General features: G+C 68.4%; 57 protein-coding genes and 3 pseudogenes (1 of these 60 running past the window's edge). 34 read left to right on the forward strand and 26 right to left on the reverse strand.

Annotated features, from left to right (window positions below):
- Positions 1 to 111, reverse strand: a pseudogene (locus EQZ23_RS00170) (IS3 family transposase); it reaches 967 nt to the left of the window's first position.
- Positions 112 to 170: 59 nt separating this feature from the next.
- Between EQZ23_RS00170 and EQZ23_RS00175 the strand changes: the two are divergent.
- Positions 171 to 470: pseudogene (locus tag EQZ23_RS00175) on the forward strand (glycoside hydrolase domain-containing protein); the annotation flags it as partial.
- Here the strand turns inward: EQZ23_RS00175 and EQZ23_RS00180 are convergent.
- Together EQZ23_RS00180 and EQZ23_RS00185 are read right to left on the reverse strand one after the other, a co-directional pair.
- On the reverse strand, positions 446 to 1,237 hold the full coding sequence (locus EQZ23_RS00180; protein ID WP_128452497.1) for a DUF2189 domain-containing protein: 792 nt from the start codon (positions 1,235 to 1,237) through the stop codon (positions 446 to 448). The pseudogene EQZ23_RS00175 and the gene EQZ23_RS00180 overlap by 25 nt on opposite strands.
- A 37-nt stretch (positions 1,238 to 1,274) precedes the next feature.
- Positions 1,275 to 1,769, reverse strand: coding sequence for a TspO/MBR family protein (locus EQZ23_RS00185; protein WP_128452498.1), 495 nt, complete (start codon positions 1,767 to 1,769; stop codon positions 1,275 to 1,277).
- A 47-nt stretch (positions 1,770 to 1,816) separates the two neighbouring features.
- On the opposite strand from EQZ23_RS00185, the gene EQZ23_RS00190 reads away from it, so the two are divergent.
- Genes EQZ23_RS00190 through EQZ23_RS00205 form a run of 4 tightly spaced genes read left to right on the forward strand, consistent with a single transcriptional unit; the run spans position 1,817 to position 5,605 of the window.
- A complete protein-coding gene (locus tag EQZ23_RS00190; RefSeq protein WP_128452499.1) occupies positions 1,817 to 2,782 on the forward strand; it encodes an ATP-binding protein in 966 nt (321 codons plus the stop codon).
- Complete coding sequence (locus EQZ23_RS00195; protein ID WP_240663071.1) at positions 2,779 to 4,506, forward strand: magnesium chelatase subunit D; 1,728 nt, start codon at positions 2,779 to 2,781, stop codon at positions 4,504 to 4,506. Before EQZ23_RS00190 ends, EQZ23_RS00195 begins: the two co-directional genes overlap by 4 nt.
- A complete protein-coding gene (gene bchO / locus EQZ23_RS00200; protein ID WP_128452500.1) occupies positions 4,503 to 5,402 on the forward strand; it encodes an alpha/beta fold hydrolase BchO in 900 nt (299 codons plus the stop codon). The genes EQZ23_RS00195 and bchO overlap by 4 nt, the downstream gene beginning before the upstream one ends.
- The gene (locus tag EQZ23_RS00205; RefSeq protein ID WP_128452501.1) at positions 5,399 to 5,605 is read left to right on the forward strand and encodes a hypothetical protein; all 207 of its coding nucleotides are present in this window, start codon (positions 5,399 to 5,401) and stop codon (positions 5,603 to 5,605) included. Before bchO ends, EQZ23_RS00205 begins: the two co-directional genes overlap by 4 nt.
- Here EQZ23_RS00205 and EQZ23_RS00210 read toward each other — a convergent pair.
- Positions 5,573 to 6,283 carry a hydratase gene (locus EQZ23_RS00210; RefSeq protein ID WP_128453491.1) on the reverse strand — a complete coding sequence of 237 codons (711 nt, stop codon included), beginning with the start codon at positions 6,281 to 6,283 and terminating at the stop codon, positions 5,573 to 5,575. The two genes, EQZ23_RS00205 and EQZ23_RS00210, sit on opposite strands and share 33 nt — an antisense overlap.
- Before the next feature lie 26 nt (positions 6,284 to 6,309).
- A complete protein-coding gene (gene crtD, locus EQZ23_RS00215) occupies positions 6,310 to 7,980 on the reverse strand; it encodes a 1-hydroxycarotenoid 3,4-desaturase CrtD (RefSeq protein WP_240663072.1) in 1,671 nt (556 codons plus the stop codon).
- Between the two features lie 51 nt (positions 7,981 to 8,031).
- Here crtD and EQZ23_RS00220 point away from each other — a divergent pair, with 51 nt between their 5' ends.
- The 11 genes from EQZ23_RS00220 (at position 8,032) to EQZ23_RS00270 (ending at position 19,212) form a co-directional block, all read left to right on the forward strand.
- On the forward strand, positions 8,032 to 9,174 hold the full coding sequence (locus tag EQZ23_RS00220; RefSeq protein WP_128452503.1) for a methyltransferase: 1,143 nt from the start codon (positions 8,032 to 8,034) through the stop codon (positions 9,172 to 9,174).
- Positions 9,175 to 9,243: 69 nt separating this feature from the next.
- Positions 9,244 to 10,170, forward strand: a complete 927-nt coding sequence (bchC, locus tag EQZ23_RS00225; protein ID WP_128453492.1) for a chlorophyll synthesis pathway protein BchC — start codon at positions 9,244 to 9,246, stop codon at positions 10,168 to 10,170.
- Positions 10,167 to 11,150 (forward strand): chlorophyllide a reductase iron protein subunit X, encoded by a 984-nt coding sequence (locus tag EQZ23_RS00230; RefSeq protein WP_128452504.1) that lies wholly within the window; start codon positions 10,167 to 10,169, stop codon positions 11,148 to 11,150. The genes bchC and EQZ23_RS00230 overlap by 4 nt, the downstream gene beginning before the upstream one ends.
- 136 nt (positions 11,151 to 11,286) lie before the next feature.
- Positions 11,287 to 12,795, forward strand: coding sequence for a chlorophyllide a reductase subunit Y (bchY, locus tag EQZ23_RS00235; RefSeq protein ID WP_206364165.1), 1,509 nt, complete (start codon positions 11,287 to 11,289; stop codon positions 12,793 to 12,795).
- Positions 12,792 to 14,237: a chlorophyllide a reductase subunit Z gene (bchZ, locus tag EQZ23_RS00240; RefSeq protein ID WP_128452506.1), complete on the forward strand. Its 1,446-nt coding sequence runs from the start codon at positions 12,792 to 12,794 to the stop codon at positions 14,235 to 14,237. The genes bchY and bchZ overlap by 4 nt, the downstream gene beginning before the upstream one ends.
- Before the next feature lie 136 nt (positions 14,238 to 14,373).
- Entirely contained in the window at positions 14,374 to 14,538 is a 165-nt protein-coding gene (pufB, locus tag EQZ23_RS00245) for a light-harvesting antenna LH1, beta subunit (RefSeq protein ID WP_128452507.1), read from the forward strand.
- A gap of 41 nt (positions 14,539 to 14,579) precedes the next feature.
- Positions 14,580 to 14,750 (forward strand): light-harvesting antenna LH1, alpha subunit, encoded by a 171-nt coding sequence (pufA, locus tag EQZ23_RS00250; protein ID WP_081874173.1) that lies wholly within the window; start codon positions 14,580 to 14,582, stop codon positions 14,748 to 14,750.
- A gap of 153 nt (positions 14,751 to 14,903) precedes the next feature.
- Complete coding sequence (gene pufL, locus EQZ23_RS00255) at positions 14,904 to 15,728, forward strand: photosynthetic reaction center subunit L (RefSeq protein ID WP_128452508.1); 825 nt, start codon at positions 14,904 to 14,906, stop codon at positions 15,726 to 15,728.
- 13 nt (positions 15,729 to 15,741) lie between these two features.
- Positions 15,742 to 16,716, forward strand: a complete 975-nt coding sequence (gene pufM / locus EQZ23_RS00260; RefSeq protein WP_128452509.1) for a photosynthetic reaction center subunit M — start codon at positions 15,742 to 15,744, stop codon at positions 16,714 to 16,716.
- Positions 16,713 to 17,807, forward strand: coding sequence for a photosynthetic reaction center cytochrome PufC (gene pufC, locus EQZ23_RS00265; RefSeq protein WP_128452510.1), 1,095 nt, complete (start codon positions 16,713 to 16,715; stop codon positions 17,805 to 17,807). The genes pufM and pufC overlap by 4 nt, the downstream gene beginning before the upstream one ends.
- A 58-nt stretch (positions 17,808 to 17,865) precedes the next feature.
- Positions 17,866 to 19,212 (forward strand): DUF3422 domain-containing protein, encoded by a 1,347-nt coding sequence (locus tag EQZ23_RS00270; protein WP_128452511.1) that lies wholly within the window; start codon positions 17,866 to 17,868, stop codon positions 19,210 to 19,212.
- 66 nt (positions 19,213 to 19,278) lie between these two features.
- Here EQZ23_RS00270 and hemA read toward each other — a convergent pair whose 3' ends face one another.
- Genes hemA through bchF form a run of 14 tightly spaced genes read right to left on the reverse strand, consistent with a single transcriptional unit; the run spans position 19,279 to position 34,666 of the window.
- The gene (gene hemA, locus EQZ23_RS00275) at positions 19,279 to 20,499 is read right to left on the reverse strand and encodes a 5-aminolevulinate synthase (RefSeq protein WP_128452512.1); all 1,221 of its coding nucleotides are present in this window, start codon (positions 20,497 to 20,499) and stop codon (positions 19,279 to 19,281) included.
- Positions 20,489 to 21,295 carry a putative photosynthetic complex assembly protein PuhE gene (gene puhE / locus EQZ23_RS00280; protein WP_346427798.1) on the reverse strand — a complete coding sequence of 269 codons (807 nt, stop codon included), beginning with the start codon at positions 21,293 to 21,295 and terminating at the stop codon, positions 20,489 to 20,491. Before puhE ends, hemA begins: the two co-directional genes overlap by 11 nt.
- The gene (gene acsF / locus EQZ23_RS00285; protein WP_128452514.1) at positions 21,289 to 22,413 is read right to left on the reverse strand and encodes a magnesium-protoporphyrin IX monomethyl ester (oxidative) cyclase; all 1,125 of its coding nucleotides are present in this window, start codon (positions 22,411 to 22,413) and stop codon (positions 21,289 to 21,291) included. Before acsF ends, puhE begins: the two co-directional genes overlap by 7 nt.
- On the reverse strand, positions 22,410 to 22,706 hold the full coding sequence (locus EQZ23_RS00290) for a hypothetical protein (protein ID WP_128452515.1): 297 nt from the start codon (positions 22,704 to 22,706) through the stop codon (positions 22,410 to 22,412). Before EQZ23_RS00290 ends, acsF begins: the two co-directional genes overlap by 4 nt.
- Positions 22,703 to 23,185, reverse strand: coding sequence for a photosynthetic complex assembly protein PuhC (gene puhC / locus EQZ23_RS00295; RefSeq protein WP_128452516.1), 483 nt, complete (start codon positions 23,183 to 23,185; stop codon positions 22,703 to 22,705). The genes EQZ23_RS00290 and puhC overlap by 4 nt, the downstream gene beginning before the upstream one ends.
- On the reverse strand, positions 23,182 to 23,868 hold the full coding sequence (gene puhB / locus EQZ23_RS00300) for a photosynthetic complex putative assembly protein PuhB (RefSeq protein ID WP_128452517.1): 687 nt from the start codon (positions 23,866 to 23,868) through the stop codon (positions 23,182 to 23,184). The genes puhC and puhB overlap by 4 nt, the downstream gene beginning before the upstream one ends.
- Complete coding sequence (gene puhA / locus EQZ23_RS00305; protein ID WP_128452518.1) at positions 23,865 to 24,632, reverse strand: photosynthetic reaction center subunit H; 768 nt, start codon at positions 24,630 to 24,632, stop codon at positions 23,865 to 23,867. The genes puhB and puhA overlap by 4 nt, the downstream gene beginning before the upstream one ends.
- Before the next feature lie 10 nt (positions 24,633 to 24,642).
- Entirely contained in the window at positions 24,643 to 26,103 is a 1,461-nt protein-coding gene (locus tag EQZ23_RS00310; RefSeq protein ID WP_128452519.1) for a BCD family MFS transporter, read from the reverse strand.
- The gene (gene bchM / locus EQZ23_RS00315; protein ID WP_128452520.1) at positions 26,100 to 26,810 is read right to left on the reverse strand and encodes a magnesium protoporphyrin IX methyltransferase; all 711 of its coding nucleotides are present in this window, start codon (positions 26,808 to 26,810) and stop codon (positions 26,100 to 26,102) included. Before bchM ends, EQZ23_RS00310 begins: the two co-directional genes overlap by 4 nt.
- On the reverse strand, positions 26,810 to 27,712 hold the full coding sequence (gene bchL / locus EQZ23_RS00320) for a ferredoxin:protochlorophyllide reductase (ATP-dependent) iron-sulfur ATP-binding protein (RefSeq protein ID WP_128452521.1): 903 nt from the start codon (positions 27,710 to 27,712) through the stop codon (positions 26,810 to 26,812). Before bchL ends, bchM begins: the two co-directional genes overlap by 1 nt.
- A 10-nt stretch (positions 27,713 to 27,722) precedes the next feature.
- Positions 27,723 to 31,271 carry a magnesium chelatase subunit H gene (locus EQZ23_RS00325; protein ID WP_128452522.1) on the reverse strand — a complete coding sequence of 1,183 codons (3,549 nt, stop codon included), beginning with the start codon at positions 31,269 to 31,271 and terminating at the stop codon, positions 27,723 to 27,725.
- A complete protein-coding gene (gene bchB / locus EQZ23_RS00330) occupies positions 31,261 to 32,829 on the reverse strand; it encodes a ferredoxin:protochlorophyllide reductase (ATP-dependent) subunit B (protein ID WP_128452523.1) in 1,569 nt (522 codons plus the stop codon). Before bchB ends, EQZ23_RS00325 begins: the two co-directional genes overlap by 11 nt.
- Entirely contained in the window at positions 32,829 to 34,130 is a 1,302-nt protein-coding gene (locus EQZ23_RS00335) for a ferredoxin:protochlorophyllide reductase (ATP-dependent) subunit N (RefSeq protein ID WP_128452524.1), read from the reverse strand. The genes bchB and EQZ23_RS00335 overlap by 1 nt, the downstream gene beginning before the upstream one ends.
- Complete coding sequence (gene bchF / locus EQZ23_RS00340) at positions 34,127 to 34,666, reverse strand: 2-vinyl bacteriochlorophyllide hydratase (protein WP_128452525.1); 540 nt, start codon at positions 34,664 to 34,666, stop codon at positions 34,127 to 34,129. The genes EQZ23_RS00335 and bchF overlap by 4 nt, the downstream gene beginning before the upstream one ends.
- Before the next feature lie 224 nt (positions 34,667 to 34,890).
- Here bchF and EQZ23_RS00345 point away from each other — a divergent pair, with 224 nt between their 5' ends.
- From EQZ23_RS00345 to EQZ23_RS00375, 7 genes are all read left to right on the forward strand, one after another.
- Positions 34,891 to 35,805, forward strand: a complete 915-nt coding sequence (locus tag EQZ23_RS00345) for a cobalamin B12-binding domain-containing protein (protein ID WP_128452526.1) — start codon at positions 34,891 to 34,893, stop codon at positions 35,803 to 35,805.
- Between the two features lie 96 nt (positions 35,806 to 35,901).
- On the forward strand, positions 35,902 to 37,266 hold the full coding sequence (gene ppsR / locus EQZ23_RS00350; RefSeq protein ID WP_240663075.1) for a transcriptional regulator PpsR: 1,365 nt from the start codon (positions 35,902 to 35,904) through the stop codon (positions 37,264 to 37,266).
- Between the two features lie 72 nt (positions 37,267 to 37,338).
- A complete protein-coding gene (chlG, locus tag EQZ23_RS00355; RefSeq protein ID WP_128452528.1) occupies positions 37,339 to 38,247 on the forward strand; it encodes a chlorophyll synthase ChlG in 909 nt (302 codons plus the stop codon).
- Entirely contained in the window at positions 38,244 to 39,635 is a 1,392-nt protein-coding gene (locus EQZ23_RS00360; protein WP_240663076.1) for a BCD family MFS transporter, read from the forward strand. Before chlG ends, EQZ23_RS00360 begins: the two co-directional genes overlap by 4 nt.
- Positions 39,632 to 40,816: a geranylgeranyl diphosphate reductase gene (locus EQZ23_RS00365; protein ID WP_128452529.1), complete on the forward strand. Its 1,185-nt coding sequence runs from the start codon at positions 39,632 to 39,634 to the stop codon at positions 40,814 to 40,816. Before EQZ23_RS00360 ends, EQZ23_RS00365 begins: the two co-directional genes overlap by 4 nt.
- A gap of 15 nt (positions 40,817 to 40,831) precedes the next feature.
- On the forward strand, positions 40,832 to 41,305 hold the full coding sequence (locus EQZ23_RS00370) for a TspO/MBR family protein (protein ID WP_346427799.1): 474 nt from the start codon (positions 40,832 to 40,834) through the stop codon (positions 41,303 to 41,305).
- 5 nt (positions 41,306 to 41,310) lie between these two features.
- Complete coding sequence (locus EQZ23_RS00375) at positions 41,311 to 41,550, forward strand: hypothetical protein (RefSeq protein WP_240663077.1); 240 nt, start codon at positions 41,311 to 41,313, stop codon at positions 41,548 to 41,550.
- A gap of 120 nt (positions 41,551 to 41,670) precedes the next feature.
- Here EQZ23_RS00375 and EQZ23_RS00380 read toward each other — a convergent pair whose 3' ends face one another.
- On the reverse strand, positions 41,671 to 42,225 hold the full coding sequence (locus tag EQZ23_RS00380; RefSeq protein WP_128452530.1) for a cytochrome c family protein: 555 nt from the start codon (positions 42,223 to 42,225) through the stop codon (positions 41,671 to 41,673).
- A 348-nt stretch (positions 42,226 to 42,573) separates the two neighbouring features.
- Between EQZ23_RS00380 and EQZ23_RS20125 the strand changes: the two are divergent.
- A pseudogene (locus tag EQZ23_RS20125) lies at positions 42,574 to 42,702 on the forward strand (transposase); the annotation flags it as partial.
- A 61-nt stretch (positions 42,703 to 42,763) separates the two neighbouring features.
- Positions 42,764 to 42,955, forward strand: a complete 192-nt coding sequence (locus EQZ23_RS19675) for a hypothetical protein (protein WP_164913330.1) — start codon at positions 42,764 to 42,766, stop codon at positions 42,953 to 42,955.
- Positions 42,956 to 42,997: 42 nt separating this feature from the next.
- Here EQZ23_RS19675 and EQZ23_RS00390 read toward each other — a convergent pair whose 3' ends face one another.
- Together EQZ23_RS00390 and EQZ23_RS00395 are read right to left on the reverse strand one after the other, a co-directional pair.
- The gene (locus EQZ23_RS00390) at positions 42,998 to 43,813 is read right to left on the reverse strand and encodes an IclR family transcriptional regulator (RefSeq protein WP_346427800.1); all 816 of its coding nucleotides are present in this window, start codon (positions 43,811 to 43,813) and stop codon (positions 42,998 to 43,000) included.
- An 88-nt stretch (positions 43,814 to 43,901) separates the two neighbouring features.
- Complete coding sequence (locus tag EQZ23_RS00395) at positions 43,902 to 44,915, reverse strand: zinc-binding alcohol dehydrogenase family protein (RefSeq protein WP_128452532.1); 1,014 nt, start codon at positions 44,913 to 44,915, stop codon at positions 43,902 to 43,904.
- Positions 44,916 to 45,088: 173 nt separating this feature from the next.
- Between EQZ23_RS00395 and EQZ23_RS00400 the strand changes: the two genes are divergently transcribed.
- The 9 genes from EQZ23_RS00400 (at position 45,089) to EQZ23_RS00440 (ending at position 53,122) form a co-directional block, all read left to right on the forward strand.
- The gene (locus EQZ23_RS00400) at positions 45,089 to 45,427 is read left to right on the forward strand and encodes an L-rhamnose mutarotase (protein WP_128452533.1); all 339 of its coding nucleotides are present in this window, start codon (positions 45,089 to 45,091) and stop codon (positions 45,425 to 45,427) included.
- 222 nt (positions 45,428 to 45,649) lie between these two features.
- Entirely contained in the window at positions 45,650 to 46,939 is a 1,290-nt protein-coding gene (gene fucP, locus EQZ23_RS00405) for an L-fucose:H+ symporter permease (protein WP_128452534.1), read from the forward strand.
- Between the two features lie 23 nt (positions 46,940 to 46,962).
- Positions 46,963 to 47,694: an SDR family oxidoreductase gene (locus tag EQZ23_RS00410; RefSeq protein WP_128452535.1), complete on the forward strand. Its 732-nt coding sequence runs from the start codon at positions 46,963 to 46,965 to the stop codon at positions 47,692 to 47,694.
- Between the two features lie 7 nt (positions 47,695 to 47,701).
- Positions 47,702 to 48,850: an FMN-dependent L-lactate dehydrogenase LldD gene (gene lldD / locus EQZ23_RS00415; protein ID WP_128453496.1), complete on the forward strand. Its 1,149-nt coding sequence runs from the start codon at positions 47,702 to 47,704 to the stop codon at positions 48,848 to 48,850.
- Positions 48,847 to 49,701 carry a fumarylacetoacetate hydrolase family protein gene (locus tag EQZ23_RS00420; protein ID WP_128452536.1) on the forward strand — a complete coding sequence of 285 codons (855 nt, stop codon included), beginning with the start codon at positions 48,847 to 48,849 and terminating at the stop codon, positions 49,699 to 49,701. Before lldD ends, EQZ23_RS00420 begins: the two co-directional genes overlap by 4 nt.
- A gap of 1 nt (position 49,702) precedes the next feature.
- Entirely contained in the window at positions 49,703 to 50,581 is an 879-nt protein-coding gene (locus EQZ23_RS00425) for an amidohydrolase family protein (RefSeq protein WP_128452537.1), read from the forward strand.
- Positions 50,578 to 51,612 (forward strand): aldo/keto reductase, encoded by a 1,035-nt coding sequence (locus EQZ23_RS00430; protein ID WP_128452538.1) that lies wholly within the window; start codon positions 50,578 to 50,580, stop codon positions 51,610 to 51,612. Before EQZ23_RS00425 ends, EQZ23_RS00430 begins: the two co-directional genes overlap by 4 nt.
- The gene (locus EQZ23_RS00435; protein ID WP_128452539.1) at positions 51,609 to 51,908 is read left to right on the forward strand and encodes a UxaA family hydrolase; all 300 of its coding nucleotides are present in this window, start codon (positions 51,609 to 51,611) and stop codon (positions 51,906 to 51,908) included. The genes EQZ23_RS00430 and EQZ23_RS00435 overlap by 4 nt, the downstream gene beginning before the upstream one ends.
- On the forward strand, positions 51,905 to 53,122 hold the full coding sequence (locus EQZ23_RS00440) for a UxaA family hydrolase (RefSeq protein WP_240663078.1): 1,218 nt from the start codon (positions 51,905 to 51,907) through the stop codon (positions 53,120 to 53,122). The genes EQZ23_RS00435 and EQZ23_RS00440 overlap by 4 nt, the downstream gene beginning before the upstream one ends.
- Positions 53,123 to 53,380: 258 nt before the next feature.
- On the opposite strand, the gene EQZ23_RS00445 is transcribed toward EQZ23_RS00440, so the two are convergent.
- From EQZ23_RS00445 to EQZ23_RS00460, 4 genes are all read right to left on the reverse strand, one after another.
- Positions 53,381 to 53,641: a DksA/TraR family C4-type zinc finger protein gene (locus tag EQZ23_RS00445; RefSeq protein WP_128452540.1), complete on the reverse strand. Its 261-nt coding sequence runs from the start codon at positions 53,639 to 53,641 to the stop codon at positions 53,381 to 53,383.
- 209 nt (positions 53,642 to 53,850) lie between these two features.
- Positions 53,851 to 54,105 carry a hypothetical protein gene (locus tag EQZ23_RS00450; protein WP_128452541.1) on the reverse strand — a complete coding sequence of 85 codons (255 nt, stop codon included), beginning with the start codon at positions 54,103 to 54,105 and terminating at the stop codon, positions 53,851 to 53,853.
- A 48-nt stretch (positions 54,106 to 54,153) separates the two neighbouring features.
- A complete protein-coding gene (locus EQZ23_RS00455; protein ID WP_128452542.1) occupies positions 54,154 to 54,390 on the reverse strand; it encodes a DUF3253 domain-containing protein in 237 nt (78 codons plus the stop codon).
- 153 nt (positions 54,391 to 54,543) lie between these two features.
- On the reverse strand, positions 54,544 to 54,942 hold the full coding sequence (locus EQZ23_RS00460; protein WP_128452543.1) for a cupin domain-containing protein: 399 nt from the start codon (positions 54,940 to 54,942) through the stop codon (positions 54,544 to 54,546).
- Positions 54,943 to 54,985 lie beyond the last annotated feature (43 nt).

Here is a 54,985-nt window from a genome sequence, read left to right on the forward strand (position 1 = left end):
CGATACCACGGTCGCCCATCTGGACGGGTAACCCCGCTCGTGATCGAAAACCATCCGTACCGCCCGCTCGCGGACTTCTGGCGCAAACTTGTTCGTCGTCTTGCTCGTCATGACTCCACCTTCTCAGGAGTTGGAGCCTCCGACAAACCCGGGGCGGTTCAGTCTCTGTCTTCGGATCGCCGCTGTTCGACGGCGCGGAGGTCGCGCTCGGCGGTGGGAAGATGCTGCGGATCACCACGTCGGGCGATGGTCCGCAGGCGCCCTCAGCCCAGTCGGTGCGGTGGAACGACAAGCCCTGGACGACGAACTGGATCGGGCATGCGGATCTTGCCCAGGGTGGCGAGCTTGCCTTCGTCACGGGGAACAAGCCGTCACGGTTCGGCATGGCCAAGGCGGATCGTCCGCCGTGCTACCGCCGGGGCTGCGCCCGACGCGCGGCGGCCTGTCAGCGGACAACCAGGCGCGTATAGAGGTGCCAGGTCGCATAGCCGAGCCAGGGCAGCACCACCGCGAGGCCGATCGCGAGTGGGATCAGCCCGAGGACGAGCAGCCCGGCGACGCGCGCGCCCCAGCCGAACACCGCGCGCGGGTTGCGTCGCGCCGCCTCAAGCGAAGTGCGCAGCGCGAGGCCGGCATCGACCGGCTGATCGACCACCATCGGAAATGCGACCAGCGCGAAGACGAGCGTGGCGATCGCGAACGGCGCGCCTGCCAGATTGCCGAGCAGGATCAGCGTCCACCCCTCCTGCGTGGTGAACAGGCGGCCCGCCACGTCGCCGATCCGCAGCGGTGCGGTCGCTCCGAAGGCGAGATCATAGACAACATAGGCCGTCGCGAGCCATCCGACCATCAACGCGGCGAGCCCGGCGGTGAGGATCGCGAGCGGCAGGCGGCTGCGCCCGTTGAGTGGATCGAGGAAATGCCACCAGCTTGAGTCGCGCCCCTCTTCGCGGCGGCGTGCGAGCTCGTAGAAGCCCGAGGCGGCGGCGGGGCCGAGAATCGAGAGACCCGCGACCAGCGGGAAGAACAGCGGGAGCAGCGGCGCGTTGTACGTCACCACCGCGGCGACGACGCAGACGATCGGGTAGAGCAGGCCGATCACGATCAGGTCGCCGCGCTTTGCGAGAAAGTCCTTCCACCCCTCGGCGAGTGCCCAGCGCAGGTCGGCGGTGCCGATCTCGCGGATCTCGGGAATGGCGGGTGCGGGCGCGATAAAGCTGTGCGGGTGTGTGGCCATGATCTGCTCTCCGGTTATGCGGTGCCGTATATCCTCGTCATGCGGGGTAGCGTTGGGCGGCATGTCCGAACGGCCGGTTCAGCCGCACGATCGCCCAGTTGAGCCAGGCCGCGAAGCTGACCCACAACAGATAGGGCGCGATCAGCACGCTTGCGGGCGGGGCGATGGGCCACAGCCCGACGACCAGCGCGACCAGCGACGCCCAGAGAAACACGACCTCGATCAGCGCCCAATCGGGTCGCTGCGCGCGGAAGAACAGCGGGCTCCACAGCAGATGGAAGACTGCGTTCACCGCGAACAACGTCACCACCTCAGCGCGAGTCGCGGCATCGGGTGCCGCCGTCCAGGCGATCGACGCGGACCAGGCGGCGAGCCCAAGAATGATCGTCCAGGCCGGACCGAACAGCCAGTTAGGCGGCTGTAACCGGGGTTTGCGCAGCGTGCGGTACCAGGGGCCGATCGGCGTCATCAAGCCGCCGACGACGCAAAGCGCAATGGCGGCACCGCCGCTCACGACAATCGGGTGTAGCATCGCATTGTCCATCTTGCCGAGTGTCCAATGCGTGTTACACCTTTGGCATGCCCGTGTCTTTCCCCTTTTCCGCGATCGTCGGCCAGGACGAGATGAAACGCGCGCTGTTGATCGCGGCGGTCGATGCGCGGATCGGCGGAGTGATGGTGTTCGGTGATCGGGGCACGGGCAAGTCGACCGCGGTGCGCGCACTCGCCGCGCTGCTCCCGCCGGTGCGCGCCGACCAGGCGGGGTATCAGGACGGGACGCCGCGCAGCGGGCAGGTCCCCGTGCCGTTCGTCGACCTGCCGCTCGGCGCGACCGAGGACCGGGTGGTAGGCGCGCTCGATCTCGAACGCGCGCTGGGCGCAGGGGTCAAGGCGTTCGAGCCTGGGTTGCTCGCGCGTGCCAATGGCGGCTTCCTGTATATCGACGAGGTCAACCTGCTCGAGGATCACATCGTCGACCTCCTGCTCGACGTCGCCGCGTCGGGCGAGAATGTCGTCGAGCGCGAAGGGCTGAGCGTCCGCCACCCTGCGCGGTTCGTGCTGGTGGGCAGCGGCAACCCCGAAGAGGGGGAATTGCGGCCGCAGTTGCTCGACCGGTTCGGGCTGTCGGTCGAGGTCCGTACCCCGCAGGATCTGGACCAGCGCGTCGAGATCCTCAGGCGCTGCGATGCGTTCGAGCGGTCGCCGGCGGCGTTCGTCGAACACTGGGCGGCGGAGGAGCGCGCGATGCTCGCAGCGATCGCGCACGGACGGGCGGGGTTGCCGACAGTCGCGCTGCCCGACGCGGTGCTCGCCTTCGCGTCGCGGCTGTGCATCGCGGTGGGGGCCGACGGGCTGCGCGGCGAACTAACGCTGATGCGTGCGGCGCGCGCGCTCGCGGCGCTCGAGGCGGTGTCGGAGGTGACACAGGGGCATGTCGCGACGATCGCGCCGATGGCACTGCGCCACCGGTTGCGGCGTAACGTGCTCGACGAGACCGGGTCGACCGTGCGGATCCTGCGCGCGCTGGAGGAGGTGGCGGGGTGACCGGGCCGGCAGCGCGGGCGCCGGATCCGCTGGCCGATGCGCTGATCGCGGCGCGGCTCTGTGCTGCCGATCCCGGGCTTGGCGGCATCGCGCTCCGGGGGGGCGGCGATTTGCGCGACGCGGTGATCGCGGCGGTGCGCTCTCATCTGCGGCCTGATGCGCCGATGCGGCGGGTGCCGGTCCATGTCGATGACGACCGGCTGTTCGGCGGGCTCGATCTGGTCGCGACGCTGGCCCAGGGCCGCGCGGTGCAGCGCGCGGGGCTGCTCGTCGAGGCGGATCGCGGGGTGCTGGTGCTGGCGATGGCGGACCGGCTGTCCGATGCGGTTGCGGGGCGGATCGTCGCGGCGATGGACGGCGGCGGCGACGGCGGCGGCGGACGATGCCTGGTCGTGGCGCTCGACGACGGGATAGGGCCCGACGAAGGTCCGCCCGCCGCCCTGCTCGAACGGCTCGCGTTCCGCATCGACCTGCACGACGCGAGGCCCATCGCGGCGATGCCGGACGAAGCTGATTGCATGGACGCGGGGACGCCGCCGACGCCCGACGCGGTCCTTGCGACGCTGGTCGCAACCGCGACCGCGCTCGGGATCGAGACCGCGCGGGCGCCGCTGTTCGCGTTGCGCGCGGCGCGGGCCGCGGCGTTGAGTGCGGGGCGCGACGCGATCGGCAACCAGGATCTGATGCTCGCCGCCCGGCTGGTGCTCGCGCCGCGCGCGACGCGTCTGCTGGCCGAGCCACCGGACGACGCGCCCCCGCCGCCGCCCGATGCGCAGCGGCCTGACGCGCCGCCGCCTGACGCATCGCCACCGGACGAGGGGGATCGCGAACAGCCGACAGATGAATCCCGGCCGCTCGACGACGTCGTGCTGGAGGCCGCGCTCGCAGCGCTGCCGAAGGATGTGCTCGCGCAGATCGCGGCGGGTGGCGTCCGGCGCGGCAGGACGCGCACGTCGCGCGGTGCGGGCGAACGGCGTCGATCGCCGGCGCGCGGCCGGCCCGTCGGGGTGCGGCCGGGCGTGCCGGGCGGGGGGCAGCGCCTGAGCCTGATCGATACGCTCCGCGCGGCCGCGCCGTGGCAGCGGCTGCGGAGCACGGCGGACACCGCGTCGCGGGTGTTGGTCCGCCGTGACGACCTGCGGATCCGCCGGTTCGAGACGCGAGCGGAGTCGGTCACGATCTTCGTCGTCGACGCATCGGGATCGGCGGCGCTGTCGCGGCTGGCGGAGGCGAAGGGCGCGGTCGAACTGCTGCTCGCCGATTCCTATGTGCAGCGCGCGCAGGTCGCGCTCATCGCGTTCCGGGGCAACGGCGCGACCGTGCTGCTCCCGCCGACGCGGTCGCTGGCGCGCGCGCGCCGATCGCTCGCGGAGCTGCCGGGCGGGGGGGGCACGCCATTGGCGGCGGGGCTGCGCGCCGCGATCGACGTCGCCGATGCGGCACGCGGCCGCGGCCAGACGCCGTTCGTCGTCCTGCTGACCGACGGGCGCGCGAACATCGCCGCGGATGGCCGGGCGGTGCGCAGCCTCGCCGCCGTGGATGCGAGCGCCGCCGCCACCGCGCTCGCCCGATCGGGAATCGCCGCGGCGTTTCTCGACATCTCCGCGCGCCCGGGGCCTGAGGGGGCGGCGCTCGCCGCGGCGATGCAGGCGCGCTATCTGCCGCTGCCGCGCGCGGATGCGGTTCGGATGCACGCGGCGGTCCGCGCGGTGCAGCCCGGATGAGCGCGCCGCGCTGGAGCGTCGAGGGACGGGACTGGCCCAATCGCGCCGCCAGTCGCTTCGTCGCGGCCGGCGGCCTGCGGTGGCATGTCCAGACCTTTGCGCCCAAGGCGCCCGCTGTTCAGGACGCAGCCGCGACGATCCTGCTGCTCCACGGCACCGGCGCGGCGACGCATAGCTGGCGAACGCTCGCGCCGTTGCTCGGCCAGCACTATCACGTCGTCGCGGTCGACCTGCCCGGGCATGGCTTCACCACCGGCCGCCCGGTCGGCGGCCTATCGATCGCGGGAATGGCGGGCGCGGTCGCGACGTTGCTCGGCACGCTGCAGGTCGCGCCGCAGGTACTCATCGGCCATTCCGCGGGGGCGGCGATCGCGGCGCGGCTGGCGATCGACGGCACGGCGTCCCCCACGGCGATCATCGGGCTGAGCGCTGCGCTGCTGCCCTTTCCCGGGCTGGCCGCGACGCTGTTCCCGACGATGGCGCGCGCGCTGTTCGTCAATCCGATCGCGCCGCATCTGTTCGCGCGGATCGCCCGCACCCCGGGCGAGACCGCCCGGTTCCTGTACCGGTCGACCGGATCGCGGATCGATGACGCAGGCGTGGCGTGCTACGCGGCGTTGCTCGGCACGTCGGCGCAGTGCGCGGGCGCGATCGGCATGATGGCGGCCTGGGATCTGGTCGGATTGCGGCGGGATTTGGCGCGGTTGAAGACGCCGGTGCTGCTCGTCCACGGCGACGGCGATCGGGCGATCCCGCTGTCGAACGCGCGCGAGGCGGCGGCAGCGGTCGGAGACGGGCGGCTCGAGACGCTGCACGGGCTCGGCCATCTCGCGCATGAGGAACGCCCCGAACAGGTCACGGCGATCGTCCGGCAATTCGTCGAGGCGCGCACATGACCGGGGTGCTCGGCCTGCTCGACCTGATGATCGCGGGCGCGCCGGTGCTGATCTTCTGCGTCTGGCAGCTCGTGTCGCTCAATCGGGCGATTGCGCGCGACAAGGTCGGCAGAGACTCCCCGACGTCGCCCGACCCCGCAATACCAGAAGGCGCGTCACCAGAAGGCGCATCACCAGAAGGCGCGGGGCATCCGGTAGGGTAGCATCGACTGGACGATGGGTGATCGGAAGCGGCCGAGCGCAAGGCTTTCATGGACGGCGCGCACCTCCTCGCCGAACAGACGCGTAGCCAGTGCGGAGCGGGCATAGAAGGGGGCATCGATCCACGTCTTCACCACGCGCGGGCGATGTCCCGCATCGGCCCGTGTCGCGCGCTTTATGAGCCAGCCGGTCCGCGGCAAGGCCGCCGGGGCGGGCTGGACGACATCGTGCCATCGGCCCTGCGCATCGAATTTGAGCGCGAGGTCGAACGGCGTGCCGTCGCGCCGCCGCCCCTCGTACAGGATCGCGACATCGCTTGTCAGGTGCGCGCGCGACCAGTGCCAGTCGTCGAACCCCGCCTCCAGCGGTTCGTCGCCGAAGTTCGAGTCGAAATAGCCGGGGCCCGACCAGCGGGCGCCGGGATGCGTCATCGCGACCTCGACATGCGCGCGCGGTGCCACCGGATGCCAGCGATGCCGCCCGCCCGGATCGAGCGCGAAGGCGGTGGTGCCGATCATCACGGGGCTGACGCGGATCGTACCGCGCACGCGGTAGGGCAGCGGAGCGGATCGCTCGCGGATTTCGATCACCAGCGTGTCGCCGTCCCAGCGCAGGCTGCTCGGCCCGACGACGAAATGATCGGTGCCCCGGTCGACCCGGTGCGCGGTGCGCTCGGTCATCGCCCAGGCGCTGCCGCGCGGGCCGGTCAACGCGACGTTGATCGCACAGTGGTTTTCGGGGTTCGTCCGGCCGCTGAGCTTGTAATAGGGGGAGAAGACGCTGCCGATGAAGGCGATGATGGTGAGGCCATGGGTGCCGTCCGCGCTGGTCGCGTCGACATACCACCAGGCATAGCCCTGTGCATCGACACGAACGTCGAAGCGTGGTCCCTGAGCAGGCAGTCGGCGGCTAGCTGGCCTGAAAGCGCCGCCATCGGGACGCCCGCGCCGGGGTGGGTGCTCCCGCCCGCGCAATAAAGCCCAGGGATCCGTGTCCGGCTGCCCTGCCGGCGGAAGGACGCCGCCCACCCGTGCGAGGCCCGTCCATAAAGGGCTCCACCCGTCGAGGGACACAGGGCTTCGAACCCGCTCGGCGTCGTCACGACGGTCGAGGACGCCAGATCGAGCGAAAGTCCCGCCTGCGAAACGCCGTCCAGCATGCGCCTCGTCCATGTCGCGATCTCCTCCTGGGTGGTGTCCGGGCCGTCGCCGATGGGCGGCGCGTTGACGATGATCTGCACGCGTTCTGTGTGCGCAGGGGCGGACGCGTCGCGGCGGTCGTCGACGCCGCTGTCGCTGCGATCCTGCGCGCAGACATAGACGCTCGGCCGGGCCGCCGCGCGACCCGCTGACAGCGCGGCGAATTCGGCAGGATAGTCGTCCGAGAAGAAGACGGTGTGGCGGGCGAGCGGAAAGCCCGCGGCCTGCGCGCGTCCGGTCCACACCATCGCGCTCAGCGATCGGTGCGCGGCGGGGACGGGGGTGACCGCGTGACTCACCGCGGCGCCGAACCGGCCGACGGCGATCGCGGCGGGATCGGCGTTGCAGATCACCGCCGACGCGGCGATGCGCTCGCCGTCCTCGAGCATGATCCCGACGGCGCGGCCGCGCTCCACGAGGATTGCGCGGACCGGCGCGCCATACCGGAAGCGGACGCCGCCCTGTCGGCCAAGCGCCTCGAGCGCGAGCGCGAGCCGATGCATGCCGCCGTCGATCAGCCACACCCCGCTCGCCTCGACATGCGCGATCAGCATCAGCGTCGCCGGGCACTGCATCGGCGACGCGCCGCAATAGGTCGCATAGCGCGCGAACAGCTGGCGCAGTCGCGGGTCGACGAAATAGCCGCCAAGCGCGCGCCACAGCGACGTATAGGGGCGCAGCGTGCAATAATCGCCAAGGCCGCGCAGGCCCATCCGCCAGCCCAGCGTCAGCGGCCCCGGGCGTGTGGCATGGAGAAAGGGCCGGTCGAGCGCGGTGAACAGCCGTTTTGCCTCGGCCCGGAACGCGCGATAGCCGCGGGCATCGGCCGCGCCGGCGAAGGCGCCGATCGCGTCCTCGCTCGCTGCGGGATCGGCGAACAGGTCGAGGCGGGCGGGCCCCCAGGCATGACGGGCGAGCAGCGCGGCGGGGCGCATCGTCACGTGCCGGTCGAGCGTGTCGCCGCACGCCGCGAAGACATCCTCCATGACCGATCGCAGCGTGAACACCGTCGGCCCCGCGTCGATCGCGTCGCCGTCGACCGCGATCGTGCGCAGCTTGCCACCCGGCCCGGGTTGCGCCTCGACGACCGTCACGGTGCGGCCTTGCGCGGCGAGCAGCGCGGCGCTGACCAGCCCGCCGACCCCCGCCCCGATCACCACCACGCCCGCATCCGACACCGGCATCCTCCAATTGACGCGATGCTAACACCTGTCCATAAATATGGACATATGAAAACGTATCATCATATTTTCGCCCGTGTGCGGGAGCGGTGGCTGGACTGCCGCAACCGCCTGCTCGCCGATCCGCGCGTCCAGCAGGCAGCGCAGCGCTTTCCGCTCAGCCGGCCGATCGCGCGTCGCCGGGCGGGCGCGCTGTTCGATCTGGTCGCAGGGTTCACCTATTCGCAGATCCTTGCCGCCTGCGTCGAAACCGGGTTGCTCGCGCTGCTGGCACGTGGTCCGGCGGACGTGGGGACGATCGCGGCGCAGCTCGACCTGCCGCTGGCGGGCGCCGAGCGACTGCTGCGCGGTGCAGCGGCGCTACGGCTTGTCGAGCCGTGCGGGGCGGACTGGGCGCTTGGCAGCGACGGTGCGGCGTTGCTCGGCAATCCCGGCATCACCGCGATGATCGCGCATCACCGTCTGCTCTATGCCGATCTGGCCGATCCCGTCGCGCTGCTGCGCCGCGGGGGCGGGGGCGGCGCGGTGTCGGATCACTGGCATTATGCCGAGTCGGCGGGGCAGGGCGATGCCGCCGCCGTCTCGGCCTATTCGGCGCTGATGGCGGCGTCGCAACCGATGGTCGCAGGCCAGACACTCGCGGCCTATCGGTTCGACCGACATCGCCGCGTGCTCGACGTCGGCGGCGGCGAGGGGGCGTTTCTCTGCGCGCTCGGGACCCGGTTCGCGACGCTCGGTCTCGGGCTGTTCGACCTGCCCGCGGTGAGCGAGCGCGCGCGCGGTCGGTTCGACTCGGCGGGGTTGGGGACGCGCGCGACGCTGCACGGGGGCGATTTCCTCGCAGATCCGCTGCCCGAGGGCTATGATCTGATCACGCTGGTGCGTGTCCTGCACGACCATGACGACGCGGCGGCGCTGACGTTGCTGCGTCGCATCCATTCCGCGCTGCCCCCCGGCGGCACGCTGTTGATCACCGAACCGATGGCCCGGACCCCGGGCGCGGAGCGATCCGGCGATGCGTATTTCGGCTTCTATTTGCTCGCCATGGGCACCGGGCGGCCGCGAACTGTCGCGGAGATCCGCGCAATGCTGCTCGTGGTGGGCTTCGGCAAGGTCCGTACCCGGCGCACCGCACTGCCGCTCATCACCTGCGTGATCACGGCAACACGCCAGAGTGTCCAACCTGGTTGACATAGTAAGACGTCTAGAGCAGATTACGACGATGTTCTGATGGAGGACGGCGCGGTGGGCAACGGACGCATGGACGCACTGGCGGTCATACTGGAAGCGCCGGAAAGGCTTGCGCTCCGCACGCTGTCGCTCACCCCGATGGGCGATGCCGATCTGTGCGTCGAGATCGACTGGAGCGGGATCAGCACCGGCACCGAAAGGCTGCTGTGGAGCGGTCGGATGCCCGCGTTTCCCGGCATGGGCTATCCGCTGGTCCCGGGGTATGAATCGGTCGGACGGATCGTCGATGCCGGCATCGAGGCGCGCGCGCGGATCGGCGAATATGTCTTCGTCCCCGGCGCCAATTGCTATCGTCAGGCGCGCGGCCTGTTCGGGGGGGCGGCCCGGCACGTCATCCTGCCCGGTGCGCGCGCGGTGCCGATCGACGCGGCGCTCGGGCGCAATGGCGTGCTGCTCGCGCTCGCCGCCACCGCGCATCACGCGATCGCGGTCGGCGGCGCGCCCGACCTGATCGTCGGACATGGCATATTGGGGCAGCTGATCGCGCGGATCGCGGTCGCCTCGGGGGCGGGCGCGCCGACGGTGTGGGAGGTCCAGCCGGCTCGTCGATTGGGATGCGGGTACCGCGTGATCGACCCGGCCGACGACGATCGCTCCGACTATCGCACGATCTGTGACGCGAGCGGGACGGCCGATATCCTCGACCTGGCATTCGCGCGGCTCGGCAAGGGCGGCGAGGTGGTGCTGGCCGGATTCTACGACCGGCTGTCCTTTGCCTTCCCGCCGGCGTTCCTGCGCGAGGCGCGGATGCGTGTCGCGGCCGAGTTCAGCCCCGCGGACATCACAGCGACGCTCGCGCTGATCGAGACCGGGCTGCTCGAGCTCGATGGCCTCATCAGCCACACCCGCCCCGCGGGCGAGGCGATGGACGCCTATCCGCAGGCCTTCACCGACCCCGATTGCGTCAAGATGGTCCTCGACTGGAGAGCGCTATGAGCATGTTCGATCCCGGGCCACTGCGGCGTGAAGCCGAACAGGAGCCGGATCCGGTCCCGACCGGCCCGGTCACCAAGGAGACGCAGATCATCGCGATCTACGGCAAGGGCGGCAGCGGCAAGTCGTTCGCGCTCGCCAACCTCAGCTACATGATGGCGCAGCAGGGCAAGCGCGTGCTGCTGATCGGCTGCGACCCCAAGAGCGACACCACGTCGCTGTTGTTCGGCGGCAAGTCGACTCCGACGATCATCGAGACCAGCTCGCGCAAGAAGCTCGCGGGCGAGGAAATCGGGATCGAGGACGTCTGCTTCCAGCGCGACGGCGTGTTCGCGATGGAACTGGGCGGGCCCGAGGTCGGGCGCGGTTGCGGCGGGCGCGGGATCATCCACGGGTTCGAGACGCTCGAGAAACTGGGGTTTCACGAATGGGGCTTCGACTATGTCCTGCTCGATTTCCTCGGTGACGTGGTGTGCGGCGGGTTCGGCCTGCCGATTGCGCGCGACATGTGCCAGAAGGTGATCGTCGTCGCGTCGAACGACCTGCAATCGCTGTATGTCGCGAACAACGTCTGCAAGGCGGTCGAATATTTCCGCAAGATGGGCGGCAATGTCGGCGTCGCGGGGATGATCCTCAACAAGGACGACGGCACGGGCGAGGCGCAGGCGTTCGCCGCCGCGGTCGGCATCCCGGTGCTCACCGCGATCCCCGCGAACGAGGATATCCGCAGAAAGAGCGCGAACTACCAGATCATCGGCAAGCCCGGTGGGCAATGGGCGAGCCTGTTCGAGGAACTCGCGGTCAATGTCGCAGAAGCGCCGCCGCTCCGGCCGACGCCGCTCGATCAGGACGGGCTGCTCGGGCTGTTCTCGGCGGACGTGACGGGTGCGGGCTATGCGCTGAAGCCTGCGAGCCAGGCGGACATGCGCGGGGTCGCCTATGTGGCGAAGCCGACGCTCGAGGTCGTGTACGATGCCGTCTGAGGGCCACGATCTTCTCAAGCCCCTCCCCTTTAGGGAAGGGGTTGGGGGTGGGGTCGTGCCCGACCGAGTGCGGGACGTAATTTTAAGCGTCCCCACCCCCAGCCCAGTGGCGGGTCGATCAGGCTCCCAGCCTGATCTGAACCGCGCGGCGCGCGGTTCACCCGCCACTCCTGAAAGTGAGGGGAGTGGTTGCGCCAATACTGGCACCCTCCGCGAAGCCGCAGAGCTCGCCGGAAAATCCGATATCCTAGCCCGCTACGACGCCGACTATCCCAAAGGCCCGCATGACCAGCCGCAGTCCATGTGCCCGGCGTTCGGATCGCTTCGCGTGGGGCTTCGGATGCGCCGCACCGCGACGGTGCTGTCGGGCTCTGCGTGCTGCGTCTACGGCCTAACCTTCACATCGCATTTCTATGGCGCGAAACGCAGCGTCGGCTACGTGCCCTTCTCGTCCGAGACGCTGGTGACGGGCAAATTGTTCGAAGACATCCGCGACGCGGTCCACCAGCTCGCCGATCCCGCTCTGTACGACACGATCATCGTGACCAATCTCTGCGTGCCGACCGCGTCGGGCGTGCCGCTGCAACTGCTCCCCGACCAGATCAACGGCGTGCGGATCATCGGGATCGACGTCCCCGGGTTCGGCGTGCCGACACATGCCGAGGCGAAGGACGTACTGGCGGGCGCGATGCTTGCCTATGCGCGCAGGGAGGCCGAGCAGGGCCCCGTCGCCGCGCCCAAGCAACGACCGGACCGGCCGAGCGTGACTCTCCTGGGCGAGATGTTCCCGGCTGACCCGCCAGGAATCGGGCTGTTGCTCGAACCACTGGGGCTTGCGGCCGGCCCGGTCGTCCCGACGCGCGAATGGCGCGAGCTCTATGCGGCGCTCGACTGCGCCGTGGTGGCGGCGATCCATCCGTTCTACACGGCCAGCGTGCGCGAATTCGAAGCGGCGGGGCGGACGGTCGTCGGCTCGGCGCCGGTTGGCGCGGACGGGACCGCAGCGTGGCTCGACGCGATCGGTGCGGCGTGCGGGATCGCGCAGGACACGGTTGATGCGGCGAAGAACCGCGTCCTCCCGGCGATCCGAGGCGCCTTGGCGGCACGGCCGATCAAGGGGCGGATCACCGTATCGGGCTATGAAGGCTCCGAACTGCTCGTCGCGCGGCTGCTGATCGAGAGCGGTGCGGACGTGCCCTATGTCGGCACCGCCTGCCCACGCACGCCCTGGTCCGAACCCGATCGCGACTGGCTGGTGAGCCGCGGCGTGCAGGTCCAGTATCGCGCGAGCCTCGAACAGGACCTGGCCGCGGTCGACGCGTTCGGCCCCGATCTCGCGATCGGTACCACGCCTGTCGTGCAGCATGCCAAGCAGAAGGCGATCCCCGCGCTCTACTTCACCAACCTCATTTCGGCGCGCCCGCTGATGGGGCCGGCGGGGGCGGGGAGCCTTGCGCTGGTCGTCAACGCAGCGCTCGCCAACCAGGCGCGGTTCGACCGGATGACGGCGTTCTTCGACGGTGTCGGCACCGGCGCGACCGCGGGTGTGTGGGAAGACACGCCGGTCGATCGGCCCGAGTTCAAGGCGAAATACGCCGCCAAACGCATCGCTGCGGCGAAGGCCGAAGAAAGCGTCGGGGTATGACGCTCATCCTCGATCATGACCGCGCGGGCGGCTATTGGGGCGCGGTCTACGCCTTCACCGCGATCAAGGGATTGCAGGTGATCATCGACGGGCCGGTCGGGTGCGAGAATCTCCCGGTCACCTCGGTCCTCCATTATACCGACGCGCTGCCGCCGCACGAGCTGCCGATCGTGGTCACGGGCCTTGGCGAACAGGAACTAGGCCGCGACGGCACCGAAGGTGCGATGAAGCGCGCCTGGGCGACGCTCGATCCGGACCTGCCTGCGGTCGTCGTGACGGGGTCGATCGCCGAGATGATCGGCGGCGGCGTCACGCCCGAGGGCACCAACATCCAGCGGTTCCTGCCGCGCACGATCGACGAGGATCAGTGGCAGTCGGGCGATCGCGCTCTCACCTGGCTGTGGACCCAGTTCGGCCCGAAGAAAGTGCCCGCGCCGCGTCCGCTCAAAGACGGCGAGCGTCCCAGGGTCAACCTGATCGGCCCGATGTACGGCAGCTTCAACATGCCCTCCGATCTCGCCGAGATCCGCCGTCTGATCGAGGGGATCGGCGCCACGGTCGGCATGGTCTTCCCGCTCGGCAGCCATCTCGCCGATGTCCGCAAGCTCGCCGACGCGCAGGTCAATGTCTGCCTGTACCGCGAATTCGGGCGCGGCCTGTGCGAGGCACTCGAACGGCCCTATTTGCAGGCGCCGATCGGGCTGGAGAGCACGACGCTGTTCCTCCGCACGCTCGGCGACCTGCTCTGGCTCGACCCCGAGCCGTTTATTGCGCGTGAGAAGCACACAACGATCAAGCCGCTCTGGGATCTCTGGCGCTCGGTCACGCAGGATTTCTTCGGGACCGCGAGCTTCGGCATCGTCGCGACCGAAACCTACGCGCGAGGTATTCGCAACTTCCTCGAAACCGACATGGGTTTGCCCTGCCATTTCTCGTTCGGCCGGTCGGCGGGGGTCAAGCCCGACAATCAGGCGGTGATCGATGCGATCCGGAGCAACCCGCCGCTGATCGTCTTCGGCAGCTTCAACGAGCGGATGTACATGGCCGAGGCCGGCGCGCGGGGTGTCTACATCCCGGCGAGCTTCCCCGGCGCGGTGATCCGCCGCCACACCGGTACGCCGTTCATGGGCTATGCCGGCGCGACCTATCTGATCCAGGAGGTGTGCAATGCGCTGTTCGACGCGCTGTTCAACATCCTGCCGCTCGCCGGACAGCTCGACCAGGTCGAGGCGACGCCGGCACGGATCGACCGCGACGTCGCCTGGGACGACGATGCCAAGGCCGCGCTCGACGCGGTGATCGAGCGCGAGCCGGTGCTGGTGCGGATCTCTGCCGCCAAGCGCATCCGCGACGCGGCCGAACGCGGGGCGCGCCGCGCGGGCGAAGCGTCGATCAGCACGGACCGTCTCGTGCATGCGATCACCGAAAGCCGCGGGCGATGACCCCTGCACTGCCTTTCCCGTTCGGCCCGACCGGCGCCGATGCGGGCGACCCCTTCCTCGCGGGCATCCGGTCCGCCTGGATCCAGGGAGCGCGATTCACGCTCCCCTTCTCCTCGGGAACAACGGAGACGTCATCATGAGCGACCTAAGAGACAAGGACGAAAGGATGGGGCTTGGCACCTACCTTACGCCCGAAGAGGCCAAGGAATTTCACAAGCTGTTCATCGTCAGCTTCCTGATCTTCACCGTCGTGGCGGTCATCGCGCATTTCTTGGTGTGGAACTGGCGCGCCTGGCTTTGAGCCACCCGCTGTAATCTCAAACCAATGAGAGGAACCACGTCATGTGGAGAATCTGGCTGATCTTCGATCCGCGGCGTTCGCTCGTCGCTTTGTTCACGTTCCTGCTGGTGCTCGCGTTGCTGATCCACTTCATCCTGCTCAGCACCGATCGCTTCAACTGGCTCGATGGCCCGCACAAAGCGCCCGCCGTCACCGCGCCCGCGGGCAGTTGATGCGACGATCGGCGGTTGCGGAGGACGGGGGCAGACCGAACCCGTCCTCCCATACCCCCGGGTACACCGCAGTCCCGACACGGGCCGATCGGCACGGGGTGATGGGACGGCATGACGGGATGCCGTGACGAAACGGGGAAACGGAGACGTGCCATGGCGCTGTTGAGCTTCGAGCGAAAATATCGGGTGCGCGGCGGGACGCTGATTGGCGGCGACCTGTTCGACTTCTGGGTCGGGCCCTTTTATGTCGGCTTCTTCGGCGTCACGACCGCGATCTCCGCGCTGCTCGGCACGTTGCTGATCTTCTACGCCGCCTCGCTCGGGCCCAGCTGGAATCCCTGGCTGATCAGCATCGCGCCGCCCGACATCGCCTATGGCCTGGGGCTGGCGCCGTTGCGCGAGGGCGGGTTCTGGCAGGTCATCACGATCTGCGCGATCGTGGCGTTCGTGTCCTGGGCGCTGCGCGAGGTCGAGATCTGCAATAAGCTCGGCATGGGCTATCACGTGCCCTTTGCCTATGGCTTCGCGATCTTCGCCTATGTCTCGCTGGTCGTCGTCCGACCGTGGCTGCTCGGCGCATGGGGCTTCGGCTTTCCGTACGGGATCTTCAGCCATCTCGATTGGGTGTCGAACACCGGCTACCAATATCTCCACTTCCACTACAATCCCGCGCACATGCTCGCGGTGAGCTTCTTCTTCACGACCGGGGGGGCGCTGGCGTTCCACGGCGCGCTGGTGTTGTCCGCGGTCAACCCGGCGGAGGGCGAACCGGTGAAGTCGCCGGAATATGAGGACGCGTTCTTCCGCGACACGATCGGCTACTCGATCGGAACGCTCGGCATCCACCGGCTGGGCCTGTTCCTCGCATTGTCGGCGGGGTTCTGGAGCGCGATCTGCATCATCATCTCTGGGCCGCTCTGGACGCGCGGCTGGCCCGAATGGTGGACGTGGTGGCTCAACCTGCCGATCTGGTCCTGAAGGGGGTATGGCGATGGTGCGCTATCAGAACATGTTCACCCAGGTGCAGTTGCGCGGTCCGCTCGAGGCGGGACCGCGGCTCCCCTCGGGCAGCTTTCCGCGGGTCGGCACGGGCAGCTATAACTACTGGATGGGCAAGCTCGGTGCCGCCCAGATCGGTCCGATCTATCTCGGCCGGCTGGGCCTCGCGTCGCTGATCTGCGCGTTTCTGTCGTTCGAGATCATCGGGCTGAACATGGCTGCCAGCGTCAACTGGGATCCGGTCCAGTTCGCGCGCCAGCTTCCCTGGCTCGCGCTCGAGCCGCCCGGCCCGCAATGGGGGTTCAAGCTGCTGATGCCGCTTGCCGAAGGCGGCTGGTGGCAGATGGCAGGCTTCTTCATGAGCGCGTCGCTGATCCTGTGGTTCGTGCGGACGTACATACGAGCGCGGGCGCTCGGCATGGGGACGCATGTCGCCTGGGCGTTTGCGGCGGGGATCCTGCTGATCCTGACGCTCGGCTTCATCCGGCCGCTGCTGATGGGCAGCTGGGCGGAGGCGGTGCCGTTCGGTATCTTCCCGCATCTCGACTGGACCGCCGCCTTTTCGATCCGCTACGGCAATCTGTTCTACAATCCGTTCCACTGCCTCTCGATCGCGTTCCTCTACGGCTCGACGATGCTGTTTGCGATGCACGGCGCGACGGTGCTGGCGATCGGGCGCTATGGTGGCGAACGCGAGATCGAGCAGATTACCGACCGCGGCACCGCGTTCGAACGCGGCGCGCTGTTCTGGCGCTGGACGATGGGATTCAACGCGACTGCCGAGTCTATCCATCGCTGGGCGTGGTGGTTCGCGGTGCTCACGCCGCTGACGGGCGCGATCGGGATCCTGCTGACCGGAACCGTGGTCGACAACTGGTATCTCTGGGCGGTGCTGCACGGCTATGCGCCGGGCTATCCGGACACAGGCGTCGTCGATCCCGCCTTGCTTCCGGGAGGTGTACGATGACGGAATTGTCCACCAAGACGATGATGCTCGGTGTGGCGCTCGTCCTGCTCGCGGGTTGCGAGATCGGCGCCAAAAAGGCGACGCAGACGGGGTATCGCGGCGCCGGACTGAACCAGATCATCAACCCCAAGCTGATCGCGGCGGCCAGTGCGATACCCGAGCCGCCCTATCCGTTGCCGCCCGACGGCGGTCCCACGGCGGGGGAGAGCTACGAGAATGTGAAGGTGCTCGCCGGACTGGGCCGCGAACGGTTCGATCATCTGATGGCCGAGATGACCCAGTGGGTCGCGCCGCCCGAGCAGGGATGCAATTATTGCCACAACCCGGAAAACATGGCGTCGGACGAGAAATACACCAAGATCGTCGCGCGCCGGATGCTGCAGATGACGCAGGCGATCAACGGACGCTGGGCAAGCCATGTCAAGCAGACCGGGGTCACCTGTTACACCTGCCATCGCGGCAATGCGGTGCCCGAGTATAAATGGGCGATCGCCGAAGGGACGCCAGAGCCGGGCAAGGTGCTGGGCAACCGCCACGGCCAGAACGCGCCGAATCCGAATGTCGGCTATGCGTCGCTGCCCTATGATCCGTTTGCCGAATATCTTGGCGGACGGGCGCAGATCCGGGTCGCCAGCAGCAGTGCGTTCCCGAACGCCAACCACATCGTCTCGATCAAGGCGGCAGAGAAATCCTATGGGCTGATGATGCATGTCAGCGGCGCGCTGGGGGTGAATTGCACCTATTGCCACAACAGCCAGTCCTTCCGCTCCTGGAACCTCAGCAGCGCGCAGCGGGGCACCGCCTATTACGGCATCCGCATGGTCCGCGACATCAACCAGACCTACATCACACCGCTGCAACCGATCTTCCCTGCCAATCGCAAGGGGCCGCATGGCGATCCCTACAAGGTCAACTGCACCACCTGTCACCAGGGCATCAACAAGCCGCTGGGCGGGGTAAGCATGATCGACCAGGCGCCGATCCTGAGGGGCGCGTTGATCGCACGCGCGGCGCCCGAGGGGGGACCGGGCGCCGGCGTCGTGGTGCCGGCCGCCTTTGCCCGGCCGGCGGCGATGACGGACGCAAAGTGATGCGATCCGCGCCGCCGGGGGCGCGGATCGCACCGCTATCGGCCGGGCGGGCCTGACGATGCACAATCACCCGTTGCGCGCCGCGCTGGCCGAGGAGATGCATCTTCGCCGACTGCCGCGCTTTGCCGCGCCGTGCCGGCTGGTGCAGATCGTGACCGTGATCGAGGAGGCGGCGGCGGACGCGGCACGCGCGCATATCACGACGCTGGCCGAGCAGGGCCGCGAGATCGTCCCCGTGGCGGGGAAATATGGCGTGCTGGGCCTGGGGCCGGTGACGCTGGTGTGGGAGCGGCATACGGAATTCGCGACCTATACGCTGTTGCGCGGCGGTGCGGCCGAGGCCGAGGTCGAGGTCGAGGTCGAGGTCGAGGCTGGGGCAGCCGCCGGCACGCCGTCGCGATATGCGCCGTCGCTGTTCGATCCCAGCCCGTTCGATCCCAGCCCGTTCGATCCCGGCCCGTTCGAGCCCGCGCTGTCGGCCATATTCAAGGACCTGCCTGGCGCGATCATCCGAGCGACTCAGATCGCGCTGGTGCCGCGTGAGGCGGGTGATCCGACAGCCGACGATCTCGAACGCTGGTTCGCGTCGGAAGCGACGATCCTGTGCGATGTCGCGGACGGCGCAGCGCGGATCGTGTCGGATTTCCGGCTCAATCCCGACGGTTATGGCCGGTTGCTGGTGCTCGACCGCGGACTCGAGCGTGACGAACCGGCGCAGCTCGTCATGCGCCTCCAGGAGCTCGGCAACTACCGGAACATGGCGCTGCTCGGTCTGCCGCTGGCGCAGCGGCTGACACCGAGCGTCTCGGACCTCGAAGCGCGGCTTGCGAATCTGACGCAGGCGGTCTCCGAACCGACGTCGCAGGACGATCGCCTGCTCGACGAACTGACCTTCCTGTCCGCGCGGCTCGCCCGGCTGGTCGCCGAAACGCGCTATCGGATGAGCGCGACGCGCGCCTATGCGCAGTTGAGCACCGATCGTCTCGCCAGTCTGCGGATCGGTGGGGTGCGCGGATACCAGACGCTGGCCGATTTTACCGAGCGGAGGCTGGTGCCCGCGGTCCGGACCTGCAATTCGTTCTCGGCCCGGCTCGAGGATCTTTCGCAGCGCGCGGCCTGGACGAGCGAATTGCTGCGGACGCGGATCGACATTGCGCTCAGCAAGCAGAATCGCGACCTCCTATTGTCGATGGACCGTCGCGCGACGGTGCAGCTGCGGCTGCAACAGACGGTCGAAGGGCTCTCCATCGTCGCGATCAGCTATTATCTGGTGTCGCTCATCGGCTATCTGCTGACGGCCGTTCCGGGCGTTCATCATGACGTCGCCACGGCGGCGGCGGTGCCCGTGGTGATCGCGCTTGTCGCACTGGGGCGCTGGCGGATGCACAAACATCTGGCGGCGTGACGTCCGCCGGCACCGGCGGCGACTTTCCCGAGCCGTCGGCGCCTTTTTTGCGCCGACGGCAACCGGTCAGGCCGCCATCGCCCGCCGCGCCAGCGCGCATTGCGACCAGATCTCGCTGAGCGCGGTTACCAGCGTGTCGATATCCGCATCGCTATGCACCGGCGACGGCGTCAGCCTGAGCCGTTCCGTGCCGACGGGGACGGTCGGATAATTGATTGGCTGGACGTAGATGCCATGATGTTCGAGCAGCCAGTCGCTAATCCGTTTGCACTTGTGCGCATCGCCGACGATCACCGGGATGATGTGGCTTGGATTGTCGAGCGTAGGAATCCCGGCCGCATCGAGCCGGCGGCGCACGGTCACGACGCGATCGCGGTGCCGCGCGCGTTCGACCTGGCTCACCTTCAGGTGACGGATGCTGGCGGTCGCTCCCGCGGCGAGCGCGGGGGGGAGGGCGGTCGTGAAGATGAAGCCACTCGCAAAGCTGCGGACGAAATCGCACAGCGCCGCCGAGGCCGCGATATAGCCACCCATCACCCCAAAGGCCTTGCCGAGCGTGCCCTCGATCACCGTGACGCGGTCCATCAGCTCCTCGCGCTCGGCAACCCCGCCGCCGCGCGGACCATAGAGGCCGACGCCGTGGACTTCGTCGAGATAAGACAGTGCGCCATGCGCCTCACAGACGTCGAGCAGTTCGGCGATCGGCGCGATGTCGCCGTCCATCGAATAGACGCTTTCAAACGCGACGATCTTGGGCCGCGACGGATCGATCGCGGCCAGCCGGCGATCGAGATCCGCGGGGTCGTTGTGCGCGAAGATCTGCACGTCGGCACGGCTGTGGCGAATGCCCTCGATCATCGACGCATGGTTGAGCGCGTCGGACAGGATGACACAGCCGGGCAGTCGCGCGCCGAGCGTGCCCAGCGCAGCCCAGTTCGAGACATAGCCCGAGGTGAAGAGCAACGCCGCCTCCTTGGCGTGGAGATCGGCCAGTTCGGCCTCGAGCAGCACATGGCTGTGCGTCGTCCCCGAGATGTTGCGCGTGCCGCCCGCACCCGCGCCGCACCGGTCGATCGTCGCATGCATCGCCTCGAGCACCGCGGGATGCTGGCCCATGCCGAGATAGTCGTTCGAGCACCAGACCGTCACGGGTCGCCGGGTCCGACAGATGACCTGTTCGGCCGCGGGAAAGGCGCCGGCGGTGCGCTCCAGTTCTGCAAAGACCCGGTAATTACCGTCGTCACGTAGCGTCGCGAGCTCGCCTTCGAAAAATGCCTCATAGTCCATGCGATCTCCCCCGTCCTTCGGTGATGGCGGCCTGTGCCGCTCGTGTGGATGAAACGGCCCAGCGCCACAGGCGCGCATCGCGCATCGGCAGGACCAGAAACAGATGCTCGACGAGCCCGAGAACCGCCAGCCCCGCGAGCAGCGTCGCCGCGGCTGCAGCACCGCTGCCGGCGGGGGCTCCCTCCGCGACGGTCCAGGCCCAGCCCGCGGTCCCGCCGCTTGCCAGGATCGAGGCCGGGAATAACGGATTCAGCCGGCGCTTGCGAAAATAGCTCTTGAGATAGGCCAGATGCGCGGGGAACACCTCGTCGCTGAGATTGGGCACGCCCAGATACAGGTTGAACTTGGCGGACAGCCGCAACACGAACAGCAGCAGGAAGGTGAGCGGCGCGGCCTGGTTCGACCCGCCCCAGCTGACCGCGAACAGCAGGATAGCGGTCGCGGCGATCGCGAGCTCGTGATGGATCACGGTGGCGGTCGCGGCGCGGAAGCGTCGCCAGCCGGTCGCGTCGGGTGGACATTCGGTCCGACGCGGACCCGCGACCGCCCCCATGAGGAAGCTCATCTCGTGCCACCCCCAGATCAGGATGGCCGCCGCGAACCCGGTATAGGCGGCGCCGGCGCTCGCATCGTCGGCGATCGACCCGACCAGCGCGACCGCGGCGATCGCGACCAGCCCGGCGATCGTGAGGCTGGTGCGGAACGTCGCCGCAGGGCGGCTGTCGAGCCAGACCACCGCGGCGGTCCCGATAAACCACATCAGAAGCGCGAAAAGCAGCGGGGGAATGCTCACCACGCCGGGACCAGCCGCACCGTCGCGGGCGCGGTGTTGCGCTTGACCGGTGTGAGATACAACCAGGCGAAGCTGACGGCGGCGGCGGCGGTCAGGCCAAGGCGCTGGATCCCCCCGATCACCCCGCCGCGCGCTCTGGCCGCGTCGATCGCGCCCGCGATCCGCCGCATCCGCTCCAGCCCGCCGCGGAAGCGCGGACTGTCGGTGTCGAGCACGACCGGGAACACCTGCCGCGTGATCGCCGAACAGATCGCGAAGACGCGCATGTCATAATCGGTCGGGTCGATCCCCAGCGCCGTGTGAAAGGCGGGCCGGTTGTGATCGCGCACGTACATCGTCGCATAGACCGCAACGAGGAAGAAGCGGATCCACCACTGGTTGACGCCGCGCAGCAGCTTCGGGTCGGTGCGCATCAGGATCGCAAAGGCATCGCCGTGGCGGAACTCGTCATTGCACCAGCGTTCGAACCAGTCGAAGATCGGGTGGAAGCGCAGCTCGGGATGCTGGGCGAGGTGCCGGTAGATGGTGATGTAGCGCGAATAGCCGATCTTCTCGCTGAGATAGGTCGCGTAGAAGATGAATTTCGGCCGGAAATACGTGTATTTCTTCGTCCGCGTGAGAAAGCCGAGATCGACGCCGATGCCTGCATCCTTGAGCGTGTCGTTGATGAAGCCGGCATGGCGGCTTTCGTCGCGGCTCATCAGCCGGAACAGCTGCTTGATGTCGGGGTTGGTCACGCGCTTGGCGATCTCGGCATAGAGGATGCAGCCGGAAAACTCGGCCGTCAGCGAACTGACGAGGAAGTCGGTGAATTCTTCGCGCAGCCCGTCGGGCAGGCTTTCGATCACGCCATCGAATGCGGCGGTACGCTTGAAATGCAGGCGGTTGGGGTCGCTCGCCATTTCGCCGATCAGCGCATCCCATTCGCCGCGCACTGCCGACACGTCGATCCGGTCCATCGCCGCGAAATCGGTGGTGTAGAAGCGGGGCGACAGGACGGTGTCGGCGCGGGCGATCGCGAGTGTATCGGGCAGGGTGGTATCGGGTGACCGGGCCCGTGAAGGGAGGGGTCCTGCTTCGATGTCGCGCGGTGCGGGGGAAAGGGCGGTGATCCTGTTCATGCTATCGTCCGATCCGAAAAGCTGACCTCGTATAATTCCCTCATCGCGAAATGGCCGGCGAACTGTGTCCAGAGCCGCCCGGCCAGACCCGCGCGTTCGACCGTCGCGATCCGATCGACCACGCAGCGCTCGCCGAAACCGACCCGGATCGGTGCGCCGTGCACGCGCACCCTGTCGCCGGGCCCGATCGCGACATCGCCCGCCAGCACGACATGCGCGCAGAGGAACGCGTCGCTATGCTCGATCTCGACGCGGCAGGGCGTGTCGAAGCGGGTGGACCGCAGCAGAGTCATGTCCCGGGCGCCTGTGCGGGCAGCAGCGCGGCAAAGGTCGCGCGGTTGGTCGGGCCGAATGCGCTGAGTTCGATCGTCCGGCCCGTTGCGGTGTCGGTCAGCGACAATTCGCCGTCCCGCCAGAGCGTCAGCGTGAAGGGGGGGCGGTCGCCGATCCCGCGCGCGCGCCGGTCCCGCGCCAGCCCGCGCATCACGCCGCGGACGAAGCCCGTCTTCTGCCCCGCCGCGATCACCGTCACGGTCCCGCCGCGCGCATTGCCGATCACGACCGAACCATCGGCGCGGTCGATAAAACGCAGGTCGCGCGACGCGACGGGGGCGATGTGCGCCTGTTCCCGCAGCAGCACGGGCGAGGCCGCCGGGGCGATGCCGGCGAGGCGAACGATGCTGGTCGCGGCCAGTGCGAAGGCGACCAGTGCGCCGGCACCGATGAGCGTGGTGCGCGGGACCAGGTCCGGATGGGCGCGCGCGCCGCTCATGCCGCCTGCACCCTGGCGAAGACGCCGCCCGCCGGCACCGGCTGGGCTGCCGCCTGCTGCTCCGGCGCGTGCTCGATCGTGTCGGCAGCCGCCAACTGCCCTGTCGGATGCACCGTCAGGCAGGTTCGGGCGATCAGCGCGGCGACGGTCGCGGCATCGGACACCGCGCGGAGCATCGGCCGCGGCGTGACGATCCGCCAGGGCCGGGCGTGCGGCCACAAGGCGAGATAGCCGAGCTTGTAGCGGCCGGTGACTGTCAGCGGCATGTCGCCCGTCCCGTCGGCGCGCTCCGCCAGATCGACCGCGCCGATCAGCGCCAGCGGCAGGTTGATGCATTTGGGCAGCGCCATCCCGATCCGCAGCACCACGCGGCGGGTGGTCAACGTGTAGAGCGTCGTCCGCGCCGCGCCCCACGCGAGCAGGTGCAGCAGCGTGACGCCCAGCAGCCCGACGATCGCGGTCATCGCGGCTCCCACAAGGTCCCGCGGACCGTCGATCCCGTGCCGTCCGGCCTCCGCCAGCGCCCACAGCGTCAGCGCCGCGAAATAGGCCGCGACCAGCCGGGTGTGGAAGGCGGTGCGCGCGAGCACCCGCCAGTCGGGTGATCCCTGCCACAGGATCCGCTCACCCGGCGGGGGAACCCCGGGAAGGCCCGGGATCGGTTCGACGTCGTGCTCGGTCACAGCAGCGGCTCCTGACGTGCGGGCGTGGCGTAGAGATAGCCGCCGCCGAAATAGGCCTGGACGCGCTCCTCCTCGTACAGCGTGATCCGGTCGGCGGCCTCGATCGGCGGCACGTCGGCGAACTGGCTGGCAAGCAGCGCGTCGATGACGACGCGGCGGCGGTGGCGATCGACCTTGGCCATCATCATCGGCGCGAGCACCGCGCGGTCGCCGACCGACACCTGCATGTAGCGGATCAGCCGGTCGGCGCGGTCGATCCACAGATCGTCGATCGTCCCGGCGACCTCGCCATCCGCGCCCAGCATCGGCCAGCCGAGCAGGTCCGGATCGCCGACCGCGACCGCATAGTCCGACGCCACGCTGAGCGGGACGATCCGCGGATGTCCCTCCATGTCGAGATCGGGATGCCGGGCGCGCTCGGCCCAGGCGGCGGGGCCGATGCCGTCGACGAGCGGATTGCCGGTCGGCGCATAGGGCGCACCCGCGAACCGGTCGGTGCGCCTGGCTGCGATGTCGACGGGCTCGCGCCCCTGGGTCGGCGCGGTGACGCGGCCGCGCCCGAACGGCAGGAGGAACGACTTGGTCGAGGCGGTATGCAGCGGTCCGCCGACCGTATCGAGCCGGCCGGTCAGCTCGTCCTCAAGCGGATAGCCCTCGCGTCGGTCCTCGCGGCGCAGGTAGAAGACGAGCACGAGGAAGAACAGCGCGAACGCCCACAGGACCAGAAGCGCGACGTCGATGCCGGATGTCAGATGCGGGTTCATGATCGTCCCTTCAGACCGGAAATTCGCTGAGACCGAAACGCGGCACCGGCCGGTCGCCGACCGCGGTGACGATCGCGCCACGGCCGCGCACGAGCGGGCCGAGTGCGACGAGCGTGCCGAGCAACAGGAGAATTTCGACGCCGTAGACCGCGGCATAGCCGGTGACGGGGGTGGCGAGCGTCGGGCCGTACGCCCCCGCCATTGCCGCCGCCGAGACGAGGTCGCGCAGGACCGCGCCGATTGCGATCGCGACGCCGGCGCTGGTCGCCTGCACCGCACCCCAGGCACCCAGCGCGAGCCCGGTGCGTCCGTCGAGCGGTCCCGCGTCGGCGATCGCCATCGCCGCAGTGAGCGTGCCCACCGAGAACAGCCCGCCGCTAAAGCCGATCAGCGCCGCACCGGTGCCGAGCATCGCGACCGACGACAGCGCGCCAGCGAAGATCACGCACAGGAACGCGGTCACGCCGAGAACGCCGCCAAAGCCCGCCAGCTGGTGTGGATCGTCGCCCTCGCCAAGCCGTCTGGCGGCGAGCGCGAACCCACCCAGCATGCCGAGCGCCCAGAGCGCGGTCAGCGCAGTGGTCGCGCCGACCGTCATGCCGAGCACCTGCCCGCCATAGGGTTCGAGCAGCACGTCCTGCATGCTGAACGCCGCGGCGCCCAGACCGACCGCGACGAGCAGCCGCAGCGTGCGCGGGCGGGCGATGAAGACCGCCCAGATCGCGCCGAAGTGCGGGCGGGCGGGCCGGGGCACGACCGAGCGAGGCCCCCGCGCTTCCTGTTTCCACATCGCGACGAGATTGAGGCCTACGGTCAGCACCGCCGCCCCCTGGATCAGCTGCACCAGTTTGGTCGGCGTGAAATCGGCGAGCAGCCGGCCGATCACGATCGCGCTGACCATCATGCCGAGGACCAGCATGACGTAGAGCAGCGCGACGACCCGCGGACGCGCATCGTCAGGGGCGAGGTCGGCCGCGAGCGCCAGCCCCGCGGTCTGCGTGGTGTGCATCCCCGCGCCGACCATCAGAAAGCCGAGCGCCGCGCCGATCTGTCCGAAGATTGCAGGGCCCGTGCCGCCGCCGGTCATGACCAGCAGCGCAAAGGGCAGGATCGCCAGGCCGCCGAACTGAAGCATCGTTCCGAACCACAGATAGGGCACGCGCTTCCATCCGAGCAGCGAGGCATGGTGATCCGACCGGAACCCGATCAGCGCACGCAGCGGCGCGAGCAGCAAGGGCAGCGAGACCATTGCTGCGACGAGGCTGGTCGGCATGCCCAGCTCGACGATCATGACGCGGTTGAGCGTGCCCGTCAGCAGCACCGCGGTCATCCCGACCGAGAGCTGGAACAGCGACAGCCGCAACAGGCGGCCGAGCGGCAGGTCGTCGGTCGCCGCGTCCGCGAACGGCAGAAACCGGGTCCCGAGCCGCGCCCAGAACGCGCCGGTCTTCAAGGCGACCAGCCGGTTCATGCGGCGACCATCTCCAGCGCATGGCTGGTGTAGAAGCCGCTGGCGACGCGCGCGTCGCGGCCGATCCGCGCATGGCCGACGCTCGCGTGCAGCTGTCCGCGCAGGGCGCGTTCGCGGACCGGCTCGATCGCCGGCGCGCGGTCGGCGCGGGGAAAGAGCGTCCCGATCGCGTGCATGACGACCAGCGGCCGGGTCGACGGCGCGAAGGTGAACAGCATCGAACCGCGCGTGCGTCGGGTCAGCGTCTCTACCAGCTCGACGATGTCGGTGCTGCGGTAATGGATCAGCGAATCCATCGCGACGACATGATCGAACATGCCGAGCGCAGGATCGCGCATGTCGCCGACGCGCCAGTCGATCGCCAGCCCGGCCGGCGACCGGTCGCGCGCGACATTGACGAGGCTGGCGGCGAGATCGATCGCGACCACCGAAGCGCCACGCCGCGCCGCCTCGACCGCCAGCGCGCCCGTGCCGCAGCCCGCGTCAAGCAGCCGCAGCCCGGTCATGTCCGCGGGCAGCCACGACAGCAGCGTGTCGCGCATCCGGTTGCGCCCGGCGCGAACCGTCGCGCGAATGCCGCTGACCGGGGCGTCGGACGTCAGCCGCGCCCAGGTCGCCGACGCGGTGCGGTCGAAATAGGTTTCGAGCCGGTTACGGCGCGCGGCATAGCCGGTGCTCAGGGCGGTGGGGGGAACCAGGCTGGCCATCATTCGAACCCCAGAAATTCGAAGATGTCGCGATCCTTCATCGGCCGGGCATCGAGCGCGTCACAGCCCGACCACAGCAACGCGGCGAGGCGCTTATATTCGTCGCACACGGCCGCGACCTCGGGCGTCTGCTCCATTTCGAACAGCGTGCATTTCTTGAGGCGGCTGCGCCGGATCGCATCAAGATCGGGGAAATGCGCGAGACGCTTCAGGCCGGTCGCGGCATTGTAGCGGTCGATCTCGTCGGTCGCGGCGGACCGGTTGGCGATGACGCCTGCCATCCGTACCTCGTAATTCTTCGCCTTGGCCTGGATCGCGGCGGCGATGCGGTTCATCGCGAAGATGCTGTCGAAATCGTTCGACGCGACCACCACCGCGCGCTCGGCATGCTGCAACGGGGCGGCGAATCCGCCGCACACGACATCGCCGAGCACGTCGAACAGCACGACATCGGTTTCCTCGAGCAGATGGTGCTGTTTCAGCAGTTTGACGGTCTGGCCGACGACATAGCCGCCGCATCCGGTGCCCGCGGGCGGCCCCCCCGCCTCGACGCACATCACGCCATTATACCCTTCGAACATGTAATCCTCGGGCCTGAGTTCCTCGGCGTGGAACTCGACGGTCTCGAGCACGTCGATCACCGTCGGCATGAGCTTCTTGGTCAGCGTGAAAGTGCTGTCGTGCTTAGGATCGCAGCCGATCTGCAGCACGCGTTTGCCAAGCAGCGAAAACGCCGCGGACAGGTTGGACGAGGTCGTCGACTTGCCGATCCCGCCCTTGCCGTAGATCGCGAACACCTTGGCGGAGCCGATCCGGTCGGCGGGATCTAGCCGGACCTGAACGCTGCCCGCGCCATCGGGGCGGGTTCCAATAGGGGGGGTAGGGGGATCGAGCAGGGCCATGATATCGTCCTTATGCCGCGACCGCGGTGATACCCTCGAGGCGATCCTCGAGGTCGTCGCTTGCCGCATGGAGTGCGGCCAGCGTTGCTGCGTCGGGTGACCAGAAATGCCGATCGCTTGCCTCGATCAGGCGGTTGGCGACACGCGCCGACGCCTTGGGGTTCAGCGTCGCCAGCCGTTCCCGCATCGCGTCGTCGAGCACATAGGTCTCGCTAATCCGTTGATAGACCCACGGGCTGACGTCCCCGGTCGTCGCCGACCAACCAAGCGTGTTGGTGACGTGCGCCTCGATGTTGCGGACGCCTTCGAAGCCATGCTTAAGCATCGCCTCGTACCAGAGCGGGTTGAGCATCCGGGTCCGTGTCTCGAGCTCGACCTGTTCGGACAGCGTCCGGACCTTGGTCGCGCCTTGCGTGGCGTCGACGATATAGACCGGTGCCGGACTGCCGCGCGCGCGCGTGATCGAGCGGCTGATCCCGCCCAGCGCATCGACATAATGGTCGATATCCGTGACCCCGAGCTCGACCGAGTCGAGGTTCTGATAAGCGAGATCGACACCGGCCAGCGCGGCCTTGAACAGATCGGCCTGGCGCGCGGGGGTGCCGGTGCGGCCATAGGCATAGCCCTTTTGCCGTTCGAACACCTCGGCGATTTCGTCGGGATCGGTCCATGCGCCGTCGTCGATCAGCAGGTTGACGTTCGCGCCATAGGCGCCCTCGGCATTGGAGAAGACCCGCAGCGCCGCAGTTTCGAGCTCGCATCCGGTCCGCTCGGCATAAGCGAGCGCGTGGCGGCGCACTGCGTTGCGCGCGAGCGGTTCGTCGACAGTCGCGGCGAGCCATGCGGCCTCCGCGATCATCCGCGTCTGGAGCGGCAGCAGGTCGCGGAAGATGCCCGATAGCGTCACGATCACGTCGATCCGCGCGCGGCCGAGATCGTCGAGCGCGATCAGTTCGGCGCCCGCGAGCCGGCCATAGCCGTCGAACCGCGGCCGTGCGCCGATCAGCGCGAGCACCTGCGCGATCTGCGTCCCTTCCGATTTGAGATTGTCGGTACCCCAGAGCACCATGGCGAGCGTCTCGGGGAAGGCCGCGCCGGTCGCGGTGTGGCGCGCGATCACCTCGTCGGCCTGTGCGAGGCCCTGCGCCATTGCGAAGCTCCCGGGGATCCGGAACGGGTCGAATCCGTGGATATTGCGCCCGGTCGGCAGAGCCTTGGGGTTGCGCAGCACGTCGCCGCCGGGCGCCGGGCGGACGAACCCCGCATCGAGCGCATGGATCAGCGCGCCGAGTTCGGGATTGTCGGACGAAAGCGACGGATCGGCACCCGCGGCGATCATCTGCGCGCGCATCGGCTCGGGCAGCGGCTGGCCGAGCACATGCAGCCCGTAGGGGATCAGCTCGCGTTCGACTTCGTAGAGGTTGGCCGACAAGGCATCGAGGTCGCTCGCGTCGAGATCGAGCGCGGCTGCCGATGCGACGATCATCGGATCGAGCAGGTCGCGCTCCGGCTCCGACGGCGAAGCGCGCCACCGCTCGAGCAGCGCCTTGAGTTCGGTCATGCCCTTGTAGAGCCCCGCTTCCGCGAGCGGCGGCGTCAGATAGCTGATCAAAGTCGCGCCCGAGCGGCGCTTGGCGATCAGCCCTTCGGACGGATTGTTCGCGGCATAGAGATAGAAGTTGGGCAGATCGCCGATCAGCCGTTCGGGCCAGCAGTCGCCGCTCAGCCCCGCCTGCTTGCCCGGCATGAACTCGAGCGCGCCGTGTGTGCCGAAATGCAGGACCGCGTCCGCTGCGAAATCCTCGCGCAGCCAGCGGTAGAAGGCGCTGAATGCATGGGTGGGGGTGAAGCGGCCCTCGAACAGCAGCCGCATCGGGTCGCCCTCATAGCCAAAGGCGGGCTGGATTCCGACGAACACCTGCCCGAACTGCGCGCCGAGGACGTGGATCGACGTGCCGTCGCTCTGCTGACGGCCGGGCGCGGGGCCCCATTGCGCCTCGATCGCGGCCAGATGCGGCTCTCGCCGGACATGGTCGTCGGCGGGGATACGCGCATGGACGTTGGCATCAGAGCCGTAGCGCGCGGCATTGCCGTGGAGCACTGCCTCGCGCAGCGCGTCGACATCTGCGGGGACCTCCACCGCATAGCCGGCGGCCGCGAGGGCGGCGAGTGTCGCGTGGAGCGATTCCCAGACGGCGAGATGCGCCGCGGTGCCCGTCGCGCCGGCATTGGGCGGGAAATTGAAGAGCACGACCGCGAGCTTGCGTTCGCGGCGTTCGGATCGGCGCAGGTCGACCAGGCGCGCGACCTTGCCCGCCAGCGCCTCGGCGCGGTCGGGGCAGGACCGCATTTCGCGCGTCAGCCCGGTCTCGCAGAAGGTGCAGCGCCGCGTGCACCCGGTGCAGGCGCCCGATCCGTCGGCGCGGCCGCCGAACACGCTCGGGATCACCGCGCCGTCGAGTTCGGGGATCGCAACCATCATCGTCGCCTCGAGCGGCAACAGCCCCTGGCGCCCCGCGCCCCATTGCTGGAGCGACTGGAATTCGAGCGGATGCGCCGCGACATAGGGCACGTCGAGCGTCGCGAGGATCGCCTCCGCCGCCTCGGCATCGTTATAGGCGGGGCCGCCGACCAAGCTGAAACCGGTGAGCGAGACGACCGCATCGACGATCGGCACGCCGTCGGTCATGAAGAAGCGCTCGATCGCGGGGCGCGAGTCGAGCCCGCTGGCAAAGGCGGGGATCACGCGCAGCCCGCGTGCCTCGAATGCGGCGATCGCGCCGTCATAATGACCGGTGTCGCGGCCGAGCAGATAGGAGCGCAGCATCAGCACCCCGACCGTGCCGCGCGTGCCCCCGACGCTGGGCAGCGCGTCCGCCCGGTCGGCGATCCGGCCCGGTATCGCCGGATGGTAGACGCCGACCTCGGGATAGTCGTGCGGCGCCACGGCGCGGACCGCGTGGCCCGCATAGCGGCCGGCGAGCGCCTGGATCATCCCGACGACATTGTCGTCGCTGCCCGCGAGCCAATATTGCAGCGTCAGGAAATAGGCGCGGACGTCCTGCGCGGTGCCGGGGATGAACCGCAGGATCTTTGGCAGCCGGCGCAGCATCCGCATCTGCCCCGCGCCCGACGAGCCGCCGGGCTTGGCCGATCCGCGCAACCGTTTGAGCAGCGCGAGCGGACCGCTGGCCGGCTTGTCCATGCGATAGTCGCCGAGCCTGGTCAGCCGGACGATCTCGCTGCCCGACATCAGCCCGACCATCGCGGCACAGGCCTCGCGGCGTGCGGTCAGCGCGGGGAGGACCGCGCGGATATGGTCGTCGAGGAACAGCATCGTCGCGATGACGATGTCGGCGCGGCCGATATCGGCGATGCAGCGATCAAGCGACCCGCTGCCCCGATCCCAGTCGGCCGCGGCGTGGAAGCCGATCGTGATCCCGGTATCGTCCGCGGCGAACCGCGCGGCGGCGCGTTCGGCGGCGCCCGACAGGTGATTGTCGAGCGTGACGATCACGACATGCAGCGGGACCGGGCGGCGGATGGCGTTATCGGGCATAATGGGCCTTCGCATCATAGAGCGTGTCGATCGTGATCGTTGCGACGTCGCGCTCGGCGGCGAACCGCTCGGTGTTGCGACGCGCCTTGCCGCGAACGAAGAAGGGGATCTTGAGCAGCTCGCGCTCTGCATCGGCGGACCAGACGCGTGCGGGCTTGGCGTCAGGGGCGGGGCGGGACGCAGCCTCCGGCGATACCGCCGGCGGCGCGGGTTCGCGCGCCGCCGGGGGGGGCGTGAGATGGCTCGGGCCGGCCATGTCGCTGAACTCGAAATCGTCGCGGAACATCGTCAGCAGATGCTCCTCCAGCCCCATCACGAGCGGATGGACCCAGGTGTCGAACAGCACGTTCGCGCCCTCGAACCCCATTTGCGGCGAATAGCGCGCGGGGAAATCCTGGACGTGGACGGGGGCTGAGATGACCGCACAGGGGATCCGGAGCCGCTTGGCGATATGCCGTTCCATCTGCGTGCCGAGTACCAGCTCGGGCTGCAGCGCCTGGATCGCCTCCTCGACGGCAAGATAGTCGTCGGTGACCAGCGGCGTGACGCCGTACTGCGCCGCGGCAGCGCGCAGGTCGCGGGCGAATTCGCGGTTGTAGCAGCCGAGCCCGACGACCTCGAACCCGAGTTCGTCGCGCGCGACGCGGGCGGCGGCGATCGCATGCGTCGCATCGCCGAAGATGAAGACGCGCTTGCCCGTCAGATAGGTCGAGTCGACCGAGCGGCTCCACCAGGGCAGATGGCCAGGGTCGCAGGCGCCCGTCGGATCGATCGCCGTCGGATCGATCCCCGTCAACGCCGCCAGCTCGGCGATGAAATCGCGCGTCGCGCCGTGGCCGATCGGCACGGTGGTGACAATGGGCTGGCCGTGCTCGCGCGCAAGCCACCGGCAGGCCGTGTCGGCGATCTCGGGATAGAGGCAGATGTTGAAATCGGCCTCGGGCAGCCGGGCGATGTCCGCGGTGGTCGCGCCGAGCGGCGCCACGACGTTCACCGCGATCCCCAGCGCATCCAGGATGCGGCGGACTTCGATCACATCGTCGCGGTGGCGGAAGCCGAGCGCGGTCGGACCGAGGATGTTGGCGCTCGGACGCGCCGGTGCCCGGGCGGGCGCGGGGTTCGCGGCGAGCGTCCGGACGAGCTGGTAGAAGGTCTCCGACGCGCCCCAATTCTCCTTGCGCTGATAGCTGGGGAGTTCGAGCGCGACGACCGGGCAGGGCAGGTCCATCGCCGCGACCAGCCCGGCGGGGTCGTCCTGGATCAGTTCGGCGGTGCACGAGGCGCCGACCAGCATCGCGCCCGGCGTGAAGCGCGCATAGGCATCGCGCGCCGCGGTCTGGAACAGCGCCGCGGTATCCTTGCCGAGATCGCGCGCCTGGAAGGTCGTGTAGGTGACCGGCGGGCGCTTGCCGCGCCGCTCGATCATTGTGAACAGCAGGTCGGCATAGGTGTCACCCTGCGGCGCATGGAGGACGTAATGCACGTCCTCCATCGCGGTCGCGATCCGCATCGCGCCGACATGGGGTGGTCCCTCATAGGTCCAGACGGTCAGCTGCATCACACCCTCAGCAGGTCGCGCCGCCGCAGCGGTCGCGCGAAGAGGTCGGCAAGGTCGCCCGCCTGGTCGAAGCCATGGACCGGCGAGAAGACGAGCTCGATCGCCCATTTCGTCGTCAGCCCCTCCGCCTCGAGCGGGTTGGCGAGGCCAAGTCCGCAGACGGTGAGGTCGGGGCGGTCCGCGCGGACGCGGTCGAGCTGGCGATCGACATCCTGCCCCTCGCTCAGGCGAGTCGCGGAAGGCAGCAGCGCGAGTTCGCGCGCGAGGTGGCGGCGGTGAAGATAGGGGGTGCCGACCTCGACCGGGACCATGCCGAGCTCGGTCGCGAGAAAGCGCGCGAGCGGGATTTCGAGCTGGGAATCGGGGAGGAAGCTGATCCGCCGTCCCTCGAGCAGCGGGCGTGCATGCGCGAGCGCGCGCTTGGCGCGTTCGCGGCCGGGCGCGATCGTGCGCCGAAACTGCATCGCGTCGACGCCGAACGCCCGGGCCGCGGCGTGCAGCCAGTCGGTCGTGCCCTCGGCACCGAACGGGAACAGCGCGTCGAGTCGTGTCGCGCCGCGATCCTCGAGTGCGCGCGCCGTCTCCCCGAGAAACGGCTGGGCGAGCAGGAAGCGCGTGTTGGGCCCGACCGGCGGCATCGCCCCCGCGCGCCGTGCGGGCAGGCTGTGGACGGGGCCGATGCCGAGCGCATCGAACAGCCGGAGGAACTGGTCCTCGACGACATCCGGCAGCGCGCCGACGATCATCAGGCTCGGCGCGGCCGATGCATCGGCGGCGAGGCCGGGCACCAGCGCCGCGAGGCAGGCATCCTCCCCCTCGGTGAAGGTCGTCTCGATCCCGCTACCCGAATAATTGAGGATCCGGGTCGAACCGCCATGCTTGACCGACAGCCGGGCCGCGGCGCGCGAGAGGTCGAGCTTGATCACCTCCGACGGGCAGGAGCCGACGAGGAACAGCAGCTTGATATCGGGCCGGCGCAGCAGCATCTGGTCGACGATGCGATCAAGCTCGTCGTTGCAGTCCGCCATCCCCGCCAGGTCGCGCTCCTCGATGATCGCGGTGGCGAAGCGCGGCTCGGCAAAGACCATCACGCCCGCTGCCGATTGCAGTAGATGCGCGCAGGTCCGCGAGCCAACGACGAGGAAGAACGCATCCTGAATCTTGCGGTGCAGCCATATGATTCCGGTAAGTCCGCAGAACACCTCGCGCTGGCCGCGCTCGCGCAGCACGGGCGCGGTATCGCAGCCGGTCCGGCCGAAATGCGGGGCGCCGGGCAGGGGGGTGGAAAGCGGGGCGGTCATGACGCGACGATGCCCGCCGGTGCGCGCTGCAACCGCGCGGCACGCAGCTTGATGAGGAACTGCGCGGCATTGACCACGTAGCTCGCATAGGCCGCGAGCGCGAGCCACATGCGTCCCGCCTCGCTGCCAAAGTCGCGGGCCAGCGCGACGAGATAGGCGGTGTGCAGCGCGAGCACGAGCATGCTCACCACATCCTCCCAGAAGAAGGCGGGGGCGAACAGCCATTGACCGAACACCTGCTTCTCCCAGATCGCGCCGGTGATCATGATCGCGTAGAGCGCGCCTGTCTTGACCACGATCGATATCGTGGCGGCGACCACGCCATCGCCCGTCGCGAGATAGCGCAGGACCAGCGTCAGGCTGACGACGAAGATCAGGAACTGGATCGGTGCGAGCACTCCCTGGACCAGCGTCCAGCCCGACGAGTCGCGGCGGTCGCGCTGTTCCGGCGTGTAAAGCGCGGCGGATGCTTGGCCGTAGCCCGGGACGGCCAAGCCGCCCTGTCGATGTGCCGGAGAAAGGTCGTTCGCTCGCATCGCGCCCCGCCTGCCCAAGTTTCGATTGGGACCTTACGCCCCTCTCCCGAAAAGTGTCAACACAAATGGACGTCTAGTTTCCGGAACACATTGTGCGCCGCAGCAAAACGGCCTAGTTGTCAGTCATTCGCAAGTAAGATATGCTGCGAGTCGCCGCTATTCTGCCAAATGCAGGTCCCGGTCTGTAGTTGTTGGCGTGTCGACCAGGCTGGGGAGAGCCGGTAATGGCAGCGGTTACTCACTTTTCGCGCGGTTTCCGGTGGAGTGCCGGGTCGTTTTCACGTCGGGACTGGAGCGATGGTCGCCGAGATCTTGGTCCGGGGTCGCGTCGCGACGCCGGGGACTATGACCGCCCGCTGTCCGCGCTGTCCGCGCTGATCGAATGCGAGATCATTCCCCGTCTGATGGCGGCGCATGCCAATGCGGCGATACCCTCCGCCGAGATCGGGACGGATGGCCCGATCAACAGCGTCGAGGTGGGCATCTTCGCGCCGCTGGTGATGCAGGTCGATGCCGACCACCTGCTTGCCCATATCGAGACGATTCTCGACCGCGGTGTCTCGGTGGAGACGGTCATGGTCGATCTGCTTGCGCCCGCCGCGCGTCTGCTTGGCGAATATTGGGATGATGATCGCTGCGATTTCGTCGATGTCACGATGGGGTTGTGGCGGCTGCAGGAAGTCGTGCACGAGATTGCCGGTCGCACGCCCGGCATCCGGACAGAGGCGGGCGACAGGCATCGGGCATTGTTCGTGTCGTTACAGGGCGATCATCATAGTTTCGGGACGATCGTCCTCGACGAGGTCTTTCGGCATGGTGGCTGGCTGACGGACCGGATCAGCGATGCGGAAACGCCCGTGCTGCTGGATGCCGCGGCTGCGGATTGGTTCGATATGATCGGATTGACGATCAGTTGCGACTGCCATATCGCCGGACTTGCATCGATCATTGCTGCGTTGCGAAGGGTTTCACGAAATCCCCGTGTCTGCATCATGGTCGGCGGCGTGATTTTCACTGCAGACCCGGATCTGGCGACGCGAGTCGGCGCCGATGGTACCGCGTCCGATGCGAAACTAGCGCTGAAAATGGCCGGCGATCTTCTCCGCGAAAGCGCATGGGGGACCACGGCGTGTAATTGATTGCTGCAGATTGGAGCGCGACGCTCGTCGATGGACAAGACTATCGCTTCTTCCCCGCATCTGGCCTTCGCCCGCCCCGACGCTGCGCCCGGGGCCTTGAGCGCGCGTGTGGCCGCGTCGCTGCTCGCGGCCGTCGGCGACGTCGCCTTCATCCTCGCCGCCGATGGCCGGATCCTGGATGTCGCGGTGTCGCAGGGCGATCTCGCCAATCACGGACTTGCCGGCTGGGTCGGCGAGCGCTGGATGGACACGATGTCGGTCGAAAGCCGTCCCAAGGCGGCCGAGATGCTCGCGGCGGCAGGCAGCACCGAGCCAGCGCGCTGGCGGGAGGTAACGCACGCCGCGGCGGGCGGCGACGTGCCGGTTCGCTATCTGGTGATGTCGCTGGGGACACCCGATCGACTGGTCGCGATCGGTCGCGACCTGCGTGGCGCGGCGGCTACACAACAGCGGTTGCTGCAGACGCAACAGGCGCTGGAGCGCGACTATATCCGCCTGCGTCAGGCCGAGACGCGGTACCGGATGCTGTTCGACATGGCGTCCGATGCGATCCTGATCGTCGACGCCGGGTCGCGCCGCATCCGCGAAGCGAACCCGGCGGCGCTGCGCATGCTCGATGCCGTCGCCGATACGCTGGTCGGCGCACCGGTCAGCACGATCGTCGACCCGCATGATCGCGACGACCTGGTCGCGCATCTCGGTGCGGCGGAGGCGGCGGACGATGTCGCACCGGTTGCGCTGCGATTGCTCGATCGGGCGATCGACGTGCGGATCGATGCAAAGCTGTTCCGTCAGGCGCGCAGCCCGTCGCTGATCGTCCGGATCGAAGCGGTCGAGCCGGTCGTCGGTCCGCGGCGGCACGAGGCGACGCTCGGCGACGTGGTCGAGCGCATGCCCGATTCGTTCGTGCTGGTCGATCGCGACCTGACGGTGCTGACCGCAAACGCCGCCTTTGTCGAGCTGACCGAAATGCCGTCGATCGAGCGGCTGATCGGCGCCCGGCTGGGCGCGTGGCTGGGCCGTCCGGGCATCGACCTCGAGCTGATCGTCGCGCAGCTTCGCGAACATGGCTCGGTCCGCAACGTCGCGACGATCCTGCGCGGCGCAGCGGGTGCGCAGGCCGAGATCGAGGTGTCCGGCGTGGTCGCGCCGATGGGCGGCAGCGAGTGTTTCGGCTTCACGATCCGCCATGTCGGGCGCCGCCTGCGCCAGGTGCCGCTGGTCGCGCACGATACGCCGCGATCCGTCGAGCAGCTGACCGAGCTGGTCGGCCGCATGTCGCTGAAGGAAATCGTGCGGGAGAGTACTGATCTGATCGAGCGGCTCTGTATCGAGGCGGCGCTGGCCTATACGTCGGACAATCGCGCGTCCGCGGCGGAGGTGCTCGGCGTGAGTCGCCAGAGCCTCTATTCGAAGCTGCACCGCCACGGGCTTGGCAATCTCGTGTCGGGTGACGGCTGAGCGACCGAACGTCATCGACACTGGTGTCAACACATGTTGACACATACGGGTGTCTGATCCTAGTTTTGCGGCATGGATCGCCTGTCCGCTTCCCGTGTCGCGATGCCGCCGCCCGCGGCGCGCGACGTGCTGGAACTGCTCAAGCCGGTCACCTGGTTTGCACCGATCTGGGCGTTCCTGTGCGGGGTCGTGTCGTCGGGTGTTCCGCTCGGCGATCGCTGGCCGTTTATTCTTGGAGGTGCGCTGCTGACGGGGCCGCTGGTTTGCGGGACGAGCCAGGCGGCCAATGACTGGTTCGACCGCCATGTCGATGCGATCAACGAGCCGCTGCGCCCGATCCCGTCGGGGCGGATCGCCGGCACCTGGGGCTTGTGGATCGCGATCGCGGGCAGCCTGATATCGGCCGGGGTGGGGGCGGCGATGGGGCCGCTGGTGTTCGCGGCGACCGGCGTCGCGCTGGTTTGCGCCTGGGCGTATAGCGCGCCGCCATTCCGGTTCAAGGCGAGCGGGATCTGGGGGCCCGCGGTGGTCGCGCTGACCTATGAGGGGCTGACCTGGTTTACCGGTGCGGCGGCGATGACGGGCGGCTGGCCCGACGCTGCGGTGCTGGTCATTCTCGGCCTCTACACAGCCGGCGCTCACGGCATCATGACGCTCAACGACTTCAAGGCGGTCGAGGGGGATCGGTTGATGGGGTTGCGCTCGCTCCCGGTCGTGCTGGGGGTGAATCGCGCCGCCCGGCTGGCCTGTATCGTCATGGCGGTCCCGCAGGTCGCGGTGATCGGCCTGCTGGCGCTATGGGGGCACGGGCTTGTCGCGGTGATGGTCGCGGCGTTGCTGGCGGGGCAATTGGCGCTGATGGTGCGGCTGCTGCGCGATCCGCTAGGCAATACCCCGTGGTATAATGCGACCGGTACGACGCTTTATGTCCTCGGTATGCTGGCGTCGGCGTTCGGGCTCGGCGGAGTGGCAGGGTTGTGAGCGCGGTCCCGCTCGGCTGGCTTGGTATCGTGCGGCTGGGGCTGGTGCAGAGCGCGATCGGCGCGATCGTGATGCTGGCGACCTCGCTGCTGAACCGTGTGATGGTGGTGGAATATGCGCTCCCCGCGGCGCTCCCCGCCGGTCTGGTCGCCTGGCATTATGCGGTCCAATTGTCGCGACCGGTCTGGGGGCATGGTTCGGATCGCGGCGCGCGGCGGACCCCGTGGATCGTCGCGGGCATGGCGGTGCTTGCGCTCGGCGCCTTGCTCGCGGTCGGTGCACTGCCGCTGCTCGCCGCACGCGCGCCCGGCGGGCTGGCGCTGGCGATTGCCGCGTTTGCGATGATCGGCATGGGCGTCGGCGCGGCGGGGACGTCGCTGCTTGCGTTGCTCGCGACCCGCGTCTCGCCCGAGCGGCGCGCGGCGGCGGCGGCGATCACCTGGATCATGATGGTCGCGGGGATCGCGGTGACGGCGGGGATAGCGGGGGCGTTGCTCGACCCCTTTTCCGCAGCGCGGCTGGCCCGGGTTGCGGCCGGCGTCGCGGGGTGCGCGTTCGTGCTGGCGGTGGTGGCGCTCCTTGGAGTCGAGGGGGCTGTGCCATCGAGGGGGCTTGCCACGCCGGTCGATGCGTCTCGGCCGGGGGAGCGTTCGGCTGCGCTGATGACGGCGTTGCAGACGATCTGGGACGATGGCGAGGCGCGCCGTTTCACGCTCTTCGTCTTCGTCTCGATGCTGGCCTACGCGATGCAGGACCTGATCCTCGAGCCGTTCGCCGGGCTGGTCTTCGGGCTTGCGCCGGGTGCCTCGACACAGCTGGCCGGGGTGCAGCATGGCGGTGTGCTTGTCGGGATGATCGTCGCGGGGGTCGGCGGCGGGGCGTTTGGCGGCGGCGGGATTGCTGGCGGGATTGCCGGCGGGATTAACGCCGGGGAGGCGCGCGGGCTGCGCTGGTGGATCGTTGGCGGGTGTCTCGGGTCGGCGGCGGCGCTGGCGGGGCTCGCGCTGGCGGCGCAGATCGGGCCGGGATGGCCGCTGACCGCCAATGTCGCGCTGCTCGGCATGGCCAATGGCGTCTTCGCGGTCGCGGCGATCGGCGCGATGATGACGCTGGCAGGAAGCGTGCAGGCAGACGGGCGGAGGCAGGCGGGGCTCCGGATGGGCGTGTGGGGCGCGGCGCAGGCGATCGCCTTCGGTCTTGGCGGGCTGCTTGGCGCGGTGGGCGTCGATCTCGGGCGGAGCCGGATCGGGTCACCCGCCACCGTCTTCACTTTGGTCTTCCTGGTCGAGGCGCTGGTCTTCGTCGTCGCCGCGGGGCTGGCGATGCGCAGGCCCGGTCGCCAGCAGCGGCTGTCGCGACGCGCGCGCGCGCGGGAGGCGGCGGCATGACGACCTATGACTGCGTCGTCGTCGGCGGCGGCCCGGCAGGCGCGACCGCCGCGACCGAACTCGCGCGGGCCGGGCGATCGGTGCTGCTGCTCGATCGCGCGGGCCGGATCAAGCCGTGCGGCGGCGCCATCCCGCCGCGGTTGATCCACGATTTCGCAATCCCCGACCATCTGATCGTCGGGCGTGCACGAACCGCGCGGATGATCGCGCCGTCGCGGCGTACGGTCGACATGCCGGTCGATCCGAGCGGCGCGGGCGGCTATGTCGGCATGGTCGACCGCGACACGTTCGACGAGTGGTTGCGTGACCGTGCCGCCGGGCAGGGCGCGGAACGGCGCACCGGGCGGTTCGATGCGATCGTCCGCGACCGCGATGGCGGCGCGCAGGTCTGCTATACCGATGACGAGGGCGATCATCGCGTCCGCGCGCGCTGCGTAATCGGCGCGGATGGCGCCCGGTCGCGCGTCGCCCAGGCGCTGTTCGCCGATGCGGTGCGCAACCCGTGCGTCTTTGCCTACCACGAGGTGATCCGCATGCCGCAGCCCGGCACCGCGACGTTCGACCGCGCACGGTGCGACGTCTTCTATCAAGCCGAATTCTCGCCCGATTTCTACGCCTGGCTGTTCCCACACGGCGACACTGCGAGCATCGGCGTCGGCAGTGCGCACAAGGGGCATGGTCTGCGCGACGCGACCAGCCGGTTACGCGCGCGGCTCGGACTCGAGTCGTGCGTGACGCTGCGTCGCGAGGGCGCGCCGATCCCGCTGCGCCCGTTGCGGCGATGGGACAATGGCCGCGACGTGCTGGTGGTCGGCGATGCCGCGGGGGCGGTCGCGCCGGCGTCGGGTGAGGGGCTCTATTACGCGATGCTGTCCGCGCGGTTCGCCGCCGAGGCGGTCGAAGTCTTCCTTGCCAGCGGCGACCCCAGGGCGCTCGGCGCGGCGCGGCGGCGGTTCATGCGCGCGCACGGGCTGGTGTTCCGGATCCTCGCGATCATGCAGCATTTCTGGTACCGCGACGATCGCCGCCGCGAGCGGTTCGTGGCGATGTGCGCCGATGCCGACGTCCAGCATTTGACCTGGCACGCCTATATGAACAAGCGGCTGATCTATGCGCGTCCGCTCGCCTATGTGCGGATATTCGTCAAGGACATGCGGCATCTGCTGCAGACGGCGAGTTGATGCGCGGTGGATAGGGTGTGGATCTTTCCGGTGTGCATCGCAGCGTTGCTGGCGATGCTCGTGGCGCTGGTGGGCGCGACGATCATCGACACCGGATCCTGGTATGGCGGTTTGCTCAAGCCGCACTGGGCTCCGCCCGACGCCGCCTATGGGCTGGCCTGGACCGCGATCTACAGTTGTACGGCGTTGGCGGGCGTGACGGGGTGGCGGGCGATTGCGGGGTGGCGCGAGCGTGAATGGCTGCTCGGACTGTTTGCGGGCAACGGGTTTCTCAGCATCTTGTGGAGCCTCGTCTTCTTTCGACTCCAGCGGCCCGACTGGGCGGTCGCGGAAATAGTCGTGCTCTGGGTGTCGATCCTGGCGCTGATCGTCGTGCTGGCCCGGCATTCGCGGCCTGCGGCAGCGCTGTTGCTGCCTTATCTGCTGTGGGTGGGGTTCGCGGGCTACCTCAATCTGGCGATCGTCCAGCTCAACGGGCCCTTTCCCTGACCTGGTTGTTCGCCAGCGGGCACGCGGTCGATATCGTGCTGGGGGTGATCGGCCTCGAACTTCTCTGGTTGCGACGTCAGGGGTGGAGCATGGCGACCGCGGGGCTTCGGCTGGCGCCGGGCATGCTGATGCTGTTCGCGCTGCGCGCCGCGCTGACCGGGCTCGACTGGCGCTGGATCGCGGTGCCGCTCATCGCGTCGCTACCGGTCCATCTCCTTGATCTCGCGCGGACGGCGCGGGGGTAGATGTCGGCTATTTCGGCGCGCGGGACCCGCCCTGGCGTTACGGACGCGGACCTTTTCCCGGCCCCACCGGTGCTGCGATCGGTGCGAGCGGGACCGGTGGGGCAGAAGCGGCGGTTTTGCTCAGCCCCCGGCTTGCAGATAGGCGATCACGTCGGCGCGCTTCTGCGGATCAGGAATGCCCGGGAACGCCATCTTGGTACCCGGGACGACGCGTTGCGGCTTTTCGAGATACTGGAACAGCTTTTCGGGGGTCCAGGTAATTCCGCTATTCTTGTTGGCGGCGGAATAGGTGTAGCCGGCGACCGTGCCCGCGGCCCGGCCGACCACTTCATGCAGAGAGGGGCCGATCTTGTTCACGCCAGCCTCGACCGCGTGACAGGTCTTGCACGTGATGAACGCGGTTTTCCCCTTGGCGGCATCGCCCGTGTAGCCGGCAAAAGTGACGCCGCTGAGCGTGTCGACATTGTCGGCTGCCGGAGCGGCGGCCGACGCGGTTGCCGTCGGCGTCGCAGCCGAAGCCGCGGCGTTCGCGGTAGCGGCCTCCGGCGTGGCGGCAGCGGTCTCGCGCGCGGCGGGCTCCTCGGGCGCCTTTTTCGAGCAGGCGGTGAGCGCCGTTGCCGAAAGCGCGACGCAAAGGGCGACATGTCCAAACCGAATCGTGGATGCTGATTTCATAATCCTGCTCCTCTCGACCAACCCCGCGGTCCGCTATGGCGGGCCATGGCATGTCTAATATTCCAGACATGGGCTATCGTCCAATATTTTGTTTGAGAGCGTCGGCGGATTTGCGGGTCGAGCAGCGGAAATGCGCTGGACCGTTCATGGGTCTTGAAGGGAAGAGAGGCGCCGTAGCGAGATCCTGCGCGACGAAATTGCTCACCGCAACGAACGGTCCAAGTCGTGACCTGCTGCCCGTTTCCTGGACCGTTTCGAGCTAAAGCATTCCAGTTTGGAGCTGAGGGTCAAATATTGGTGTGAGCATTGAAGAGATCGAAGTTCAGCGAGGCGCAGATCGCGTGAGCGTTGAACGAAGCCGAGGGTGGCAAGACGATCGGTGAGGTCTGTCGGAAGGCGGGGATCGGCGACGCGACATTCTACGCCCGGCGCGAGAAGTATGCAGGGCTGATGCCATCGGAGATGCGACGGCTGCGACACCGGCGATGGGCCGGCCGCGCCGGGTGCCTGGGGCGTCACCACGCAGCGCGGCAAGACGGTGTACGTCCATCTGATGCGCGAGCATGGCGGGCAGGTGATGCTGCCGATCAAGGGCGCCGTCGCGTCCGCCCGGTTGTTCGACGGCGGCGCAGGGGTCAAGGTGGCGACGAGCAACGGACAGGTCACGCTGTCCGGCTTGCCGGCGCTCGGCAGTGCGCGGGATCAGATCGTCGCGCTCACGATGCGCTGAAGCCGGACTGACGCCGACCCGTTTTGCTACAGGCGGGTCGCCTCAGGCGTCGCGCGGCGGTTGCCAGCCCAGGGCGATCGATATCCGCTGGCTGGTCTGCTTCAACTCCGCACACGCTTCCTCGATCGACACGAGTTGCGATCCGTCGATCAACTCCAGGAACGGCACGGTCAGCGCCGCCAGCAACTCGCCGTCGAAGCCGAATATCGGGCAGCTGATGTCGGTGACGCCCCGCGTCACCGGGCTTTCGCGCAGGCCGTGGCCCTGGGTACGGACCTTCTGGAGCGTCTTGGCCAGCGCGGCCTGTCCGACCGGCTCCTTGCGCAACGCCGACGCGCGCGCGAGTAGCCGTTCGGCCGCATCCTCGGGCGTGAAGGCGAGGATGACGCTGCCCGAGCAACTGCGGACCAGATCGATCGACGCACCGACGCGCAGCGCGAAGCCGCGCACGCCGGGATTTTCCTCGCGCGCGATGACGAGGCCTTCGGCGCGCTGCACCACCACGAGATGGCACGACTGGCCGATCGCCGCGGCGAGCATCTGCATCTCGGGCTGCGCGGTGACCACCAGCTTGCGCGCTGGCGTGGCGCGATAGGCGACGTCGAGGAACTTGTAGGTCACGGTGTAGCGGTCCGTGACCTTGGATTTCTGCAGATAGCCTGCCTCTTCCATGACCACGACGATACGGAACAGTTCGCCGAGCGACCGTTTCAGCGCGGTCGCCATCTCGCTGGCCAGCAACCCTTGCGGATTGTTGGCGAGCAGCTCGATGATCAGGAACGCCTTGTCGAGCGCGGGCGCATTGTAGCTGCCCTTGCGTTGCGCCGGTTCGCCGTCCTGCTTCGCCATAGTTTCCATCGACCCCGGTTCTGAACGCAAAGCCTAGCGGCAATCGCCTTGCCAAGGAAGGCCCGCGCCCCGTCCCGCGTGCGCGTCGGCCCCGCGATCAGATGGTGACGATCGCCTTCAAGACATCCTCCTGTCGGGCGATCAGCGCCGGGATTTCACGCGGCGCATCGTCGAGATCGACCCGGTCGGTCAGGAACCGGTCGGCGGGTATCGAGCCGTTGCGGATCGAGGCGATGACATGATCGAAGTCGGCCGCGAGCGCGTTGCGGCTGGCGAGCAAGGTCGTCTCGCGCTTGTGGAATTCGGGGTCGGCGAAGACCAGATCGTCGAGGCACAGGCCGACCAGCACATAGGTGCCGGCGTTGGCGACGTTGAACAGGCCCGCCTTCATCGCCTGGATACTGCCGGTAGCGTCGAAGACATAGTCGAACATCTCGCCGTCGGTCAGCCGCGCCAGGTCGGCGGCCGCATCCGGGCCGGCGACGATGCCGCCGTCGAAACCGAACCGCTCGGCGGCGGTCGCGAGCCGCTTGGCGCTACGATCGAGCAGCGTCACGGACGCGGCGCCGGCGATCCTGGCGAACAGCGCGCAACCGATGCCGATCGGACCCGCTCCGGTGACCAGCACGCGCGTGCCCGGCTCGATCGCGGCGCGGCGGACCGCGTGCGCGCCGATCGCGAGAAATTCGACCATCGCCGCCTGGTCGACGGTCAGGCCGTCGGTCTTCACGATCGAGCCGACCGGCACCGCGAGGAATTCGGTCATGCCGCCATCGGCATGCACGCCGAGCACGCTGATCCGCGCGCAGCAATTGGGTCGACCCCGCCGGCATGCGACGCACGTCCCGCAGGCGATGTACGGATTGACCGTCACGATCTGGCCGGGCGTCAGGCCGCTGTCCGCGGGCGCCTCGACCACCTCGCCGGCGAGTTCGTGGCCGATCAGGCGCGGATAGGTGAAGAACGGCTGGCTGCCGTCGAAGATGTGATAGTCGGTGCCGCAGATGCCGACCCGCCGCATCCGCAGCAGCACCTGGCCCTCGCCGGCCTGTGGCGCCGGACGGTCCTCGATGCGCGCCGCGTTGGGCGCCGTGCAGACCAATGCCTTCATCGCTGTCCTCCAAGATCGTTTTGCGGCGTCGACCGGCTATTGGCCTGGCCAGCAGCCGGGCTCGCAGGGTTCGTCGATTGACGCTGCATGATACGGCTATATCATATGTGCAATTGAAATTCGAATGTGCGGCTCGGATTGCTGCGGGTTCGGGGTCGAAACAGGAGAGAAGAATGACTCGCCGCGTGTGTTTCGCGCTCGATCTGGTCGACGACGCAGATCTGATTGCCGCGTATGAATCCGCCCACGCACCCGGCGCGGTCTGGCCCGAAGTGACGCAGGGGATCCGCGCGAAGGGGTTTCTCGACATGGAGATCTGGCGCGCGGCGGATCGCCTGTTCATGATCGCCGACGTCGCCGAAGACTGGCCGCGCGACCTCGACGCGGAAGGCAAGGCGATCGACGCGCGCTGGGAAGCGGCGATGGATCGCTTCCAGCGACCGCTGGCCTGCGCGGAGGACGGTGAGAAATGGGTGCCGATGCACCGCATCTACGCGCTGGGCGACCAGTGAGCCTAGCGTCAACGCCACGCTTCATCCCATCGGCGCCTCCCACCGGCCATTCCACCCGGGCAAGAGGTTGACTTGCTAAACCCCAAGCGCTTCGGTAGCTCTCGCTTGTGAAAAGATAATCTCGTTTGCGTGGGTGCGGTAGCCCGCAGTTGCGCGTTCGACGATGGTCCCGGCGGCCGTCGCAACGACAGACACTGGAGAGACAGGATGGCCTTGCCGCCGATGATCGAGTCCCAGGCCGCGCGTCATCCCGCGGGCGAGCCGGACGGCGGCCGCTATGTGACCGCGCTGGTGATCACCGTCTGCCTGTTCTTCCTGTGGGGGATGGCGAACAATCTGAACGACATCCTGATCGCGCAGTTTCGCAAGGCGTTCGCGCTGTCGGATTTCGGCACCAGCTTCGTCCAGCAGGTTTTCTATTTCGGCTATTTCGTCGTCGCGATCCCGGCGTCGTCGGTGATGCGGCGGTTCGGTTACAAGACCGCGATCGTCACCGGGCTGACTCTGTACGGGTGCGGCGCGCTGCTGTTCTATCCCGCCGCGATCGCCGGGATGTACCAGCTGTTCCTGCTCGCGTTGTTCGTGATCGCGTGCGGCCTCGCCTTTCTCGAAACCTCCGCCAACCCGCTGATGACCGAACTGGGCGATCCGCGCACCGCAGCGCGCCGCCTCAACTGGGCGCAGGCGGCCAACCCGCTCGGCGCGATCACCGGGATCCTGGTCGGGCGCAACTTCATCCTGTCGGGCATCGAGCATGACGAGCGCAGCCTGGCGGCGATGAGCGACGTGGCGCGCGCCGCCTTCTACCGCGCCGAAGTGCAGGCGGTGGTGATGCCCTATGTCGCGATCGCGGTGGTCGTGCTGCTGTTCGCGGTCGCCGCTGCGCTGGTGCCGTTCCCGCGGGGCAGCGTCGAGCAGCCGGCCGAGGGGCAATCGAGCGCGCGCTTCGCCGATGTGTTCCGTCGCCCGCAACTGGTCGCCGCGGTCATCGCGCAGTTTTTCTATGTCGGCGCGCAGGTCGGGCTGTGGAGTTATACGATCCGCTATGCACAGGCGAATGCGGGGATGGGCGAACGCGCCGGTGCCGATGCGCTGTTCGTGTCGCTGGTGCTGTTCGCGGGCGGGCGCTTCGTCGGCACCGCGCTGATGTCGCGGATCGCGCCCGTCGCGCTGCTCGCGGTCTTCTCCGCGATCACGCTGGTGCTCGCCGCGTTCGCCGGCATCGTCGGCGGCACGATCGGCCTGTACGCGCTGGTCGCCGCCAGCCTGTTCATGTCGATCCAGTTTCCGACGATCTTCGCGCTCGGCGTCGAAGGTCTCGGGCCGCTCCGCAAGGCTGGCTCGTCGCTGATCGTCATGGCGATCATCGGCGGCGCGGCGCTGACCGCGCTGATGGGCTGGGTGTCGGATCGCGCCGGGATCACGCATGCGATGCTGGTGCCGGCCGCGTGTTTCACAGCGGTGTTCGCCTTTGCGCTCTACGCTCGCGGCTCGACCGCGCGCGTATCCTGACTCTTTGAAAAGGAAGACATGACGTGGACAGACTGAAGGGCAAGCGCGCGATCGTGACCGGCGCCGGCCAGGGAATCGGACGCGCGGCGGCGGCGCTGTTCGCCGCAGAGGGCGCCGAGGTGCTCGCGCTCGATCGCAACGCGGCGGCGCTGGCCGATCTCGCCGGATGCACTACGCATGTCATCGACCTGACCGATCGCGCCGCCATCAGAACATTTGCCGATAGTGCAGGCGGTGTCGACGTGCTGTTCAACTGCGCGGGTTTCGTCGATGCGGGCGTGCTGCTCGAGACCGCGGACGCGGGCTACGACCTGTCGTTCGACCTCAACGTCCATGCGATCACGCACATGCTGACCGCGCTGCTGCCGGCGATGATCGCGCGCGGCGGCGGCTCTATCGTCAACATGTCGTCGGTCGCAGGCGCAGTTATCGGCGTCGGCAACCGCTACGCCTATTGCGCGTCGAAGGCGGCGGTGGCGGGCATCACGCGCTCGGTGGCGCTCGATTATGTCGGCAAGGGCATCCGCTGCAACGCGATCTGCCCGGGCACGGTGCAGTCGCCCTCGCTCGACGAGCGGCTTGCGGCGACCGGGGACGAGGCCGCGGCACGCGCCGCGTTCATCGCGCGCCAGCCGATGGGCCGCCTCGGCAGCGCGGATGAGGTCGCGGCGCTGGCGCTGTATCTCGCCTCGGACGAGAGCGCATACACCACCGGCCAGTTGCACGTGATCGACGGCGGCTGGTGCATGGCCTGATGCGATGGTGACGACCGCCTCGACCCTCGATTTCCGGCGTGCGGCGAAGGCGCGGCTGCCGCGCTTCCTGTTCGATTATGCGGACGGGGGCGCGTATGCCGAGCAGACGCTGCACCGCAACACGGCCGACCTCGGCGACATCGCGCTGCGCCAGCGGGTGTTGCAGGACGTCGCGACGATCGATCTGTCGACCACCTTGTTCGGGCGCCAGATGCCGCTGCCCGTGGCGCTCGCGCCGATCGGGATCAGCGGGATGTACCGCCGCCGCGGCGAAACGCAGGCGGCGCGCGCCGCCAACGCGCGCGGTCTGCCGTTTACGCTGTCGACGGTCGGGTTGTGCGGAATCGACGAGGTTCGCCGGGCCACAGACGGCCCGCTGTGGTTCCAGCTCTATGTGCTGCGCGATCGCGGGTTCATGCGCGACCTGATCGCCAGTGCGAAAGCGGCAGGGGCGGAAGCGTTGGTGTTCACCGTCGACATGCCGGTGCCGGGTGCGCGCTACCGTGACGCGCATTCGGGGATGTCGGGGCCGCACGCGCCGCTGCGCCGGATCTTGCAGGCGATCGGCCGGCCCGGCTGGGCGTGGGATGTCGGGTTGCGCGGGCGTCCGCACCGGCTCGGCAACCTCGAACCCGTGCTGGGCAAGGCAAGCGGGATGAACGATTACATGGGCTGGCTCGGCGCCAATTTCGATCCGTCGATCCAGTGGCGCGATCTCGACTGGATCCGCGCCGCGTGGGACGGCCCGCTGATCATCAAGGGTATCCTCGATCCCGACGACGCGCGCGCGGCGGCCGATGTCGGCGCGGACGGGATCGTCGTCTCCAACCATGGCGGGCGTCAGCTCGACGGTGTGCTGTCGACCGCCCGCGCGCTGCCGGCGATTGCCGATGCGGTCGGCGACCGGCTGACCGTACTGGCGGATTCGGGCGTACGCTCGGGTCTCGACGTGGTGCGGATGCTGGCGCTGGGCGCGCATGGCGTGCTGCTCGGCCGCGCCTGGCTCTATGCGCTCGCCGCCAAAGGGGAAGCGGGCGTGGCGCAACTGCTCGACCTGATCGAAAAGGAAATGCGCGTCGCGATGACGCTCACCGGCGTCAACACGATCGCCAAGATCGATCGTTCCATTCTGGTTTCTGCAAAGGATAATCTATGAAACTCTGCCGCTATGGTGCCCCGGGACACGAACAGCCGGGCCTGATCGATGCGGATGGCCGCCTGCGCTCGCTGACCGGTCACACCGACATCACCGCCGAGACGCTGGCGCCCGAGGCGCTCGCCAAGCTTGCCGCGATCGACCCCGCCACGCTGCCGCTGGTCGAGGGCGAGCAGCGCTACGGCGTGCCGGTTTCGGGCACGCGGAAATTCATCGCGATCGGCCTGAACTATGCCGATCACGCTGCGGAGTCGAACCTGCCGATCCCGGCCGAGCCGGTCGTCTTCAACAAATGGGTCAGCTGTCTGCAGGGCGCGAACGATCCGGTCGTCATCCCGCGCGATTCGAAGAAGACCGACTGGGAAGTCGAACTGGGCATCGTCATCGGCACCCGCGCCGAGTATGTCGAAACCGCCGACGCGCTCGCGCATGTCGCGGGCTACTGCGTGGTCCACGACGTGTCGGAACGCCATTGGCAGCTCGAACGCGGCGCGACCTGGGACAAGGGCAAGGGCTTTCCGACCTTCGGCCCGGTTGGCCCTTGGCTCGTCACCGCCGACGAGGTGGGCGATCCGCAGAACCTGTCGATGTGGCTCGACGTCAACGGCACGCGCAGGCAGGACGGCAGCACGAAGACGATGATCTTCTCGGTCGCCGAGATCGTCGCCTATTGCTCGCAGTTCATGACGCTGGAGCCCGGCGACATCATCACCACCGGCACGCCGCCCGGCGTCGGCATGGGCCAGAAGCCCGAGCCCTGGTATCTGAAGGCGGGCGACGTCGTCACGCTGGGGATCGAGAAGCTGGGCGAGCAGCGGCAGGACTTCGTCGCCTGGCAGCCCCGCCGCTAAGATGACCCGGCCGCCGTTCGTCGACGCGCATCTGCACCTCTGGGACAGGGATGGCTTGCGCTATCCCTGGCTCGACGAGCCCGATACCGCACCGATCGCCGCCACCTACACGATCGCCGATCACCGCGCGGCGACGGCGGCGTGGAATCTGGCGGGGGCGGTGCATGTCGACGCCGGCGCGCATTCCGACGACGGCGAGCGCGAGACCGACTGGCTGAACATCGTCGCCGACGCGGACGGCCTGCCGAGTGCGATCATCGCGCGGGTCGAACTCGACGATCCCGACGTCGAGGCGCTGCTCGCGCGGCAGGCGGCGCGGCCACGCGTCCGCGGCATCCGCCATCTGGTCAACTGGCATCCCGATGCCGCGCGCCAGGCCTATCCGCGCGATCTGACGATCGATCCGGCTTGGCGACGCGGCTTCGGGCTGCTCGCCGATCACGACCTCAGCTATGATTTCCACGGCTTCCCGCCGCAACTCCCCGGGCTCGTCGCGATTGCGGCGCTGCATCCGGACGTTCCCGTCATCGTCAATCATCTCGGTCTGCCGATCCCCGGCGACGGCTTGGAGCAGTGGCGCGCCGGGGTGACCGCGCTGGCGGCGATGCCGCAGGTGTCGATCAAGCTGTCGGGCGCCGGCTTCATCCACGCGCCGTTCGATCCCGCCGCCTTTGCCGACATCGTCGCCGAGGTGATCGATCTGTTCGGCACCCGGCGGGTAATGGTCGCCACCAATTTCCCCACCGACCGGCTGTTCGCGTCATTGGACGAGACGTTGGGGGCTTATGAGACGCTGCTGGCCGATCGCAGCGACGACGAGCGCGCCGACCTGTGGGGCCGCAACGCCAACCGTATCTATCGACTGGACCTCGACCTGTGACCCTTATTCCCCATCGGCCGATCGGCCGCACCGCGTTGTCGCTGCCCGAACTAGGCTTCGGTGCCGCCTCGCTCGGCAATCTTTACGCGCCGGTTGCCGACGCCGAGGCGCGGGCCGCGGTAGATGCCGCGCTCGTCGCGGGGCTGCGGTATGTCGACACTGCCCCGCATTACGGCCGCGGGTTGTCCGAACGGCGCGTCGGCGATGCGCTGCGATTGCAGCCGGACACGATCGTCTCGACCAAGGTCGGCCGGTTGATGGACCCCGACGCCGCGATCACCGACGACCGCGAACGCGACGGCTTCCGCTCGCCGATGCCGTTCCGCATGCGCTACGATTACACGCATGACGGCATCCTGCGCAGCCATGAGCACAGCCTGCAGCGGATGGGCGTGGCGAAGATCGACCTGCTCTATGTCCACGACATCGGTCGCTACACGCATGGCGACGCCGCGGACGGCTATTGGCAACAGCTGACCCGAGGCGGCGGCCTGAAAGCGCTCGAACGGTTGCGCGAGGAGGGGACGATCGCGGGCTTCGGGATCGGCGTGAACGAGATCCAGGTCTGTCTCGACGTCATGGCCGAGGCACGGCTCGACGCGATCCTGCTCGCCGGGCGCTACACGCTGCTCGAACAGGATGCGCTCGATGCGCTGTTCCCCGCGTGCGCGGCGGCGGGTACGTCGATCGTCATCGGCGGGCCGTACAACAGCGGCATCCTCGCGACCGGGACCCGGCGCGGCGGCATGATCCATTACGACTATGGCCCCGCGCCCGAGCCGGTGCTCGCGCGGGTCCGCGGCATCGAGGCGATCGCCGATCGGCATCAGGTCCGCCTGCCGGCCGCCGCGCTCGCCTTCGTGCTCGCGCATCCGCTCGTCGCCAGCGTGATCCCGGGGATCGGTAGCGCGGCCCGCGTCGCGCAGACGGTCGATTTATACCACGAGCAGATCCCACCCGCGTTCTGGGAGGAATTGCGCGCGGCACGGCTGCTGCGCGACGATGCGCCGACGCCGGAGTTGGTGGCATGACCGCCGCCGCGATCCGCCTGTCACCGAGCGACAACGTCGCGGTGGCCTGCCGCAATCTTACACCCGGCGAGACGATCGACGTCGAAGGCGTTGCGCTGCCGATCACGGAGATCGTCAATCTCGGTCATAAGATCGCAGTATCGTCCTTGAAAAAAGCCGACAAGATCGTAAAATATGGCATGCCGATCGGCTCGGCCACGGCGGATGTCCCGGCGGGCGGCTGGGTGCACATGCACAACATGCAAAGCGATTATATCCCGGCGCATCTGCGTGACGCGGCAGGAGATCATTCATGAACGACGTGACCCAGAACGAGTGGACGATGACCGGCTGGCTGCGCGCCGATGGCCGCAAGGGGATCCGCGATGCGATCGTGGTCGTGTATCTGGTCGAATGCGCGCACCACGTCGCGCGGCGGATCGTCGACAAGATCGATGACCCGCGCGTCCAGCTGATCGGTTTTCCGGGCTGCTATCCCAACGACTATGCGCTGGCGATGATGAAGGCGCTGACCACGCACCCCAATGTCGGCGGCGTCGTGCTGCTGTCGCTGGGCTGCGAGAGCTTCAACCGCGAGGCGCTGGCTGCCAATGCGCGCGCGAATGGCCGGCCGGTCGAGACGGTGGTGATCCAGCACGTCGGCGGGACCGGCCCGGCGATCGCGACCGGCATGGCCGCGGTCGAGCGCGTCCGGGCCGAGGCCGATGCGCGCGCGCAGCGCGTGCCGATGGCAATGTCCGAACTGGTGATCGGCACGATCTGCGGCGGGTCCGACGGGACCAGCGGGATCACCGGCAACCCGGCGGTCGGCCGCGCTTTCGACACGCTGATCGACGCGGGCGCGGCGTGCATCTTCGAGGAGACCGGCGAGATGATCGGCTGCGAGGGCCATATGGCGAGCCGCGCCGCGACGCCTGCGGTCGCCGACGCACTGATCGCCTCGGTCCACAAGGCCGAAACCTATTACCGTGCGATGGGCTATGGCAGCTTCGCGCCCGGCAACGCCGAGGGTGGCCTGTCGAGCCAGGAGGAGAAATCCGCCGGCGCCTATGCCAAATCGGGGAGCCGCCCGATCGACGGCGTGATCGATCCGGCCGAACTGGTGCCGGGTCCGGGCCTCTATCTGCTCGACGTGGTGCCGCCCGGCGATCCGAAGTTCGGCTTCCCGAACATCGTCGACAATGCCGAGATCGGCGAGCTGATGGCGAGCGGTGCGCATATCAACCTGTTCGTTACCGGCCGTGGCTCGGTGGTCGGCTCGGCGATCTCACCGGTGGTGAAGATCTGCGCCAATCCCGACACCTATCGCCGGATGGCCGACGACATGGACGTCGACGCCGGCCGCATCCTCGAAGGCCGCGGCACGCTCGACGAGGTTGGGGCCGAGATCGTCGACCTCATCACGGGAATCGTAAACGGCGCGCAGACCAAATCCGAGGCGCTGGGCCATTCCGAATTCATCCTGACGTACAAGGCGTCGGGGCCGGCACGCCCCGCGGTGTGCCGGTGATCTGACCGGCGGTTCTGCGTTCGAGCGCAACCCAGTTGTTGCGGCTGGGTTCTGATGGACGTTTGAGCCAGCGCATCACCCGAAAACGACCCTGTCGTTCCCGCGTTGCTCGCGACCGACCCTGGCATCGTAGCCGGACGCCGCCGACAGATTTCTGATCGACGGCCGTTGATCATGCACGAGGCCATTCGTGCGGCTGCTAGCCGAGCGTGTCTGGCGGTGAATCTGGTCAGACGGGGCGCAACGTCGAGGCGGAGGTCACCGCAGCTGACTGTCCTTGCTGCCCCGCCGATTGAACGTTGTGGCTAGTGGTCGGTCGCGACCGCTTTGGCATGCGACGCAGGTGCGTACGCCGGGAACCGCCAGGCGGCGACCCTCGGGGATGTCGTCGCCGCAGATCAGACAGAACGGCTCACTCGCTCCGCTCGGCATGCTTGCCCGGGCGGCCAGCACCGCGTCCGCCACTGAATCGTCAATCTGATCCTGAACCGCGCCATCGCGCGTCCACCCGCCGGCCATCTGCCTCTCCTTAATTTACCCGTATGGGAAAGCGGGGCGTCAGTGCCATCGCCAATGTGTGAACGGACGACCGCTTCCAGATATCCATCCGTGTCATGCCGACCGCCGCTTCTGGTTCGCGCGCGCCGCTACGCGACGGTTCGGCTTCTGGGCAGTCGGCAGTGATGCCGGGCCCGAGCCGGGCGTTGTCAGCCGGAGGGTGAAGGGCGTCAGTGTTCGGTGAGTTCGACGACCTCGAAATCGAAGCGCGTCCACCCGTGCCGCCTCGCGGCCTGTGCTGTCAGTGCCTTCTTGCCCGCGGCCTCCTTAGACGAGGTGGCGTGGCCCCAGAACACTTCGGTTTTGCCGTCGTGCAGATGCGCGACGATGCGCCAGTAATGCGTGAACGGTGCGGCGGTAGGGCCGATCGTCTTCACATAGCCGTCGGCCATCGTCGCGGTGAGGTAGCGCTTCTTTTTCGCCATCGCCGCGCGATAGCGCAGTGGCGACGGTCGCGGGAGAGGGGTCTTGCCTCAATCGTCGCCGAAACGGCCGATCCTGTACGGTCCCGACCGCGTTGCCAGCGGTCGTCCCTTCCAGCTCAGCCGGACCAGCCCGTCGCGGACCAGCCCGTCGATCGCGGCATGGACCGCGGGCATTGCGCCGCGCCAGTCCGGCGCGATTGCGCGCGCCACCTCGCTCGGGCAGATCGTCGCGTGCGGTGTGCGGCGCGCGAGCAGGCTGAGTGTCGCGGCCCGTGGATCGGTCATTCGCACTATCTTGGTCGCGCACGCCACCCGGTCAAGCTGCGAAACGAACGGACTGCTTAGTCGGCCGGTCGTGCGACGTGATTTGACTGACGCGCTTTGCAGCCGCGCGGGCCGCGCTGCTATTGCAGTCCGAACTGCGGCCCTGTTCAACGTTTAGCCCGGGCTCCAGTTTGGCGGCGCGAGTTCGAAGCCGCTGAAGTTGAATCCGGGTGTGACGATGCACGTCACCAGCGCCCAGCCGCTGTTCACTTCGGCGGACTGCCAAGCACCGGCCGGCACGATTGCCTGCAGTTCCTGGCCCTGCGAAAGGTCGGCGCCCAGAGTCACCGGCTCGTTGCCTTCGATACGCAGAGTGAGCGACGTTCCCGAATGCCAGAGCCACACCTCGTCGGCATCCACACGATGCCAGTGCGAACGCTCGCCTTCTTGCAGCAGGAACAAGATTGCCGTCATGCGCGACCGACCGTCCTGACCATCGGCCAAACGGATCGTCTCTCGGAAGTGACCGCCTTCCGGATGAGGACTTAAACCGAGTTGTTCTATGATTGTCATTGGTGAATCTGCTTTTTGCAATAATCGACTATGCGATCATCGT

Origin of the sequence: Sphingomonas sp. UV9 (assembly GCF_004101245.1) — a bacterium.
In the GTDB taxonomy this organism is placed as follows: domain Bacteria; phylum Pseudomonadota; class Alphaproteobacteria; order Sphingomonadales; family Sphingomonadaceae; genus Sphingomonas.

Excerpts from the sequence above, each read along its gene's own strand:
- EQZ23_RS00460 (WP_128452543.1), bottom strand. The coding sequence starts at position 54,942 with ATGACAATCATAGAACAACTCGGTTTAAGTCCTCATCCGGAAGGCGGT.
- bchF (WP_128452525.1), bottom strand. The coding sequence starts at position 34,666 with ATGCGAGCGAACGACCTTTCTCCGGCACATCGACAGGGCGGCTTGGCC.
- EQZ23_RS00310 (WP_128452519.1), bottom strand. The coding sequence starts at position 26,103 with ATGAACCGGCTGGTCGCCTTGAAGACCGGCGCGTTCTGGGCGCGGCTC.
- EQZ23_RS00440 (WP_240663078.1), top strand. The coding sequence starts at position 51,905 with ATGAACGACGTGACCCAGAACGAGTGGACGATGACCGGCTGGCTGCGC.
- pufC (WP_128452510.1), top strand. The coding sequence starts at position 16,713 with ATGACGGAATTGTCCACCAAGACGATGATGCTCGGTGTGGCGCTCGTC.
- bchB (WP_128452523.1), bottom strand. The coding sequence starts at position 32,829 with ATGCAGCTGACCGTCTGGACCTATGAGGGACCACCCCATGTCGGCGCG.
- EQZ23_RS00220 (WP_128452503.1), top strand. The coding sequence starts at position 8,032 with ATGAAAACGTATCATCATATTTTCGCCCGTGTGCGGGAGCGGTGGCTG.
- pufM (WP_128452509.1), top strand. The coding sequence starts at position 15,742 with ATGGTGCGCTATCAGAACATGTTCACCCAGGTGCAGTTGCGCGGTCCG.
- EQZ23_RS00210 (WP_128453491.1), bottom strand. The coding sequence starts at position 6,283 with ATGACCGAGCGCACCGCGCACCGGGTCGACCGGGGCACCGATCATTTC.
- puhC (WP_128452516.1), bottom strand. The coding sequence starts at position 23,185 with ATGAGCGGCGCGCGCGCCCATCCGGACCTGGTCCCGCGCACCACGCTC.
- bchL (WP_128452521.1), bottom strand. The coding sequence starts at position 27,712 with ATGGCCCTGCTCGATCCCCCTACCCCCCCTATTGGAACCCGCCCCGAT.
- EQZ23_RS00180 (WP_128452497.1), bottom strand. The coding sequence starts at position 1,237 with ATGGCCACACACCCGCACAGCTTTATCGCGCCCGCACCCGCCATTCCC.
- bchO (WP_128452500.1), top strand. The coding sequence starts at position 4,503 with ATGAGCGCGCCGCGCTGGAGCGTCGAGGGACGGGACTGGCCCAATCGC.
- fucP (WP_128452534.1), top strand. The coding sequence starts at position 45,650 with ATGATCGAGTCCCAGGCCGCGCGTCATCCCGCGGGCGAGCCGGACGGC.
- EQZ23_RS00425 (WP_128452537.1), top strand. The coding sequence starts at position 49,703 with ATGACCCGGCCGCCGTTCGTCGACGCGCATCTGCACCTCTGGGACAGG.
- EQZ23_RS00290 (WP_128452515.1), bottom strand. The coding sequence starts at position 22,706 with ATGACTCTGCTGCGGTCCACCCGCTTCGACACGCCCTGCCGCGTCGAG.
- bchC (WP_128453492.1), top strand. The coding sequence starts at position 9,244 with ATGGACGCACTGGCGGTCATACTGGAAGCGCCGGAAAGGCTTGCGCTC.
- EQZ23_RS00380 (WP_128452530.1), bottom strand. The coding sequence starts at position 42,225 with ATGAAATCAGCATCCACGATTCGGTTTGGACATGTCGCCCTTTGCGTC.
- EQZ23_RS00335 (WP_128452524.1), bottom strand. The coding sequence starts at position 34,130 with ATGACCGCCCCGCTTTCCACCCCCCTGCCCGGCGCCCCGCATTTCGGC.
- acsF (WP_128452514.1), bottom strand. The coding sequence starts at position 22,413 with ATGAACAGGATCACCGCCCTTTCCCCCGCACCGCGCGACATCGAAGCA.
- pufL (WP_128452508.1), top strand. The coding sequence starts at position 14,904 with ATGGCGCTGTTGAGCTTCGAGCGAAAATATCGGGTGCGCGGCGGGACG.
- EQZ23_RS00450 (WP_128452541.1), bottom strand. The coding sequence starts at position 54,105 with ATGGCGAAAAAGAAGCGCTACCTCACCGCGACGATGGCCGACGGCTAT.
- EQZ23_RS00390 (WP_346427800.1), bottom strand. The coding sequence starts at position 43,813 with ATGGAAACTATGGCGAAGCAGGACGGCGAACCGGCGCAACGCAAGGGC.
- EQZ23_RS00345 (WP_128452526.1), top strand. The coding sequence starts at position 34,891 with ATGGCAGCGGTTACTCACTTTTCGCGCGGTTTCCGGTGGAGTGCCGGG.
- EQZ23_RS00270 (WP_128452511.1), top strand. The coding sequence starts at position 17,866 with ATGCACAATCACCCGTTGCGCGCCGCGCTGGCCGAGGAGATGCATCTT.
- EQZ23_RS00230 (WP_128452504.1), top strand. The coding sequence starts at position 10,167 with ATGAGCATGTTCGATCCCGGGCCACTGCGGCGTGAAGCCGAACAGGAG.
- bchM (WP_128452520.1), bottom strand. The coding sequence starts at position 26,810 with ATGGCCAGCCTGGTTCCCCCCACCGCCCTGAGCACCGGCTATGCCGCG.
- EQZ23_RS00365 (WP_128452529.1), top strand. The coding sequence starts at position 39,632 with ATGACGACCTATGACTGCGTCGTCGTCGGCGGCGGCCCGGCAGGCGCG.
- hemA (WP_128452512.1), bottom strand. The coding sequence starts at position 20,499 with ATGGACTATGAGGCATTTTTCGAAGGCGAGCTCGCGACGCTACGTGAC.
- chlG (WP_128452528.1), top strand. The coding sequence starts at position 37,339 with ATGGATCGCCTGTCCGCTTCCCGTGTCGCGATGCCGCCGCCCGCGGCG.
- EQZ23_RS00190 (WP_128452499.1), top strand. The coding sequence starts at position 1,817 with ATGCCCGTGTCTTTCCCCTTTTCCGCGATCGTCGGCCAGGACGAGATG.
- EQZ23_RS00400 (WP_128452533.1), top strand. The coding sequence starts at position 45,089 with ATGACTCGCCGCGTGTGTTTCGCGCTCGATCTGGTCGACGACGCAGAT.
- EQZ23_RS00435 (WP_128452539.1), top strand. The coding sequence starts at position 51,609 with ATGACCGCCGCCGCGATCCGCCTGTCACCGAGCGACAACGTCGCGGTG.
- pufA (WP_081874173.1), top strand. The coding sequence starts at position 14,580 with ATGTGGAGAATCTGGCTGATCTTCGATCCGCGGCGTTCGCTCGTCGCT.
- EQZ23_RS00185 (WP_128452498.1), bottom strand. The coding sequence starts at position 1,769 with ATGCTACACCCGATTGTCGTGAGCGGCGGTGCCGCCATTGCGCTTTGC.
- EQZ23_RS00445 (WP_128452540.1), bottom strand. The coding sequence starts at position 53,641 with ATGGCCGGCGGGTGGACGCGCGATGGCGCGGTTCAGGATCAGATTGAC.
- EQZ23_RS00325 (WP_128452522.1), bottom strand. The coding sequence starts at position 31,271 with ATGCCCGATAACGCCATCCGCCGCCCGGTCCCGCTGCATGTCGTGATC.
- EQZ23_RS00395 (WP_128452532.1), bottom strand. The coding sequence starts at position 44,915 with ATGAAGGCATTGGTCTGCACGGCGCCCAACGCGGCGCGCATCGAGGAC.
- puhA (WP_128452518.1), bottom strand. The coding sequence starts at position 24,632 with ATGAACCCGCATCTGACATCCGGCATCGACGTCGCGCTTCTGGTCCTG.
- EQZ23_RS00455 (WP_128452542.1), bottom strand. The coding sequence starts at position 54,390 with ATGACCGATCCACGGGCCGCGACACTCAGCCTGCTCGCGCGCCGCACA.
- pufB (WP_128452507.1), top strand. The coding sequence starts at position 14,374 with ATGAGCGACCTAAGAGACAAGGACGAAAGGATGGGGCTTGGCACCTAC.
- EQZ23_RS00420 (WP_128452536.1), top strand. The coding sequence starts at position 48,847 with ATGAAACTCTGCCGCTATGGTGCCCCGGGACACGAACAGCCGGGCCTG.
- bchZ (WP_128452506.1), top strand. The coding sequence starts at position 12,792 with ATGACGCTCATCCTCGATCATGACCGCGCGGGCGGCTATTGGGGCGCG.
- EQZ23_RS00205 (WP_128452501.1), top strand. The coding sequence starts at position 5,399 with ATGACCGGGGTGCTCGGCCTGCTCGACCTGATGATCGCGGGCGCGCCG.